Annotated in this window: 59 protein-coding genes and 1 tRNA gene (1 of these 60 cut by a window edge); 43 read left to right on the forward strand and 17 right to left on the reverse strand. The window is 57.4% G+C overall.

The window, feature by feature from the left end; all coding sequences use genetic code 11:
* Window positions 1-404: 404 nt before the first annotated feature.
* From pheA to Q7U39_13035, 11 genes are read left to right on the forward strand one after another with little or no spacing between them, the layout of a single operon-like run.
* Window positions 405-1,481: a prephenate dehydratase gene (pheA, locus tag Q7U39_12985; protein ID MDO9118865.1), complete on the forward strand. Its 1,077-nt coding sequence runs from the start codon at window positions 405-407 to the stop codon at window positions 1,479-1,481.
* Window positions 1,482-1,485: 4 nt separating this feature from the next.
* Window positions 1,486-2,568, forward strand: coding sequence for a histidinol-phosphate transaminase (gene hisC, locus Q7U39_12990; GenBank protein MDO9118866.1), 1,083 nt, complete (start codon window positions 1,486-1,488; stop codon window positions 2,566-2,568).
* Between the two features lie 18 nt (window positions 2,569-2,586).
* On the forward strand, window positions 2,587-3,600 hold the full coding sequence (gene aroF, locus Q7U39_12995; GenBank protein MDO9118867.1) for a 3-deoxy-7-phosphoheptulonate synthase: 1,014 nt from the start codon (window positions 2,587-2,589) through the stop codon (window positions 3,598-3,600).
* Between the two features lie 41 nt (window positions 3,601-3,641).
* A complete protein-coding gene (locus Q7U39_13000) occupies window positions 3,642-4,535 on the forward strand; it encodes a prephenate dehydrogenase/arogenate dehydrogenase family protein (protein ID MDO9118868.1) in 894 nt (297 codons plus the stop codon).
* Between the two features lie 7 nt (window positions 4,536-4,542).
* Window positions 4,543-5,859, forward strand: a complete 1,317-nt coding sequence (gene aroA / locus Q7U39_13005) for a 3-phosphoshikimate 1-carboxyvinyltransferase (protein MDO9118869.1) — start codon at window positions 4,543-4,545, stop codon at window positions 5,857-5,859.
* Between the two features lie 51 nt (window positions 5,860-5,910).
* Window positions 5,911-6,570: a (d)CMP kinase gene (cmk, locus tag Q7U39_13010; GenBank protein ID MDO9118870.1), complete on the forward strand. Its 660-nt coding sequence runs from the start codon at window positions 5,911-5,913 to the stop codon at window positions 6,568-6,570.
* Window positions 6,567-7,265 carry a lysophospholipid acyltransferase family protein gene (locus tag Q7U39_13015; GenBank protein ID MDO9118871.1) on the forward strand — a complete coding sequence of 233 codons (699 nt, stop codon included), beginning with the start codon at window positions 6,567-6,569 and terminating at the stop codon, window positions 7,263-7,265. Before cmk ends, Q7U39_13015 begins: the two co-directional genes overlap by 4 nt.
* A gap of 55 nt (window positions 7,266-7,320) precedes the next feature.
* The gene (locus tag Q7U39_13020; GenBank protein ID MDO9118872.1) at window positions 7,321-9,030 is read left to right on the forward strand and encodes a 30S ribosomal protein S1; all 1,710 of its coding nucleotides are present in this window, start codon (window positions 7,321-7,323) and stop codon (window positions 9,028-9,030) included.
* A gap of 39 nt (window positions 9,031-9,069) precedes the next feature.
* On the forward strand, window positions 9,070-9,969 hold the full coding sequence (gene sppA, locus Q7U39_13025) for a signal peptide peptidase SppA (protein MDO9118873.1): 900 nt from the start codon (window positions 9,070-9,072) through the stop codon (window positions 9,967-9,969).
* 59 nt (window positions 9,970-10,028) lie between these two features.
* The gene (locus Q7U39_13030; GenBank protein MDO9118874.1) at window positions 10,029-10,307 is read left to right on the forward strand and encodes an HU family DNA-binding protein; all 279 of its coding nucleotides are present in this window, start codon (window positions 10,029-10,031) and stop codon (window positions 10,305-10,307) included.
* Between the two features lie 19 nt (window positions 10,308-10,326).
* The gene (locus Q7U39_13035; protein ID MDO9118875.1) at window positions 10,327-11,328 is read left to right on the forward strand and encodes a PCP reductase family protein; all 1,002 of its coding nucleotides are present in this window, start codon (window positions 10,327-10,329) and stop codon (window positions 11,326-11,328) included.
* A 156-nt stretch (window positions 11,329-11,484) separates the two neighbouring features.
* Here Q7U39_13035 and Q7U39_13040 read toward each other — a convergent pair whose 3' ends face one another.
* On the reverse strand, window positions 11,485-11,805 hold the full coding sequence (locus Q7U39_13040) for a hypothetical protein (GenBank protein MDO9118876.1): 321 nt from the start codon (window positions 11,803-11,805) through the stop codon (window positions 11,485-11,487).
* 249 nt (window positions 11,806-12,054) lie between these two features.
* Between Q7U39_13040 and Q7U39_13045 the strand changes: the two genes are divergently transcribed.
* The 3 genes from Q7U39_13045 (at window position 12,055) to Q7U39_13055 (ending at window position 14,668) form a co-directional block, all read left to right on the forward strand.
* Complete coding sequence (locus Q7U39_13045; protein MDO9118877.1) at window positions 12,055-13,212, forward strand: VCBS repeat-containing protein; 1,158 nt, start codon at window positions 12,055-12,057, stop codon at window positions 13,210-13,212.
* A 336-nt stretch (window positions 13,213-13,548) separates the two neighbouring features.
* The gene (locus Q7U39_13050; GenBank protein MDO9118878.1) at window positions 13,549-13,737 is read left to right on the forward strand and encodes a hypothetical protein; all 189 of its coding nucleotides are present in this window, start codon (window positions 13,549-13,551) and stop codon (window positions 13,735-13,737) included.
* Between the two features lie 40 nt (window positions 13,738-13,777).
* Window positions 13,778-14,668: a D-alanyl-D-alanine carboxypeptidase family protein gene (locus tag Q7U39_13055; protein MDO9118879.1), complete on the forward strand. Its 891-nt coding sequence runs from the start codon at window positions 13,778-13,780 to the stop codon at window positions 14,666-14,668.
* A gap of 342 nt (window positions 14,669-15,010) precedes the next feature.
* Here Q7U39_13055 and Q7U39_13060 read toward each other — a convergent pair whose 3' ends face one another.
* From Q7U39_13060 to Q7U39_13090, 7 genes are all read right to left on the reverse strand, one after another.
* Window positions 15,011-15,544, reverse strand: a complete 534-nt coding sequence (locus tag Q7U39_13060) for a hypothetical protein (GenBank protein ID MDO9118880.1) — start codon at window positions 15,542-15,544, stop codon at window positions 15,011-15,013.
* A gap of 183 nt (window positions 15,545-15,727) precedes the next feature.
* Window positions 15,728-16,027, reverse strand: a complete 300-nt coding sequence (locus Q7U39_13065; protein ID MDO9118881.1) for a hypothetical protein — start codon at window positions 16,025-16,027, stop codon at window positions 15,728-15,730.
* 18 nt (window positions 16,028-16,045) lie between these two features.
* Complete coding sequence (locus tag Q7U39_13070) at window positions 16,046-16,357, reverse strand: hypothetical protein (protein MDO9118882.1); 312 nt, start codon at window positions 16,355-16,357, stop codon at window positions 16,046-16,048.
* Window positions 16,358-16,478: 121 nt separating this feature from the next.
* Window positions 16,479-17,735: a Glu/Leu/Phe/Val dehydrogenase gene (locus Q7U39_13075; protein MDO9118883.1), complete on the reverse strand. Its 1,257-nt coding sequence runs from the start codon at window positions 17,733-17,735 to the stop codon at window positions 16,479-16,481.
* 36 nt (window positions 17,736-17,771) lie between these two features.
* A complete protein-coding gene (gene lipB / locus Q7U39_13080; GenBank protein MDO9118884.1) occupies window positions 17,772-18,509 on the reverse strand; it encodes a lipoyl(octanoyl) transferase LipB in 738 nt (245 codons plus the stop codon).
* Window positions 18,510-18,529: 20 nt separating this feature from the next.
* The gene (locus Q7U39_13085; GenBank protein ID MDO9118885.1) at window positions 18,530-19,576 is read right to left on the reverse strand and encodes a trypsin-like peptidase domain-containing protein; all 1,047 of its coding nucleotides are present in this window, start codon (window positions 19,574-19,576) and stop codon (window positions 18,530-18,532) included.
* A 133-nt stretch (window positions 19,577-19,709) separates the two neighbouring features.
* Window positions 19,710-20,981 carry a sigma-70 family RNA polymerase sigma factor gene (locus Q7U39_13090; GenBank protein ID MDO9118886.1) on the reverse strand — a complete coding sequence of 424 codons (1,272 nt, stop codon included), beginning with the start codon at window positions 20,979-20,981 and terminating at the stop codon, window positions 19,710-19,712.
* A gap of 448 nt (window positions 20,982-21,429) precedes the next feature.
* On the opposite strand from Q7U39_13090, the gene Q7U39_13095 reads away from it, so the two are divergent.
* The 9 genes from Q7U39_13095 (at window position 21,430) to msrA (ending at window position 27,773) form a co-directional block, all read left to right on the forward strand.
* Window positions 21,430-22,308: a tRNA (adenine-N1)-methyltransferase gene (locus Q7U39_13095; protein MDO9118887.1), complete on the forward strand. Its 879-nt coding sequence runs from the start codon at window positions 21,430-21,432 to the stop codon at window positions 22,306-22,308.
* Window positions 22,305-23,060, forward strand: a complete 756-nt coding sequence (locus Q7U39_13100) for a 3-oxoacyl-ACP reductase family protein (protein ID MDO9118888.1) — start codon at window positions 22,305-22,307, stop codon at window positions 23,058-23,060. The genes Q7U39_13095 and Q7U39_13100 overlap by 4 nt, the downstream gene beginning before the upstream one ends.
* A gap of 35 nt (window positions 23,061-23,095) precedes the next feature.
* Window positions 23,096-23,953 carry a shikimate dehydrogenase gene (locus tag Q7U39_13105; GenBank protein MDO9118889.1) on the forward strand — a complete coding sequence of 286 codons (858 nt, stop codon included), beginning with the start codon at window positions 23,096-23,098 and terminating at the stop codon, window positions 23,951-23,953.
* Complete coding sequence (locus Q7U39_13110; GenBank protein ID MDO9118890.1) at window positions 23,950-24,456, forward strand: shikimate kinase; 507 nt, start codon at window positions 23,950-23,952, stop codon at window positions 24,454-24,456. Before Q7U39_13105 ends, Q7U39_13110 begins: the two co-directional genes overlap by 4 nt.
* Window positions 24,457-24,550: 94 nt before the next feature.
* A tRNA-Arg gene (locus tag Q7U39_13115) sits at window positions 24,551-24,627 on the forward strand.
* Between the two features lie 893 nt (window positions 24,628-25,520).
* Window positions 25,521-26,189: an OmpA family protein gene (locus Q7U39_13120; GenBank protein ID MDO9118891.1), complete on the forward strand. Its 669-nt coding sequence runs from the start codon at window positions 25,521-25,523 to the stop codon at window positions 26,187-26,189.
* Window positions 26,190-26,291: 102 nt separating this feature from the next.
* Window positions 26,292-26,693, forward strand: coding sequence for a PilZ domain-containing protein (locus Q7U39_13125; protein MDO9118892.1), 402 nt, complete (start codon window positions 26,292-26,294; stop codon window positions 26,691-26,693).
* Window positions 26,694-26,985: 292 nt separating this feature from the next.
* Window positions 26,986-27,147, forward strand: a complete 162-nt coding sequence (locus tag Q7U39_13130; GenBank protein ID MDO9118893.1) for a hypothetical protein — start codon at window positions 26,986-26,988, stop codon at window positions 27,145-27,147.
* An 83-nt stretch (window positions 27,148-27,230) separates the two neighbouring features.
* Window positions 27,231-27,773, forward strand: coding sequence for a peptide-methionine (S)-S-oxide reductase MsrA (msrA, locus tag Q7U39_13135; GenBank protein MDO9118894.1), 543 nt, complete (start codon window positions 27,231-27,233; stop codon window positions 27,771-27,773).
* A 14-nt stretch (window positions 27,774-27,787) separates the two neighbouring features.
* Here msrA and Q7U39_13140 read toward each other — a convergent pair whose 3' ends face one another.
* Entirely contained in the window at window positions 27,788-28,222 is a 435-nt protein-coding gene (locus Q7U39_13140) for a hypothetical protein (protein ID MDO9118895.1), read from the reverse strand.
* 58 nt (window positions 28,223-28,280) lie between these two features.
* Window positions 28,281-29,153: a tRNA 2-thiocytidine(32) synthetase TtcA gene (gene ttcA, locus Q7U39_13145; protein MDO9118896.1), complete on the reverse strand. Its 873-nt coding sequence runs from the start codon at window positions 29,151-29,153 to the stop codon at window positions 28,281-28,283.
* 61 nt (window positions 29,154-29,214) lie between these two features.
* On the opposite strand from ttcA, the gene Q7U39_13150 reads away from it, so the two are divergent.
* From Q7U39_13150 to Q7U39_13160, 3 genes are all read left to right on the forward strand, one after another.
* Window positions 29,215-29,700 carry a low molecular weight phosphatase family protein gene (locus tag Q7U39_13150; protein ID MDO9118897.1) on the forward strand — a complete coding sequence of 162 codons (486 nt, stop codon included), beginning with the start codon at window positions 29,215-29,217 and terminating at the stop codon, window positions 29,698-29,700.
* 178 nt (window positions 29,701-29,878) lie between these two features.
* On the forward strand, window positions 29,879-30,940 hold the full coding sequence (locus tag Q7U39_13155) for a putative zinc-binding metallopeptidase (protein ID MDO9118898.1): 1,062 nt from the start codon (window positions 29,879-29,881) through the stop codon (window positions 30,938-30,940).
* Window positions 30,937-31,959, forward strand: a complete 1,023-nt coding sequence (locus Q7U39_13160) for an ATP-grasp domain-containing protein (GenBank protein ID MDO9118899.1) — start codon at window positions 30,937-30,939, stop codon at window positions 31,957-31,959. The genes Q7U39_13155 and Q7U39_13160 overlap by 4 nt, the downstream gene beginning before the upstream one ends.
* 117 nt (window positions 31,960-32,076) lie before the next feature.
* Here the strand turns inward: Q7U39_13160 and Q7U39_13165 are convergent, their stop codons facing one another.
* On the reverse strand, window positions 32,077-32,652 hold the full coding sequence (locus Q7U39_13165) for a hypothetical protein (GenBank protein MDO9118900.1): 576 nt from the start codon (window positions 32,650-32,652) through the stop codon (window positions 32,077-32,079).
* A 110-nt stretch (window positions 32,653-32,762) separates the two neighbouring features.
* Between Q7U39_13165 and Q7U39_13170 the strand changes: the two genes are divergently transcribed.
* Complete coding sequence (locus tag Q7U39_13170; protein ID MDO9118901.1) at window positions 32,763-33,239, forward strand: hypothetical protein; 477 nt, start codon at window positions 32,763-32,765, stop codon at window positions 33,237-33,239.
* A 25-nt stretch (window positions 33,240-33,264) separates the two neighbouring features.
* On the opposite strand, the gene Q7U39_13175 is transcribed toward Q7U39_13170, so the two are convergent.
* On the reverse strand, window positions 33,265-33,870 hold the full coding sequence (locus tag Q7U39_13175; GenBank protein MDO9118902.1) for a 2,3-bisphosphoglycerate-dependent phosphoglycerate mutase: 606 nt from the start codon (window positions 33,868-33,870) through the stop codon (window positions 33,265-33,267).
* A gap of 137 nt (window positions 33,871-34,007) precedes the next feature.
* Between Q7U39_13175 and Q7U39_13180 the strand changes: the two genes are divergently transcribed.
* Window positions 34,008-34,835, forward strand: a complete 828-nt coding sequence (locus tag Q7U39_13180) for a hypothetical protein (GenBank protein MDO9118903.1) — start codon at window positions 34,008-34,010, stop codon at window positions 34,833-34,835.
* A 30-nt stretch (window positions 34,836-34,865) separates the two neighbouring features.
* Here the strand turns inward: Q7U39_13180 and Q7U39_13185 are convergent, their stop codons facing one another.
* Window positions 34,866-35,537: a DUF2628 domain-containing protein gene (locus Q7U39_13185; GenBank protein ID MDO9118904.1), complete on the reverse strand. Its 672-nt coding sequence runs from the start codon at window positions 35,535-35,537 to the stop codon at window positions 34,866-34,868.
* A 222-nt stretch (window positions 35,538-35,759) separates the two neighbouring features.
* On the opposite strand from Q7U39_13185, the gene Q7U39_13190 reads away from it, so the two are divergent.
* Genes Q7U39_13190 through dapB form a run of 8 tightly spaced genes read left to right on the forward strand, consistent with a single transcriptional unit; the run spans window position 35,760 to window position 43,931 of the window.
* Window positions 35,760-36,977: an acetylornithine transaminase gene (locus Q7U39_13190; protein ID MDO9118905.1), complete on the forward strand. Its 1,218-nt coding sequence runs from the start codon at window positions 35,760-35,762 to the stop codon at window positions 36,975-36,977.
* A gap of 1 nt (window position 36,978) precedes the next feature.
* Window positions 36,979-37,956 carry an ornithine carbamoyltransferase gene (gene argF / locus Q7U39_13195; protein ID MDO9118906.1) on the forward strand — a complete coding sequence of 326 codons (978 nt, stop codon included), beginning with the start codon at window positions 36,979-36,981 and terminating at the stop codon, window positions 37,954-37,956.
* A 9-nt stretch (window positions 37,957-37,965) separates the two neighbouring features.
* Complete coding sequence (locus Q7U39_13200; protein MDO9118907.1) at window positions 37,966-39,180, forward strand: argininosuccinate synthase; 1,215 nt, start codon at window positions 37,966-37,968, stop codon at window positions 39,178-39,180.
* Window positions 39,180-40,592 carry an argininosuccinate lyase gene (gene argH, locus Q7U39_13205; GenBank protein MDO9118908.1) on the forward strand — a complete coding sequence of 471 codons (1,413 nt, stop codon included), beginning with the start codon at window positions 39,180-39,182 and terminating at the stop codon, window positions 40,590-40,592. The genes Q7U39_13200 and argH overlap by 1 nt, the downstream gene beginning before the upstream one ends.
* Window positions 40,589-40,855: a hypothetical protein gene (locus Q7U39_13210; protein ID MDO9118909.1), complete on the forward strand. Its 267-nt coding sequence runs from the start codon at window positions 40,589-40,591 to the stop codon at window positions 40,853-40,855. The genes argH and Q7U39_13210 overlap by 4 nt, the downstream gene beginning before the upstream one ends.
* A gap of 56 nt (window positions 40,856-40,911) precedes the next feature.
* Window positions 40,912-42,174, forward strand: coding sequence for a diaminopimelate decarboxylase (lysA, locus tag Q7U39_13215; protein MDO9118910.1), 1,263 nt, complete (start codon window positions 40,912-40,914; stop codon window positions 42,172-42,174).
* A 52-nt stretch (window positions 42,175-42,226) separates the two neighbouring features.
* The gene (gene dapA / locus Q7U39_13220) at window positions 42,227-43,099 is read left to right on the forward strand and encodes a 4-hydroxy-tetrahydrodipicolinate synthase (protein MDO9118911.1); all 873 of its coding nucleotides are present in this window, start codon (window positions 42,227-42,229) and stop codon (window positions 43,097-43,099) included.
* Between the two features lie 28 nt (window positions 43,100-43,127).
* Window positions 43,128-43,931: a 4-hydroxy-tetrahydrodipicolinate reductase gene (gene dapB / locus Q7U39_13225; protein ID MDO9118912.1), complete on the forward strand. Its 804-nt coding sequence runs from the start codon at window positions 43,128-43,130 to the stop codon at window positions 43,929-43,931.
* A gap of 1,141 nt (window positions 43,932-45,072) precedes the next feature.
* Here the strand turns inward: dapB and Q7U39_13230 are convergent.
* Window positions 45,073-45,384 (reverse strand): hypothetical protein, encoded by a 312-nt coding sequence (locus Q7U39_13230; GenBank protein MDO9118913.1) that lies wholly within the window; start codon window positions 45,382-45,384, stop codon window positions 45,073-45,075.
* A 185-nt stretch (window positions 45,385-45,569) separates the two neighbouring features.
* Here Q7U39_13230 and fsa point away from each other — a divergent pair, with 185 nt between their 5' ends.
* Complete coding sequence (gene fsa, locus Q7U39_13235) at window positions 45,570-46,217, forward strand: fructose-6-phosphate aldolase (GenBank protein MDO9118914.1); 648 nt, start codon at window positions 45,570-45,572, stop codon at window positions 46,215-46,217.
* 9 nt (window positions 46,218-46,226) lie between these two features.
* Here the strand turns inward: fsa and Q7U39_13240 are convergent, their stop codons facing one another.
* On the reverse strand, window positions 46,227-46,925 hold the full coding sequence (locus tag Q7U39_13240; GenBank protein ID MDO9118915.1) for a uracil-DNA glycosylase: 699 nt from the start codon (window positions 46,923-46,925) through the stop codon (window positions 46,227-46,229).
* Window positions 46,926-47,042: 117 nt separating this feature from the next.
* On the opposite strand from Q7U39_13240, the gene Q7U39_13245 reads away from it, so the two are divergent.
* The 6 genes from Q7U39_13245 (at window position 47,043) to Q7U39_13270 (ending at window position 54,628) form a co-directional block, all read left to right on the forward strand.
* Window positions 47,043-48,098 carry a lytic transglycosylase domain-containing protein gene (locus tag Q7U39_13245; protein MDO9118916.1) on the forward strand — a complete coding sequence of 352 codons (1,056 nt, stop codon included), beginning with the start codon at window positions 47,043-47,045 and terminating at the stop codon, window positions 48,096-48,098.
* A gap of 5 nt (window positions 48,099-48,103) precedes the next feature.
* Complete coding sequence (locus Q7U39_13250; GenBank protein MDO9118917.1) at window positions 48,104-49,441, forward strand: glycerate kinase; 1,338 nt, start codon at window positions 48,104-48,106, stop codon at window positions 49,439-49,441.
* Between the two features lie 14 nt (window positions 49,442-49,455).
* On the forward strand, window positions 49,456-52,086 hold the full coding sequence (locus Q7U39_13255; GenBank protein ID MDO9118918.1) for a PEP/pyruvate-binding domain-containing protein: 2,631 nt from the start codon (window positions 49,456-49,458) through the stop codon (window positions 52,084-52,086).
* Window positions 52,087-52,292: 206 nt separating this feature from the next.
* On the forward strand, window positions 52,293-53,681 hold the full coding sequence (gene rmuC / locus Q7U39_13260) for a DNA recombination protein RmuC (protein MDO9118919.1): 1,389 nt from the start codon (window positions 52,293-52,295) through the stop codon (window positions 53,679-53,681).
* A gap of 9 nt (window positions 53,682-53,690) precedes the next feature.
* Entirely contained in the window at window positions 53,691-54,122 is a 432-nt protein-coding gene (locus Q7U39_13265; protein MDO9118920.1) for a MazG nucleotide pyrophosphohydrolase domain-containing protein, read from the forward strand.
* Window positions 54,119-54,628 (forward strand): PilZ domain-containing protein, encoded by a 510-nt coding sequence (locus Q7U39_13270; protein MDO9118921.1) that lies wholly within the window; start codon window positions 54,119-54,121, stop codon window positions 54,626-54,628. The genes Q7U39_13265 and Q7U39_13270 overlap by 4 nt, the downstream gene beginning before the upstream one ends.
* A gap of 22 nt (window positions 54,629-54,650) precedes the next feature.
* On the opposite strand, the gene panC is transcribed toward Q7U39_13270, so the two are convergent.
* Together panC and folK are read right to left on the reverse strand one after the other, a co-directional pair.
* Window positions 54,651-55,517 (reverse strand): pantoate--beta-alanine ligase, encoded by an 867-nt coding sequence (gene panC, locus Q7U39_13275; GenBank protein ID MDO9118922.1) that lies wholly within the window; start codon window positions 55,515-55,517, stop codon window positions 54,651-54,653.
* A protein-coding gene (gene folK / locus Q7U39_13280) for a 2-amino-4-hydroxy-6-hydroxymethyldihydropteridine diphosphokinase (GenBank protein MDO9118923.1) crosses the window boundary here: on the reverse strand, window positions 55,514-55,582 show its 3' portion. Its footprint extends 486 nt past the window's final position; the window shows 69 of its 555 coding nt (coding positions 487-555); its start codon lies beyond the right edge, outside the window; it ends in the stop codon at window positions 55,514-55,516. Before folK ends, panC begins: the two co-directional genes overlap by 4 nt.

Below are 55,582 nucleotides of genomic sequence, written 5' to 3' on the forward strand. Positions count from 1 at the left end.
GCCCACTGCGCCAGTTGCTGGCGTTCGGGATCAGTCAGCTGCAGGGACGGGGCAATGCGCATAGGCCAGTCCTCCTCTTGGGGAGGAGTATACCCGTACGGTATAATAAGTAAAGCTATTTATGTATCACTACACTAGCGCTTGCGGGCGAGAATCGCGCAATAGACGAGGAACCAGCTAAGGTTAGGCCTTGGTTTTCGACCCCTCACGATTCCGGTTCATTCTGGCGGCCGTGATTCTCCTCTCCCAACTGATCTTCCCCTGGTAGACGCAAGCTCTTGAAAGACTAGGGAGTCTCCTTGCAATGGTCGATTCGAATCCTGTATCATCTCTTGCTTACTCGCACTCGATCTGCCTCTGGACAGTCGTCCAACTCATGAGGCACGGGTGGAGGGGGTTCGTGCATGTCTGGTGACCTTTCCGGATATCGGAAGGAGATTGATCGTATCGACGATGAGATTCTCCGTCTGCTCAATGAGCGGTCGAAGAGCGTCATCGAGATCGGTCATATCAAGAAAGCCCAGGATGCGGACGCCAATCTGCATACCCCTGCTCGCGAAGCCGCCATTATTGAGCGATTAGTCGGTCAAAATACCGGTCCGTTCCCATCAGAAGCCATCCGTCCCGTGTACCGGGAGATCATGTCGGCGTCCCTCTCGCTGGAAGGTCCGCAGAAGGTGGCCTATCTGGGCCCCCGCGCGACGTTCACGCACATGGCCTGCATGCAGAAATTCGGATCGTCGGCCCAATACATTCCGGTCCACAGTATCAAGGAAGTGTTCAACGAAGTGGAGCGGGGCCGCGCGAATTTCGGCGTCGTGCCGATCGAGAACACGACCGAAGGCGTGGTGAACCACACGCTCGATATGTTCATCGATTCGAACCTCCTGATCTACGGAGAAGTGCTCCAAGAGGTCTCCCACCATCTGATGTCTAAGTCCGGGGTGGTGGAAGAGGTGAAGAAAATCTGTTCGCATCCTCAGGCGATCGCACAATGCCGCAATTGGATCGAGACCCATATGCCGCATGTGCTGGTGTCTGAAGTTGCCAGCACAGCCCGCGCTGCGGAAATGTGCCAGGAAGATACCACCATCGCTGCGATTGCTTCGGAGCTGGCGGCTCAGCTCTACGGGCTCAAAGTGATGAAGGCGCGGATCGAAGATAATCTGAATAACTTCACTCGTTTCCTTGTTCTGTCGCAGAAGCCACCGCAACGCACTGGCAAGGATAAGACATCGCTGATGTTGTCGATTAAAGACAAGGTCGGTGCGCTCTATGATTTGCTCCGGCCCTTTGCCTCAAATGGCATCAGCATGACGAAGATTGAATCACGTCCATCCCGGCGGAAGGCATGGGAGTATATCTTCTTCGTCGATGTGGAAGGCCACATGGAAGAAGAGCGTGTGAATCGAGCGATCGAAGAAATCAAAGGCCGCTGCCTTTTTATGAAGATCCTGGGTTCGTATCCGGCCCACAATTAGATCTATGACACTGCGAATTCATCCAGACATTGCCTCGCTCAGCCCCTATGTTCCGGGGAAGCCGATTGAAGAATTGCAGCGTGAGCTGGGCCTGGCTCGCGTGATCAAGCTCGCCTCGAATGAGAATCCGCTTGGACCATCGCCGAAAGCCCTGGCCGCACTTGTCGGGGGGCATGACAGTTTGCATCGGTATCCGGACGGTGGCGCGTATCGATTGCGTCAAGCGTTGGCCGATCGATGGAAGGTCAGCCTCGATCACATTATTCTCGGCAATGGATCAGACGAAGTCCTCGGCCTGCTGGCCCGGACGTTCCTGGCGCCGGGCGATGAAGCGGTGATGGCCGATCAGACCTTCGTGATTTACAAGATGGAAGTCACGGCCGCTCACGGAAAAGCGGTGATCGTTCCGTTGGTCAACTGGACGCATGATCTCGACGGCATGGCCAAAGCGATCACGTCCAAGACCAGGCTCGTCTTTCTCTGCAACCCCAATAACCCCACCGGCACCATGGTTGCCGCCGATGCCGTTGCCCGGTTCATGGCGCAGGTTCCTGAAAATGTGATCGTGGTCTTTGATGAGGCCTATCTCGAATATGTGCGCGATCCGCATTTTCCGGACAGCCTGCAGTATGTGATGCAGGGGCGGAATGCGATTGTGCTGAGAACGTTCTCGAAAATTTACGGTCTGGCCGGGCTGCGGATCGGGTACGGGATTACGACCCCGGAGATCACGAACTGTCTGAACCGCGTGCGGCCGCCGTTCAATGCCAACACGCTGGCGCAGCGTGCGGCTTTGGCCGCGCTGGGCGACGACGAACATGTGGCAAAGAGTCGAGCCGTGAACGCGGCGGGCATGCAGCAACTCGAAAGCGGTTTACGAGCGCTGGGATTTGCCGCGATTCCCAGCCAGGCGAATTTCGTGTATTTCGACGTCAAGCGCGATGGTCGGGCTCTGTTCGATGCCTTGCTGCGCGAGGGCGTGATCGTGCGGCATATTGAAGGTACGATGCTGCGTGTCACGATCGGGCAGACGGACGAGAATGACGCATTCCTGACCTCGTTGAAGAAAGTCTTGCAGTCGAAGTGAAGCAATAGAGAGGGCACCATGATTATCGTCTTGAGACCTGACGCATCTGAACGCGAAGTCGATCACATTATCGATCGGCTGCGAGAGTTGGGACTGAAGTCGCAAATCTCCACCGGTCAGGAGCGCACCATCATCGGGGTGATCGGCGACGATCGGATCTTGCACAATCAGCCCCTGACCGCGTTGCCCGGGGTGGAAAGCGTGTTGCCGATTCTCGCTCCCTGGAAACTGGTGAGCCGGGAATTCAAGAAGGAACCGACCATCATCGATGTGGGCGGAGTGAAGATCGGCGGGAAGAAGCTCGTCATCATGGCGGGCCCCTGTGCGGTGGAGCGCCTCGAACTTACGGTCGGGATTGCCCATGAAGTGAAGGCCGCCGGAGCTTCGGTGCTGCGCGGCGGAGCCTATAAACCAAGAACGTCGCCCTATTCCTTCCAAGGCTTGGGCCGTGAAGGGCTGGACTATCTGCTTGAGGCCAAGAAGCAAACGGGGTTGCCGGTCGTCAGCGAGATTTTGGACACGAGAGACATTGAGCTGTTTCTGGAGAAGGCCGATATCATTCAGATTGGCGCCCGCAATATGCAGAATTTCGAACTCCTGAAGGAGGTTGGTGCTTACGATAAGCCGGTGCTGTTGAAGCGCGGATTGTCGGCGACCATCAAGGAGTTTCTCCTGTCGGCGGAGTACATCATGTCGCGCGGCAATCGCAACGTCATGCTGTGTGAACGCGGCATCCGGACGTTTGAAACCCAGTATCGCAATACGCTGGATCTGGCGGCGATTCCGACCCTGAAAGAGCTGTCGCATCTCCCCGTCATTGTCGATCCCAGCCATGCGACAGGGAAATGGCAGCTGGTGGCGCCCATGTCCAAGGCGGCGATTGCGGCTGGGGCTGATGGCCTGTTGATCGAGGTTCATTCCAATCCGGAATGTGCCTTGTGTGACGGCGAGGAATCGATTAAGCCGTCAAAGTTCAAAGAGCTGATGCACGATCTTGGCAATATTGGCAGAGCGGTCGGGCGAGAAATTTAGTCTGTCACAAATTCTCTCAGGGGAATAGGCCGCGATAGCTCATGGCAGTTCATTTTAAACAGGTCGCGATTATCGGAGTGGGTCTGATCGGCGGGTCGCTCGGGATGATCCTGCGCCGCAAGGGGTTGGCCGATCAGGTGGTCGGCATAGGCCGGCGGGTGGAGAATCTGAAGACGGCCGTCGAGTTGGGCGCAATCGATCGCTATGTCGCCGACCCTCAAGAAGGTGTGCGTGGCGCAGATCTCATAATTCTGGCCACCCCGGTCGATACCTACGACCGGCACCTGAAGGACTGGGCCTCGTGCCTTTCCCCGGGGGCGATTGTGAGCGACGTCGGGAGTGTGAAGGGCTTATTGGTCGAACAGTCCGAAGCCAGCATGCCGGACGGCGTCCATTTCGTCGGAGCGCATCCGATTGCCGGAAAAGAAAAAACCGGTGTGGCGGCAGGAACTGATCAGCTGTTTCAGGGGGCGCGCTGCATCCTGACGCCTACCTCAAAAACCAATGTGGAAGCGTTGGAGCGAGTGCGGGCGTTATGGCAGGAGACGGGCTCGATCGTGCTGACCATGGATCCGCATTTGCACGATCAGATTCTGGGCGCCGTGAGTCATTTGCCGCACGTTGCGGCCTTCGCGCTGATCACAGCGTTGGCGAATCTTCGCGACCGTGAAATTACAACCCTCGACTTGGCCGCTCACTCCGGAGGCGGGCTGCGGGATACGACGAGGATTGCGGCGAGTTCTCCTGAGATGTGGCGGGATATCTTCCTCTGGAATCGCGAGAACGTGGTGCACTTCATCGATGCCTATCAGGAATCGCTCCAGGAATTCCGGCGCTTAGTTCATGCGGGTGACGGGGCCGGGATCGAAAAGGCGCTTGAGCGTGCCAAATTCGAGCGCGAGAAATTGAACGTTCGTCCTTCTGTACCGGTGTAACTGAACGATGGCTTCATTGACGATCACCCCAGGCCGCGCGCTCACAGGGACCATTACGGTGCCCGGGGATAAGTCTGTGACCCATCGCGCGATCATCCTCACGTCATTGGCGGAGGGCGAAAGCCGATTGTCCAGCTACTGTCGCGGGGAAGACTGCTTGAACACGATGCGTGCATTTCAGGCACTCGGCATTCACATTGATGAACAGCCGGACGTGCTTTGCGTGCATGGAAAAGGGATGTGGGGTTTGCGGGAAGCCGATGCCCCGATCGATTGCGGCAATTCAGGGACCGGGACTCGTTTATTGACCGGGCTGTTGGCCGGTCAGGATTTCTTCACGATTTTAACCGGAGACGAGTCGATCCGTCGGAGGCCGATGGGGCGTGTGGTGAAGCCCCTGCGAGAGATGGGCGCGGTGATTGCCGGGCGTAAAGGCGGCGAACTGGCTCCGCTGGCCATTACCGGCGCGCGGTTGCACGGGATTGATTACACCTCGCCGGTGGCCAGTGCACAGATCAAGTCGTCACTATTGTTTGCAGGGCTCTTTGCCGAAGGCACCATGCGGTTTCGCGAGCCGCGCCTGTCCCGCGATCATACGGAGCGGATGTTCCAGTCGTTCGGGATTCCGTTGCGGCAGGATGCCGGGACCTTGGTTCTACAGGGGAGGCCATCGTCCGGCTGGACCGGCCGCGCGATCGTGATCCCCGGAGATTTTTCCGCTGCGGCATTCTTTCTGGTCGGAGCGAGCATTATTCCAGGTTCTGACGTGACGATTCAGAATGTCGGGATCAATCCGACCAGAACCGGACTGATTGATGTATTGACGGCCATGGGAGCCAAGATCGACGTGCTCAATCGGCGCGATCAAGCCGGTGAACCGGTGGCGGATCTTCGTGTCAGGTCGGCTGGGCTGAAGGGTGTGGCGGTTGGTCCTGAACTCATCCCGCAGACGATCGACGAATTCCCGATCCTCTGTGTGGCGGCGGCGGTTGCGGAAGGTGAGACGACGATCTCCGGCGCCGAAGAGCTCCGTGTGAAGGAAAGCGACCGTATTGCCACGATGAGTGCCGAGCTGAAAGCCATGGGAGCTCAGATCACAGAACAGCCTGACGGTATGGTGATCCGAGGGCTGGGACAGGCGGGAAAGAATGGCCGGTTGGTCGGCACGATGAAAGGGCAAAGCCATGGCGACCATCGCGTGGCGATGTCGTTGGCCATCGGTGGGTTAACGGCGAGTACTCCCACAGCTGTCGCGGAAACGGGCTGCGTGGATACCTCGTTCCCGAATTTCGAGCGCACCCTGGCGAGCTTGTTGACGGCATAGGCCTGAGGGCTATAATACGGCTCTTTTGGCTTGAGGAGGCAGGTAGCGGCAGTGATCATTGCGATTGATGGACCAGCCGGCGTGGGGAAAAGTACGGTTGCTCGGCAGCTGGCGTCGAGGCTGGGCTATCTCTATCTTGATACGGGAGCGCTCTATCGGGCGGTAGCTTGGAAGACGCTGCGGAGCGGAATCGATCCGTCGCATCAGGAGCAGGTGACGGCCCTGCTTCCATCCCTCTCGATTCAGATGTTGTTTCAAAACGGTGCGATGCTGGTATTGGTCAACGATGTGGATGTCACGAATGAATTGCGTACGCCCGACGTGACGGCAGCGGCCTCTATCGTCTCGGCGATCCCTGCCGTCCGCGAATGGCTCTTGCCGGTGCAACGCCAAATCGGGCAGCGCGGCTCGGTCGTGGCTGAAGGCCGTGACATCGGGACCAAAGTGTTTCCTTCAGCGCCGGTGAAATTCTTTCTTGAGGCAGACGCGACCGTGCGGGCCGAGCGTCGCCATCGCGAGCTGGTGGCTGCCGGCCATGGCGGGCCGATGGAGAAGACCTATCAGGATTTGTCCGGTCGCGACGAACGGGATCGAACGCGCGCGGTCGCGCCGCTCGTGCCCGCAGCCGATGCGCGATTGATCGATACCTCGTCGTTGCGGATTGAAGATGTGGTGGAGCAGATGCTGGCGGTGGTTGCGGCGATCTCGTGAGCGGGTTGGTCTACGGGATCCTCTGGGTCTTGGTGCGAGTCTCCGCAGCGGTCTTGTTTCGGTACAAAGTGGAAGGGACGTTGCCGCGGACCGGCGGAATACTCATTGCGGCCAATCACGCCAGTTACGTCGATATTCCGCTTCTGGGTTGCGGGATGAAGCGGCGGGCCTGGTATCTCGGACGCAACGACTTGTTTCCTGTGCCGGTGCTTAACGGGATTTTGCAGCGGCTTGGCTGGATCCCGCTCCGACCGGGCCGGTTAGACCGGGAGGCGTTCGGGAAAGCGATCAGCCTGATTCAGGCCGGTAAGGTCGTGGTGATCTTTCCGGAAGGCGGACGCAGTCACGATGGCCATTTGCGGCAGCCGAAATCGGGCATCGGGGTGATCGTTTCGCAGACCGGTTGTCCGGTGGTGCCAGCCTATTTGAAAGGGACATTCGACGTCTTGCCGACCGGTGCCAGGTGGCCAAGGTTTCGGCAGGTGACGGTGAAGCTGGGAGACCCGCTGACTTTCGAGAGCGGGCATCCCAAAGAACACGATAAGGGAGATGCCAAGCGATTTTACCAACAGGTCAGCCGCACGGTGATCACGCATATCGCCGCCCTCGGAAATGTTCCTCCTCCCATGGTGGGACATGAAGGCGGGCGAGTGTCACCGGAGCCGCCGACTACCGGAGCTCGCAACGCTGAGTGAGCCCGGTTTTTTCACCATCAGCACCCGGCCCATGCCGGAGGATTAGGATCTGTCCATGAGTACCGCATCAACAGGGAATGAACCGAAGTTAGACCGCGCCGCGTTGGCCGCCCTCTATGAGGAGACCTTCCGTAATCTTGAGGAGGGCACGATCACCGAAGGCCGCGTAGTGGCATTGACGAAGGATAAAGTCGTCGTCGATATCGGCTACAAGTCCGAGGGCATGATTCCGAGCGATCAATTCTCGCCGGATGATCTCCAGGCGCTCAAGGTGGGCGACAGCCTCCAGGTCTACATCGAAGAATGTGAAGATGACGACGGCAACTTGGTTCTTTCCAAGGAAAAAGCCGACAAGATGAAGATCTGGGAAGAGCTCGAAAAGCTCTTCAATGAAGAAAAGAGCATTGACGGGAAAATCATTTCGCGGATCAAGGGCGGCATGATGGTCGATATCGGCGTCAAAGCGTTTTTGCCGGGCTCCCAGATCGACCTGCACCCCGTGCGCGATTTGGACGGTCTCGTCGGCAAGACCTTCCCGCTGAAGATCATCAAGATCAACCATCGGCGAGGCAATGTGGTGGTGTCTCGTCGTGTCCTTCTTGAGGAGACTCGCGATACGAAGCGGAAGACCACGCTTGCCAATCTCAAAGAAGGCCAGCTGATTCAGGGTATGGTCAAGAACATCACCGATTACGGGGCGTTTATCGACCTCGGCGGAATCGACGGCTTGCTCCATATCACGGATATGTCGTGGGGTCGTGTCGGCCATCCGTCGGAAATGTTCACCGTCGGCGATCGTGTGGAAGTCAACGTGTTGAAATACGATCGGGAGACCGGCCGTATCTCGCTCGGACTGAAGCAGAAGTCCGCCGATCCCTGGACCAATGTGGCCGGGAAGTATCCGATCGGCACGCGGGTGCGCGGGCGGGTAGTGAGCTTGACGGATTATGGAGCATTCATCGAGCTCGAGCCGGGCGTTGAAGGATTGGTCCATGTCTCGGAAATGTCCTGGACTCATGAAGTGCGTCATCCTTCGCGTGTCGTGACCGTGGGCGATCAGGTGGAAGCTGCCGTGTTGAACGTGGATCCCGCCAGCCGGAAGATTTCGCTGGGCATGAAGCAGACCGCGCCCAATCCCTGGGACATGATCGAGAGCAAGTATCCGATCGGGACGAAGATCGAAGGGAAAGTGAAGAGCTTGACCGATTTCGGGGCCTTCATTGGACTGGAAGAGGGCATCGATGGTTTGATTCACATCTCCGATATGTCGTGGACCAAGCACATCAAGCATCCGTCAGAGCTGTTCAAGAAGGCGCAGAAGGTCGACGCGGTCGTGTTGCGGATCGATAAAGAAAAGGAACGGCTGTCACTCGGGTTCAAGCAGCTCTCACGCGATCCGTGGGATGATGAAATCCCGGCGCGCTACCATGTCGGCGATTCGGTGACCGGGAAGGTCAGCAAGGTGGCCGACTTTGGAATCTTCATCGAGCTGGAAGGCGGCGTCGAAGGGTTGATTCACATCAGCGAAGCCGGACTGGACGGCGCGGCGAAGCTCGAAGAGAAGTTCAAGCTGTTAGATGACGTGGCCGCGAAGATTATCAAGGTCGATCGCGAGGAGCGGAAGATTGCGCTCAGCTTGCGCGAACATCAATCCGACTCCGATCGCCGACAGGTCGATGAATATCATTCAACGCAGGGCGCGCTCGATCAAAGCCTCGGACGAGCCGCGAAGCAGAGCCGTAAAAAGTCGCAGGCGGAAGACTAATGCGAGGCCAACGGTTGTCTGACACAAACATGAGTCATCATGGCTGACGACCAACCAACAGAACGCAGTCCCAAACGCTCTCTGCTGCGCAAGTTCCTTTGGGTCGTGGGGGGTGGTTTGGGGTTGCTGTTCCTGGTCAATGTATTGTTGCCCGATCTTGATCTCTCGGGCGAGGATCGCATTGCGCTGATCCGCATCGAGGGCGTCATTCTTGACGCCCAGGAAACGCTCGGCGAGCTGAAGAAATTCAGTGAGAATCCTTCCGTTAAGGCGATCGTGCTTCGAATCGATAGCCCGGGCGGAGGGGTGGTCCCCTCGCAGGAGATTTACGACGCGGTGCGCCGGGTGCGGACCAAGAGCAACAAAGCCGTGATTGCGTCGATGGGGAGCGTGGCGGCGTCGGGCGGCTACTATATTGCCGCCGCGACCGACCGTATCGTGGCGAACCCCGGAACCCTGACCGGAAGTATCGGGGTAATCATGGAGATGGCCAATGTCGAGGGCCTTCTCCAGAAGATCGGCGTCGAAGGCGTGGTTGTGAAAAGCGGGAAGTACAAAGACGTCGGCTCTCCGCTGAGAAAGATGAGCGAGGAAGAGCGGGGGTTGTTGCAAACTGTTATGGACGATGTCCATAAGCAGTTCATTGAAGCCGTCGCCGAAGGCCGCTCGCTCGAGGTGACCGAGGTTCAGGCGTTGGCCGATGGCCGGATTTTTACCGGGCGCCAGGCGAAAGCCGCGAAGCTGGTCGATGAGCTTGGTAACCTGGATGATGCGATTCAGTTGGCGGCCGATGTCGTGGGAATCGAAGGTGAGCCGAAGGTCATTGAGCAGCGCCGTCGGTTTTCGATTCGTGAGCTGCTGGAGTCGAAGCTCTCGTCGGTCTTGCCTAAATTCGATTTCCATTCAGGGGTGAATCTGAAATATCTCATGGCCTATTAATCGCGCGGCAATGGCGTGCAAGGGCACTTGTCCATCAACGGTGCGAAGGGAGGGCGGACATGACGAAAGCGCAGATCATCGAGCAGATGTCGGAGAAAGTCACCACGTTGACTAAGCGGCAGGCCGAAGTCGTCGTGAATACCATTTTTGATTGTATTCGAGACTCTCTGAAGAACGGGGATAAGACCGAGATCCGCGGGTTCGGAAGTTTTCGGTTGCGTGCGAGGCGGATGAAAGAAGGGCGCAATCCGAAGACCGGTGCGACTGTCGCGGTGCCGGCGAAACGCGTCCCGTTTTTTAAGGCCGGCAAAGAACTCAAAGAGTTACTGAACCAATAGCGAGCGAGAAGGAGCTCCCATGTCATCCTCAGATTCTCTTGAGTCTGCCGGCGCCGAGATTCGCTGGACCGATGGTGCGCTGAAGCGCATGGAACGTGCTCCGGTCTTCCTTCGCGGCATGGTCCGGCGATTGGCTGAAAAGAAAGCACGGGAACTCGGTTACGAGGAGATCGACGAAGTTAAGCTGGACCAGTTCAAGGGCCAGATGATGGGGTCGATGGGGGGCGCGACCGGTATGGCGTCGGCGGCGGAGGCCATGGAGAAAGGGCAGTTGCCCTGGACCGCTGCCGCCAAAGCACGGCTCGATGCCGTTCCCGAGTTCATGCGCGGGATGATCAAGCAGATTGCGGAAGAGATGGCTCGCGAAGGCGGGCATATGGAAGTCAATATCGATTTACTCGATCGGGTCGAATCGATGGCCGATGCCCGTGAGCGCGAGTTGCCCCCGTTGACATGGAGCGAGGGCGCGTTGGCGCTCCTGCAACAGAAGATCAAAGACTCGCCGCCGATCGCGCTGGAATTTGTCAGTGACATGATCCGACACGACACGGAAGAGGTGGCCAGGGAAAAAGGGTTCACGACCATCGATGAGACAAATGTCGTGCAATTGTGGGAGGCGCCTCAGCAGAAAGTGGCCTGGTCAGATGAGGCGTGGAAGCGACTCCAGACCTCGCCTGATTTCGTCAGGAGCGGTATCCGAAAGGCGGCGGAACGGCGTGCGAGGAAGCTGGGCTTGTCTGAGATCGACTCGGACTCCCTGACGACGTTTCGCAATCAGGCGATGATGAAAGCGGTGAAACGCATTCGATCGTTCGGCTACAACGAGCTGACGTTTGACGCGTTTGATACGGCGCTAACCAAGACGAAGCGGCTTCAGGGGAACGATCAAGCTGAAAAGCGTTTGCAGGAAATCCGTGGGCATTTCTCCGATCCCAACGCGAAAAAGCCCGAGGGGGGGACGCTTGGGGCCGATCTTATGGGTCGATTCCGCAGGTATCTCAAGGGCGAAGGGGCGCTCTAACGCGCCATGCAGCTTTCGTCAACCTTCAGCGCACCCCTCTGTGCCGGGCATACGCAAACATCAACCCCGATCGTTGTGTCAGAGGTTACGGCACTGTGGCAGATAGATGAGGGTCCCCGGAATCGCTCACGCGATTCCGGGAGCACAGTCTCGAGGCTAGATCGCGCCGACCGCTTGCGGCCAGAATTTGTGACGGATCTGCGGAAGCGGTTCGTTGTCGAAATTCGGGATATCGTATAGGCACCGATCGATCGTAGCCACTTCATCTTCTGTCAAATCGAGCGTGACCTTCTTCTTCCAGAACTGATCCAGGGTGAAGTAGTCCGCCGATTGCGGCTTCTCCGCCAGTAACGTCTTCATCTTCTGGAAGCCCTCGGTATCGACCCCACCGATGCGGCCTTTGTTTCGGTCGTGACACCAGCTCAGGACCTCCGCGATCCCGTACATGGTGATGTCCACTTTCACATGTTTGCTCATTGCGTCCTCCTCAAAGTGAGCCTCATTCTAGCGCAAGTCTCGTGACATCAACAAGGCTGATTCTTACCCCAAAAGAAGAAATCATGTTGATTGCATGGTGAAACACGCCCTCTGTATACTCCGGCGGGACCACGCGTTCGTTGCATAGGGCAATAGGGCGTGAATCAATAGGCCGATAGGCCTATTCTTGCGAAGAGGGAAGTTGTGAAGCTTGTCTCGCCTCGTCCCGCTCATCGAGCGGTTGACGCGATGAAAATCGCCCTGTGCTGGCTTTTGGCTATCGGGATGTGGTCCTGCACCAAGGCCGATCCATACCAACCCCCCGATCTGTTTTACTACTACGCGAGCTACAAAGTCGGGAAGAACCCCACCACGATTACGACCGGCGATTTCAATCACGATACGTTTACGGATCTCATCACTACCAATATATCCAGTAACACCCTCTCGATCCTGCTGGGCAATGGTGATGGAAGTTTTAGAGACCAAACTCAAATCAAAGTGTGTGTCGAGCCACGGACTTTGGTTATGGCGGACTTTAACCACGACACCCATGCGGACATCGTGCTGGCCTGCTCGGGAGGCGATGAAATCGCATTTCTCATGGGGCGAGGAAACGGCAAGTATGAAGAGGGACCGCACTACCCTGTCCATCGAACGCCCGTGGCCCTCGCCACCGAAGATCTGAATGGTGACGGCCACCCTGACGTTGTTGTTGCGTTACGAAACGATAAGATCCAAGTCTTTCTTGGAACCGGAACCTCAGAATTTCACCATGGGGCGCAATATACCTATGGTGATACGCCTACGTCTGTGGCGCTGTCGGATCTCAATGGCGATGGGAAGATCGACATGGTCGTCACCAACGGCGGACCCATGTCCAATGCTGTCTCGATCTGGCTGGGCAACGGAGACGGGACGTTTCGCGACCCTAAAGACTATCGGACCGGCAAACGACCGCTCTCCGCGACGTTTGCCGACTTTAATAACGATCGCCACCGCGACCTGCTCGTGATCAATGGAGAGCGAGATAGCTTCACGACATACCTCGGCAATGGCACTGGCACATTTTTGCCGGGCAAGGATTCAGGTGCCGATGCCGGTCCTATCGCAGGTGTTACTCGCGATTTCGATGGCGACCGGATCCTCGATGTCGCCATTGCAAATTTGCAATCCAACGATCTATCGATCCTCTTCGGTAACGGTGATGGAACCTTTCACTATCCACCCAGGAACTATCCTACAAAGGCGGGCCCGTTTGCACTGGCGACATTCTGGGTAACCACCAATGCCGTCGAAGAGCCGGGATTGGTAACGGCCGACAATGGAAATGGGACGGTTTCAATTTTTCTTCATCGTGGACTGAAAGCGGTAAAGCCAGCGCCAATTGCTTCAAATGAGCATTAACTCCTCTGCGAGACACGCAATGCCAGGACTTCTTGACAGGTCTTGGACCCTCCGTTAGAGTGGCCGACAGGTGTGAGTCGGTGACACATTGTTGTCCGTGTGAGTGTAATGCCCCTGAGAACATTTACCTGGTGGTTTGCAATGGGTTCAGTCCTGACCCTTGCTGTTCTCATGGTGCAGGGGGGAATACGCGATCTGTTGGAAGGTACCCAGCCTGCTTCAGGCACCACCGCGGTAGTCTCCTTCGGCACAACCATTCTTGGTGGAGGCCTTCTGGCCGGATGCTTAGCGGTTGTTCTCAATCGAATTCGGTAATGATCCCATAGACGCGATGGTATGCGTTGCTTGAAATGCAAAGGGTTTATGATGGTCGAGCGTCACTATACGCTCATGAATCGGCGGCTCTTTGCGCGCTGTCTGAACTGCGGATTCTGGATTGATCTCGCGGATGTCCTGCGGTTCTTTCATAAGGTAATTGATAGCGGTGTTCGTGGCGGGAAAGTGCGGGAATCCTACCCGCTGTAATGTGTCCCTGTAGCTCACCGTCCGGGTAAGGAGCACCTCATTGGTTAAGTCATTTGTCCTCACGTCAACGGTTCTGGCTGCGGTATTGGGGACCTTGGTCTTGGGAATTCCTCTCGACGCCCAGGCCGAGTATAGCCATAAACATAAGCGCCAGGTCAGAGCAGTGAGTACAACGGGCGACCGCCTTCCTTGGCGAGTGGCTCCCGCTCATAGCATTTTCATGAAAGAGCTTCGATCCGGCCGTGTGCTCTACCAGCATGAATCTCTCAAGCGACTCTCGCCTGCAAGCCTCACGAAAATCATGTCCGCGCTGGTGATTTTGGAGAAGGGGAAGCTCGATGATCAGGCGACCATCAGCCGCAATGCCGCGCGGGCGCCCAAAACGCATCTTCGGCTCCGTCCAGGTGAAGTGTTCAAACTCGAGGACTTGCTCAAAGCGATGCTGATCGTGTCGGCCAATGACGCCTGTCTGGCCGCCGTGGAACATGTCGGCGGCGATGAAGAGCAGTTTGTCATGCTCATGAACGCAAAAGCTGCCGCACTCGGGTTGACCGATACCCACTTCAGCAACGGCTGTGGATTCGATGGTCCTGAGCACTATTCAACGGCCGAGGATCTGGCGAAGCTCAGTGAGGTCGCGCTACAGAATCCGATCTTCCGTGCGCTCGTGCGCGAGGAACGTGAGATTATCACTCCGATCAGTGGCCACCGTGCGTATGTCTTGCACAGCACTAATCGGCTATTGGGACGCATCCCAGGGGTGGAGGGTGTCAAAACCGGGTTCACCTCAAAAGCGGGCCGATGCCTCATTGCGAAAGTTTCACAGAACGGCAGCGACTTGTTGGTCGTGATCTTAAACTCCAATCGTCGCTGGAACACCGCCGTGAGTCTTATTGATTTCGGGCTGAAATCTACTGCAACGATGCAGTAAGTCCATCTTCATCTCTTCCCTGTCTGCAGGGTTTAATCAGCGCACAACCCTTCGAATACTGCCAGCCCCGTTTTTCATACGGATGGTTTTTCGGCAGACGTGATGGGTGTCGCGAAGCCCCCTTATCTACTGGGCATCCAGGTATCATGGGATTCTCCATAAATCAGTTGGTGTCAGCGACCTTGGATTTGGGTTTGCTTGGTATTGTCCCGTTAGGATCTCAGGGTCCTATTGAGATTCGTGCAGCAGCAGGGCTGGGAGCCCTGCTGCTGCAACGTATAAGAGGAGAAAATAATCGATTCGTGATAAACGCGGGAGAGGTATTAGTTACACAACAGAGAGCTAGTGGGGGGTAGAAAATTCGATATTGACGTCCTTCCCGAGGTAATTTACCTGAAAGCCTTGTTTGTCATAGGCCATGACGGCGCCCATCACGTTTTCATCCCCGTATTCTTCTTTTCCCAACAATTTCCGGATGTCCTCGGGGCTTTCGCTGTTCAACACATTTCTAAAGATGCCGCGAGCCTTGTGGGTGAAGCGGTTATTGATGAAAATCAGGTCGACTTTCCCATCCTGGACACGGACGCCAGCCATTGGGCCGGTGGGCTTTCGTTGATCGATCAGGAAAATAAAGGCTGCTTCCTGTTCGGCTTTGATCCCGGCAATCTTTTCATTGACCAAAACATCCAGTGCCTTCGCTTCAGTGTCGCCTAACTTCACTCCGAACAGCGACACGGTTGCGCTGGAAATCTCCTTCGATTCCATCACATCATTCTTGCTCAGCTCGTAGGGTTCAGCATGCAACGATGAGGTCGCGCTGGTGAGGATCGCCACGAGTATTCCGGCCAGCACAGGCAATCCGTATTTCTTCCTCATCGTCTCCCCTTTCGCAGATTAAAGATGTCAGTTGATCGTGCTGATTATTCAGATCATTTCAAGGATAGGCAGGTTTCATTGGGCTTGAAACATTCTATCCAAGGGAAGATGAACTTGCAAGAAAGGTCCAACTGGGAGTGAGAAGAACCGTGAGCAGGGGAAATCGAAAAGACGAGACATGCCTTAGGCGGTTATCGTGGTGGCCAGCAGCAGTTCACCTAGACGATGCAGGCGTACAAAATACGGTTGACAATCCGATTCCAGCTCCGACGTCACCTCTTCTAGGTCCGCCAAGCAGTCTTTCAGAATCTCGACTCGCTGATGGTCTAACCCTTCCGGACTGTCCAAGAAAAACACGACGCAGCCGCTAATGACGGTATCGAGGGTCATCAGCTGTCCCTGATTCGGGCTGGCAAAGGTCGGCCAGCCTTCGCTGCAATGTGTTTCCCATGCCGATATGATCGTGGCTCGATTCACGGTCATGATCCGTTGCCCCTCCAGCTATGACTGTCCCAGCCACCCTAGCGCATGGAGGAGCAGTGCGGCAAGCGTGCATAAACCGATACCGACAAACCGGTAATCCACATCGTCCCGGCTTAGGCACCATTCCACCAAACGTGATCGCCACGTCTCAGGTCCCAGAGCAAGGAACCCTCCTTTGATAAGCATGGTTAGAGCGGTCACAATCCATAGGGGTTGGTACATGAGCGGAAGGGCCGCGATCAGGAGGACGGCTCCCGCGACGACAGACAGCCATTGCCAGGTCCAAATCGCCGGTTGTTGGCGGATCACCTCCCGCAGACGTTCAACCATGAAGCGGGGCGCCAACAATAGTGAACACCCGTCAGCGAGCTAGATTCCCGCGATGGCGGCTAAGGCATAGTCCCTCATGATGAACCAGAGGGAATAGTGAGAGATATGAAGAACGTCCGGCTCAAGGGTACAGACCCCGTTGCAAATGCGCCTGGGCGACCTTATCGATTCCGTTCATCAGTGCGGCCATCCGCATGGAGACTCGCTTTTCGGTGGCGAAGAGCGTGGTCTGGTGAAATGCCGAGGTGATAATGTCCTGGAGGCGTTTTCGGATGTCCGTCTCATTCCAGAAGAACCGTTGCAGATCCTGGACCCACTCGAAATAGGACACAATGACGCCGCCGGAATTGGCTAGGATGTCAGGGATAATAAACACACCCTTGTCCTCGAGGATCCGATCGGCCTCAAGGGTGGTCGGGCCATTGGCGCCTTCCGCGAGGATCCGGCACCGAAGGGCGGCGGCATTGTGCTCGGTGATTTGTTCCGACAGCGCGGCAGGCACCAACACGGTGCATGGAAGCTGGAGCAGCTCCGCGTTCGTGATCCAATCGCCCATCTGGGTGTCCTTAAGTGTCTGGCCCTTGGTCTTGTAGCGGTCCAGGAGTTCCCGGATATTGAGTCCCTTCTCGTTATAGAGACCGCCGGTGACATCGCTCACTGCAATGACACGAGCCCCTTCTTGCTCCATGATGAGGGCGGTGTGCATTCCGACATTCCCAAATCCTTGAACCGCCACGGTAGCGCGGTCGATGGAGAGATTGAGATGCCGAAGTGCTTCCAACGTGACGTACACGACCCCTCGTCCCGTCGCTTCCTCCCGACCTAAGCTGCCGCCGATCGAGAGAGGCTTTCCTGTCACCACACCAGGGACGGCATAGCCGACTTGCTGGCTATAGGTGTCCATTATCCAGGCCATAACCTGCGCATCCGTTCCGACGTCGGGTGCCGGCACATCCTTATCGGGGCCGATCAGCGGGAAGATCTCTGCGGCGTAGCGCCTGGTCAGCCGCTGAAGTTCTCCGTGCGATAACTGTTTAGGCGCGACGGCCACGCCACCCTTGGCCCCGCCGTAGGGCAATCCCGCCAAGGCGCATTTCCATGTCATCCACATGGCGAGTGCGGCCACTTCTCCGAGGTTGACCTCGGGATGGTAGCGGACACCGCCCTTAGAAGGGCCACGCGAGGAGTCATGCTGGACGCGGTATCCAGTAAATACCTCGACGCGGTTGTCGTCCATTCGGACAGGAATGCTGACGACGAGCGAGCGCTGGGGTTGTTTGAGCCGCTCTCGCAGGTTGTGATCCAGGTGCATCGCTTCCGCTGCCTGGTCGAACTGGGAGACGGCTAATCGAAACGTCGGGGTGTCGTACTCTTTCATGTCGCCCTCACGCTGCTGCCGGAAAGAATGTCGAGTTCATGGTCTCGCCAAATTATTGAATGCGGTGGGAGCCGGTGTCTCGGTCCATTTGAGAGCCAATGTCTGTTTCAGTTGCTCGAGAAGCGAGTGTGTCACAGTCAATAAGGAAACCGGTTGCCCAACGACTTCAGCCATTGACGTCGCGTGGCAGCCTTGCAGGCCGCAGGGAGTGATCCCTCGAAATGGTGAGAGATCCATGTCCACATTGAGTGCCACTCCATGCATGGTCACGCCTCGATCCACACGAATCCCGATCGAGGCGATTTTGGCCTCGTGGGGATTTGTCACCCAGACGCCCGGAGTCTTTGGTTTCCGATGGCCGGTAATTCCGTTCTCCAGCAGGCATTGGATCACAGCCGCTTCCAGTTGCTCTACATATGAACGTACGCCTGTGGCATGGTCTGTCAGGCGAAGGATCGGGTATACCACCAGTTGTCCTGGCCCGTGATAAGTGACAGACCCGCCCCGGTTGACGTGCTGAATCTCGATACCATCCATGTGTGCCGCCGTGGGGTCACCGCCCCAGTCCGCAATCCGCGTTCTTCGGCCGACGGTATAGACCGGGTGGTGCTCGAGGATGAGGAGGGTATCGAGTCTTGAGCCCATGACGCGCTCGTGATGCAGGCGCATCTGAAGGTCCCATGCCTCAGCGTAGCGAACGGGCGAAGAGAACCAGAGCAGATCCGTCGGAGTGTGGAAACCGAGCACGTTGGACGGGTCAGCGACGCTAGGCATGCGTAGAGCCATCGGTGTTGTCATGGCACGAATTTCTGTACCGGCGGTCGTGGCATGGTCAACGTGGTCTGGCCGGTACGCCCTTGGATTGTCATGTGGAGGGACGCCGATTCGCCTTCCTGCATCGCGCTGTGCCAGAAGTCGCCCATGTTGTAGAGCTGGCGTTGATCCAACGCTGTGATGACATCTCCGGTTTGCAAGCCTGCCGCGCCGGCAACCTTGGCCGGATCCACATTCAGAGCGAGAATCCCGCGCTCCGCCTCCAACCCGAAGCTGGCGGCGACACTCGGAGTGACCGTCACCGGCGTAAACCCGAAGTCCGGACGAGAGATGGTTCCGCGAAGCATCATCGAATGGATGTGAGGATAGACGGCTTCAATGGCAATGGCGTAACTGATCGCCTGGGCCGATGGCGCTATCGCGACATTGATGCCCACTACCTGGCCGGATAAATCCACGAGCGGGCCCCCGCTATTGCCGGGATTGATCGCCGCATCAGTCTGGATCAGATCGTACAACGTCTCACCGTTCGGAGTGAGCACCGAACGGTCCAAGGCGCTGACGACTCCTACGGTGACGGTCGATCCTCCCTTGAGGGCCAAAGGGTTCCCGATCGCGACCACGGTTTCTCCAATTTCCAAAGATGCCGAAGCGTTCAGCGTAGCCGGGACCAGATCTGTCGCATTGATTTTGACTAATGCGAGATCCAACAAGAAGTCTCGCGCGGCCACGCGCCCCGGTGTCAACCGTCCGGTCGGTAATCCCACGACGAGACTTGTGACCCCTTCCACCAGATGATTGTTCGTCAGGATGTAGCCGGTTGAATCGAGCACAATGCCTGAGCCGGAACCTGACTGTGTTCCATGGAGGGATGGAGCCGAGGGCATACCACGTGTCAAAATCGTCACGACGGAGGGGCGGACCTTGGCTACGACGGACGGCACCGATAAGGGTTTGTCGTCAGCGATCGCGTGATTGTTCCACGCGAAGGTCCCAAGGAACGCGATCACGAGGATCATCACCGCCTGTGGCAACAGAGACCTGATAGTTGGTTGGGGCTGCTTCATCGGTGTCCTTCAAACAAGCCGGAGACGAGGATCCAACGTGGGTCGTATTCTCTCATACCTGAGTTGGAGGGGGAAAGAAGGAACAGGCGCACGAGTTCTCTATCTCGTGCGCCTGGTAATTGGGAGGATAGGGCTACTTGATTGCCGCAAACAGCTCTTTGATTTCCGGAGTCTTGAGCTTCTTCAGGGCTTTGGCCTCGATTTGCCGGATTCGTTCACGCGTCACCGACAGGTTCTGGCCGACTTGCTCAAGGGTGCAGGGCTCATCGTGCCCGATTCCGAACCTGAGCCGGATCACGGTCTGTTCTCTCGGCGTCAAAGTGCCCAGGATTCGATCCAGTTGCTGCGTCATCTCGGTACGATGCACATGGGCATCAGGCGGTGGTACTTGGTGATCAGGAATCATCTCCCCGAACTCCGTATCACCGTCCCCGACTGGGCGTTCGAGTGCGACTGGTTCCTGAAACGCCTGCACGGTTTCATGCAACCGCTCCGGTCTCATCCGCAGCACGTTGGCAATTTCTTCTAGCTTAGCCGGACGACCGAACTGTTGCCCGAGTCGGCGCGTAACCCGGAGAATCCTACTGGAAGCCTCGGTCTGGTGGACCGGGATACGGATTGTCCGTGATTGATCAGCCAGGGCTCGCGTGATGCCTTGACGGATCCACCAGGTTGCATAGGTACTGAACTTAAAGCCTTTCCGGTGCTGATACCGTTCGGCCGCCTTCATCAAGCCGATATTCCCTTCCTGCACCAGATCGAGCAGGGTTAGCCCGCGATGGGTGTAATGTTTCGCGACATCTACCACCAGGCGGAGATTGCAACGTACCATCTCGTCTTTTCCTCGCTCCAAAACGAGCCGGGCGGCCCGAATTTCATCGAGCAAGGCCTTGAGTTGTTTCGTGATCGTGGCCGCCGGTTTCATCTCCCGGATCGCAGGTTTCAGAATATTCAGTATGGCCTGCTCGACTTTATCGAGCGCGGTGGCGGAAAACCCGCTGAGCCCGCGTGCGAGTTGAAGGGACTTTGTCGATTCCAGCAGAATGGGAGTGCGCTTCGCGCGCGCCATGACTTTCAGCGTCTCTCGCAAAGCTACCCGGATACGGCGCGAACCTTCGTCCAGCCGCTTGGCCAAGGTAATTTCTTCCTCTCGTGTCAGGAGCGCCCGCTCCCCGAATGAGCGAAAGTAGAGTGACTCCAGGAGAAAGGGGCTCGCGCCGGAACTTGTTTTGAGCGTGGCGGCGTCCAAGTCTTTCCCGTCCTTCTCAGTCGGCTCAGCCTCCACTTCCGCCTCCCGTCCGATCGCTTCCATGGCATCGCTGGCGTCGGAATCGTCGGTGTCGACATCGGCTGTCGCGGTCTGGTCGTCTATGCTTTCTGTTGTCCGCAGGTCTTCATGTTCCATCGCGTCACCTCTTGTCTCCTGGTTTCGCATCTGTTCACTCCTGTTAGAGTTATCTTGAATCAATAAGATTCACCGATATTTCTGCCACTCTATAGTCCTTCTACGAAGCAAGAGTGATGCTGGATTGAACATGAGAAGCCCGACGCGCAATCCCGAAGATATTGCAGCAAGATTAGGGGGGGTTAATGAGAGAAACTGAACCGAAGTGTGATGCGAATGCGGCAACTATGTAGGAATTGCACTGCGTCCCAACCGATCTGCCTCACCCGTTCTCTCTCCGACCATCTTCGCTGGTCGATGCGGGTCGTCGCGCTCACTGAAAACCGCGAATCGTTTTGGGATTGACGCTGAGAGAGGTGCGCACTTCATGGAATAGAGGGGAGAATGATTACGGCGCTCCCTATCATCGGTTGCAAAGGGGAGAACGAACCCCCTAGAATGCCGCCCCATGTCACAACTTCTATCAGGCGAACGCATCCATCTCGTCGACAAGAAAGGGCGGCAGTACGCGCTGACGCTCAAGGCCGGGGAGACGTATCAATTCAGCGGGCAAAAGATTCCTCACGACGAGATGATCGGCCGTCCCGATGGGACGGTGGTGACTTTGTCGGGGGGCAAGAAGATGCTGGCGTTACGTCCGACCTTCGGTGACTATGTCTTGAAAATGCCGCGTGGCGCCCAGGTGCTGTATCCCAAGGATCTGGCACTCATTCCAATGTGGGCGGATGTGTATCCTGGCGCGCGGGTCTTCGAAGCCGGGACCGGTTCCGGTGCGTTGACCATGGCGCTGTTGCGTCTCGTAGGGCCGCAAGGCCTTGTTGTCACGTATGACTTGAGGGAAGACTTTGCGAAAACAGCGTTGACTAATATCAATCGTTATCTAGGGCCGACGCCGAATCTTGTGTCTTTGAGAAAGAGCGCTTACGAGGGGATTGATTTACTGGACGATGGGGTCCCGTTTGATCGCGTTGTACTCGATTTGCCGGAGCCCTGGCAGGTGGTCCCGCACGCGGCCAAAGCCTTGCGGTCAGGCGGCATCTATTTGAGTTTTGTACCGACGGTTCCGCAAGTCGTTCAAACCGTTGAAGCGCTTGAGCGGGCAAAGGTGTTTGGCATGGTGGAGACCTTCGAATCCCTCATCCGTACCTGGTCGGTGTTGGGGCGAAGCGTTCGTCCCGATCATCGGATGGTGGCCCATTCGGGTTTTATCACGGTGGCGAGGAAGGTCGAGCCGGGTCTGCTGGGAATCGGTCGCGAGCCGGAACTTGCGGAGGCGTTTCTCTCAGAATCCCTCGGGGCCAGCGAGACAGAAGGGGCAGCGTCATGAAACGGTTGGAGGGAAAAGTTGCGTTAATCACGGGCGGGAATGCCGGCATTGGGGAGTCCGTCGCCAAGCGGTTCGCCGAGGAGGGTGCGGCTGTTGTGATCACGGGCCGACGCCAGGCCGAACTCGATCGGGTAGTCCGTGAGATCTCAGCGCACGGTGGCAAGGTGCTCGCTGTCGTCGGGTCGGTCACGGATGACGGTCATGTGCGGGCGGTGGTTCAGCAGGCATTAGCGTCGTTTCGAAAAATTGATGTGTTGGTGAACAACGCCGGTGTCGGAGATTTTGGAAAACGCCTTCATGAGATGGATGATGCGGCCTGGGCGAATGTGTTGGATGTGAATTTGACCGGCGTGTTCCGGATGACCCGGGCGGTGATTCCGGAAATGCTTAAGCAGGCCGGCGGAGCCATCGTCAATATTTCATCGGTTGCCAGCCTGGTCGGCATCCCACTCTTGTCCGCCTATGCGGCTTCCAAAGGAGCGCTCGACGCGCTGACTCGATCGATCGCGATTGATTACGCAACGGATGGGATTCGGTGCAATGTGGTGAACCCGGGCTTGATTGATACGCCAATGGCCGCTCCGTTGATGGCCAATCCCGATCAGCTTGGATCGATCTTGTCGCACTATCCGATCCGCCGCCCCGGCAAACCAGAAGAAGTGGCGAACATGGTCCTGTATCTTGCGTCGGACGAATCGGCCTGGGTCACCGGCGGGACGTTTCGCATTGATGGCGGAATGACCGTGTGGTGAACAGTCCCGTTGGCCTCAGAGTACAGGTGAGCTGAATGATGGAGATTGATGCACACACAGGGTTCTGCGGGGTTATCGGGAATCCCGTCGAACATTCGCTTTCTCCCGCCATCCACAACGCGGCGTTTCAACAGCTCCGGCTGAATCTGGTGTACCTCGCGTTTCGAGTCGAGGCGATCGGTGAAGCGATCAGGGGGCTCCGTGCGTTGGGTGGATTTCGGGGCGCCAGCGTCACGATCCCTCATAAAGTTTCGTCGATTCCGTTTCTCGACGAGGTTGACCCCACCGCCGGGCACATCGGCGCCATCAATACGATCGTGGTAAAGCAGGGCGCGCTGATTGGGTACAACACCGATGCCATCGGTGCATTGCGTGCGCTTCGTGGAGGGGCGGGGCCTCTCGCCGGAAAACGCGTCGTGATGGTGGGATCGGGAGGAGCAGCCAGGGCGATTGCCTTTGCGCTTGCCGGTGAGTCGGGACTTGCGGGACTAACGTTGCTCGGCGTGGACGCGAATGAGCGGTCGCGATTGGCGGCGGATATTCGATCGAAGACGTCGCTTTCAGTGGAGGAGGCTCATCTCGACGAAGCCGTGCTGGCGAAGACTCTTCCCGCTTCGCACATCCTGGTCCATTGTACTCCGATCGGCATGTCCCCAAAAACTGAAGGGACTTGCGTGCCGGCACCGCTCTTACACGCCGGCTTGGCCGTCATGGATATTGTCTACAATCCGCGCGAGACGCAATTGCTCAAGGATGCCCGGCAGGCAGGATGCGTCACGATTCCCGGGTTGGAAATGTTTCTGCATCAAGCTGCCGCGCAATTTGAGCTGTGGACGGATCAGCCCGCTCCGGCGGATACCATGCGAGCCGTGCTGGAGTCTCGCTTTCGATGAACATCGTACTGATCGGATATCGCGGGACGGGGAAAAGTACGGTTGGGAAAGTACTGGCTGCGAGGCTCGTGTTGCCGCTGGTCTCGACGGATGCGGAAATTGTTCGTCGGGCGGGGCGATCAGTTCCGGAGATAGTTGCGCAGCATGGGTGGGAGCATTTTCGTGATCTTGAGTCGACGGTTTGTCGGGACTTTTCCGTACAAGATGGACTGATTATCGACACAGGCGGAGGGGCGATTCTTCGTCAGGAGAACGTGGCTTGTTTGAAGAAGAACGGCACGCTGTTTTGGCTGACTGCTTCGATCGCAACGATCGCGTCGCGCATCGGGCGTGATACTCAGCGCCCATCACTGACGGGCACCAAATCATTCGTCGAGGAGATTGAGGAAGTCCTGGCGGTGCGAACGCCCAAGTATCGCGAGGCCGCCGACCATATTGTGCCTACCGATGGATGCACCATCAATCAAATCGTCGAGACGATTCTTTCTTCCATCCAGCGGTAGATCGAGTATGCCGCTAAGTTTCGTGCTGGTGTATGGGGTGGGGGTCCAGCCATCCTTGACATTTCTGCCACAGAAGTGATTGAAGTGTCGTTGTGCGCCCGTAGCTCAGTTGGATAGAGCGCCGGGCTTCGAACCCGTAGGTCGCAGGTTCAATTCCTGCCGGGCGCACCACTCGCATCGAGGGACTGACTGCTAAGTGATTGACAAGTAAGAAGTGTATTCTGCCAGGCGTTTTTAATTCCCTATTAGCTCACACGCCCTATCTCCCGCCAACGGGGAATAGTATTCAGATAGCCCTTGCCCTAAAATAAAAATAGTTCTGGCGGGGGTGTTCCATGGGTGGTTATTGCCGAAAAGAGAGACATGGAAGAAAGCGGTCTGGTAAGCTTCTAACATCAGCTCGGTGGCGATGGACGCGTTCCTGCCCTTGCTGTGGTCGGATCCTCCAGAAAGAAGAGCCCATGGGTGCCTGGTACTGCACATGTGGATGGCAGTGTGGGTAAATAGATTGGGAGGGAGCGATGATGATCCCCGGATTGCATGAAGTAAAGGCAGGTTTTCTTCTTGCCGTGGGGCTTGCGATGCTGGCGTTAATCTGCGCTGTTGCCGGATTGGGGACGGTTATGCGACCGGCCCGGTGGTCGGACCGTAAGGTTTCACGCTAGTTAAGGCGTCGTCGTGTAACTCGGTATCTCGTCCGCTCCGTGCTCTCTTATAACGTCGGGGTGCCCTCTCTTCGGTTGGCTGCAGTTCTCAAGCATCAGCGTTTCCCCCAATAATTTAATGGCTTGCGGCTGCTAAGCGTCAGTCCCTCCAAGGTTTTCCGAGTTAGAGTTTTCTGGCCCCTGCAATCCCCGATCAACTCTATCGCTAAATACCCAAGAGCGGCCCCCTCTCGGGGAAGACAATTCTGAACCTGGTGCTATAGTTGATCTAACGATTTGTACTGATCGTCTTCACGCAGGGACGCCGAGGCCTCTTGCAGAATTCTGAGATTCACACGCAATCGAAAAGAGGCTCTGACGATCGCATCACGATAGGAATTATTAACTGAGGAGAATTGTATGACGGGAAGAACTGCTTCTATGGCCAGTGTGGTTATGCTGGGTGTAGTCATGATTGTGAGTCAGGGTTGCGGGATGAAATGGCTTCAGTCCGACGGAGAGGTCTCGTCAGCACAGTCTGACAAGTCAAAAAACTGGAATGGAGAAGGCGTCAATCCCAATTTCCCTGGCATGGCCCGTGGGGGGGCTTCAGGCGAACTCAGAGGGTTTTCTCAGAATCCCGATGAAGAGCGATTGGCTCAAAGCGGCTATCGAGCTTCGCTGAATCCTTCCGATGTCGCCGTAAGGCGGCGCGCCGAATTGACGAAGGAAGAGAAGGCCGCCATTGAAGCAGGACTCCAGGACGTATTTTTTGGTTACGATCAGTGGACCGTATCCGATGCCGCTATGGAAGCGCTGAATCGCGATGCAAGCTGGTTGAAGGATCATCCTGGTGCCGTCCTGAAAATTGAAGGCCATTGCGACGAGCGAGGAACGACCGATTACAACATGGTTCTTGGCGACAAGCGGGCGAAGGCAGCAAAGACATACCTTCATGAAGCCGGAATCAGTCCCAAGCAGGTCGCTATTGTATCATTCGGTAAAGAGCAGCCGTTTTGCTTTGACCATGCCGAGTCATGCTACCAGCAAAATCGCCGTGGACACATGTTGCTTCAGGTGAAGCAGTAGAAGGTCAGAGTTCATTTCATCGCGAGGCGTCCTTCGCAAGATCATGATGAGGGATGCCTCGCTTAAGAATTGTTTGGTTAAACCGCCACGCAGCTTGCCGATATGCCAATTTCAGCGCTGAATAAAATGGCCTCGCTACTCAAGCCTGAGAAGAAGTCGACGGAGACCATCTTCTCGAGTCCTGATGAGCGTCGGAATCAACCTCGCTTTACCACGCAGTTTCGCAGCACCTTCTCAGGCGGCCCAAACGAAGGGAATGGACGAACGCTCGATCTGTCTATCGGAGGGTGCAAGATCGAAAGCGGAACGGTTGTCGGCCAAGGGGATAAGTTTGAATGTCGTCTCCATATTCCAGACCTCGATTGGCCAATTATGATCGATGAAGCAATCGTTCGCTGGGTTGAGGGGAAGACATTTGGGCTGGCTTTCACACGTATCAGGTCGGGAGAGCAAGATAAGATCACTGCCATTATCAGCAAGATTGAGCAGGAGCAGCAGGCCTGACCGCTCCCCATCGTCGCCCATCCGCTTCGACGATCATACGTGCCGGATTCTCTTCCTTCCCCTAGCTACATCTCCAGGCGTGACAACTCTCGGCTGAACCATTGTCGTCAAGGGGCGGTCACTACTTGGCTTGGAGTACCAGCTCGCGCACATTATGAGGGGGACTACCGATTGACATGCTCCCTCTCGCTGTAACAAAGTACCGCCACTAGACAGGATGAAACGGAGAGTCCCTTCGTGGCCCTCGTTCTCAGCCTTTTCATTTTTGCAGGGGAACCGAAAGGAGTGTGGAGTGGAGCAACGGTATGCGATTACAGTCAAGTTCTTGGTCAACGCTGATTCGGCTGAAGATGCTGAGGAAATGATAGAAACTGCCTGTGAAAAGGCGACTGCCGCATTTCCAGAAATGAGCTATGAGGGGATCGAGGATATTGAAGAGGAAGAAGACGACTAATATGCCGGAAAGCCTGACGCCATGAAGGCACGCGGTCGATTTGGAAACGGACAACTGGGGCACGGTGGGAGGATGGCTGCGCGATGAGCACCGGAAGCGAAGTCATCACTCTGGCGGGCGGGTGCTTCTGGTGTCTGGAGGCGGTCTATGACCAAATCAAGGGCGTCCTTTCGGTTGAATCCGGGTATATCGGAGGCGCCCTTGAGAATCCTTCGTACGAAGCGGTATGCGGTGGAAGGACAGGCCATGCCGAAGCGGTGCGGGTCACCTATGATCCCTCGCTGATTTCGTGTCGGGAGTTGATCGAGATCTTTTTCTCGATCCATGACCCCACGACGCTGAATCGCCAGGGCAACGACGAAGGCACGCAGTATCGTTCCGCCATTTTCTACCATTCACCCGAGCAGCGGCAGGTAGCTGAGGCGGTCAAGGCCGCGGTCACAGCCCAAGGGTTGTATCCTAACCCGGTCGTTACTGAGATTGTTGCGGCGACAACGTGGTATGAGGCTGAACGACATCACCAGGAATACTTCGCCAGGAATCCGCTTCAAGGGTACTGTCAGTTTGTGGTCAGTCCAAAGGTGGCCAAGTTTCGGAAACAGTTTGTGTCAAAGCTGAAGCTCTGACCGGAGTCCCGCCGTCACTTCCCAATAATCCACGACAGCCCTCGTTTCGGCGCATCCCATGGATCAGGCTTCTGAAAAATCTGATGAGTGCTCAAGAGTACTCGGGTATGGGGTGGGCAGAACGGCCATTCAGAAGCAGGATTTCCTTGTACGGTACCGAGCATGGCATCTTCTTCCCGCTCATCATGCAATTCGAGAATGATGAGGGGGGTGTTGGGGTCGAGTAGGCAGGTATCCCCTATCGGCGTCCCTACCGCCATTCCGGATACAGCCACCTGCACCTGCTGCTGACCTTGAGAGAAAATGGTGTCCCCCGTGCGCAGCGGGCCTGGCGGGGCGAGGGAGTACAAGATTAAAGGAGCGGCAAGGATGACGAGGACGGCCAGTCCTATCGACCAGAGTGGCGGATCGGATCGAACGTCATCATCAGAATCACGTAAGTCACCCATTTCTCGACTACACCTGAGGTGATGTGGTTTCCTGTCGAGCGTCAATTCCTTTGCGGCGCTACTGCGGTGGATGTGACTCAGCATCCAACCAGGCATCGCCTTCGCCAGCATTGTCGTGTGCCGTGCGAAGCGTTTGAAAATCAAATAGACGTTGATCCATGAGCAGCGCCGGTGCGACGTTGGCGATCGCCGCCGCAATGCTGTCCGAGCAGCCGGGCGATCGTGTTTCCCACTGACGGAGCAAGGCCTTTACGTCTTTTCGCTTCAGATCCTCTTGAGATCCGCATAGATCACAGGGGATGATCGGAAATCTCCGGAGTTCCGCGTATCGGGCCAGGTCTACTTCCTTCACAAAGGCGAGCGGTCGGATGACAAGATGTCGCCCGTCTTTTGAACGGAGTTTTGGTGGCATGGCCTTGAGCTTGCCCGTGTACAGGAGATTCAGAAACAATGTTTCATTGATATCATCGCGGTGGTGGCCGAGTGCGATCTTGGTGGCGCCCAAATCAGAGGCAATGCGATAGAGATGCCCGCGCCTGAGCCGAGAACAGAGGGAGCACGTGGTCTGGCCCTCAGGGATCAGACGCTTCACGATGGAGTAGGTGTCGCGCGTTTCAATGTGAAATGGAATGCCCCGGTTCGTCAGGTAGTCCGGCAGAATGTGCGCGGGGAAGCCAGGCTGTTTTTGGTCTAAGTTGACGGCCACGAGATCAAAGTGAACGGGTGCACGCTGTTGCAGAAGGAGCAGGATATCGAGTAAGCCATAACTATCCTTCCCGCCTGACAGGCAGACCATGATCTTATCCCCGTCTTCAATCAGCCGATAGTCGGCGATGGCTTGGCCGACCAGGCGACAGAGCCGGGTCCGGAGTTTTTCAGTTTCCTCGTCTAACTTTCCGAGGGTCGTTGGAGGGCCTGGTGATGAAGGCATGGGAGCGATTGTACCTGCTCAATTATCCGGCTGTCGATGATGGAGCAACGGTAAGACGATCATGACCGACAATAAAGTGAAGTCGATTCTCTTTGTTTGCACAGGCAACATTTTTCGGAGCCTGGCAGCAGAGTATGCGCTCAAGCAGTATCGTGGTTCGCAAGGCTTGTATTGCGTCGGGTCTGCCGGGATCGAGGCCAAGCCACAATCGATCCATCCCATCGTGCGTGCCAGACTCCTGGAGCATGGCGCTGATCCTGCCGGGCATATGCAACGCAAGCTGACGCAACCCTTACTGGATGAGGCGGACTGTGTCGTGGCAATGGGGCGCGACCATCAAGAAGCGGTGCAACGATTGTTTGGACGATCGATCCCGCTCTTCAGTCAACTGTGTTTTGCTCGCGACGAACCGGTCCTTGATCTGCACGAGGCGCTTCCCAACTGGGAAGAAGATCCCGAGGTGGCGCAGGCCTATGTCGTATCGGTTGTGGATCACATTTGCGATGCAATCCCTTACTTCGCGGCACGATTGCCACATCTTCTGTAACTTTCGACACAACGCTCTCACTCCTCGGTTCATTCTTGTACGCTCAATGACAAATTATTCCGCTCTTTTGTCATGCGCAAGCGTGGTCATGCCCAGTGGCCGACGAAATCCACTTCGAATGCTATAGTTTCTCAAGCAGCATAAGTTTTCTGTCGAGAATGTATGAAGCGGTTGCACGATGCATCGATCAGCACTTGAGATCGCCAAACACCCTGCACATGACTTGATTGATCCGGAGTGGGTCGGGTGGTCTGACGACCAGTTGTTGGATCTGCCGATGGGCCGGCTCAATGTGGAAATTAAAGGCGGCTTTCTGGAAGGCCCAATTGCTGAATTGGACCGTGAGTTGGAATCGCGGCACTTGCGATTCCGTCCGCACTATTGGCTGTCGAATGAGTGGTTCACGCCGGATGGTATCCCGGGCATTGCGATTCCGTTCTATCTGGCGCATCCCCGGCTGGCCAAGCTGGAGTTGACGCAGATGCTGGAAGTGGAAGGCGGGACGCCTGATTGGTGTCTGCGGATTCTCCGGCACGAAGCCGGACACGCGATTGAAAATGCGTATCGCATCCGCCGCCGCCGCACGCGGCAAGCCATCTTCGGCAAATCGTCCCAGGCCTATCCCAAATATTATAGCCCCAGACCCTACAGCCGGAGTTTTGTCCGGCATCTCGATGTGTGGTACGCCCAGAGTCATCCGGACGAAGACTTCGCCGAGACGTTTGCCGTCTGGCTGACGCCGGATTCCACCTGGCATGACCGGTATCGCGGGTGGCCGGTGCTGAAGAAACTGAAATATGTCGATGCGTTGATGCATGAGTTGGCCGAGGTCGAGCCGACCGTCGTGACGACTGAAGAGATCGATCCGCTCCCCAGCCTCAAGAAGACGCTACGTGAACATTATGAGCAAAAGCGCGCGCGTTATGGCGTGGAACATTCCCTCCTCTATGACCCCGACCTCAAACGGCTGTTTTCGGATGGGTCGGCGCAACCGGGCAAACCAAGCGCCGCGACCTTTCTCAACCGGTTTCGACGGGAAGTGCGCCGGAAGGTTGCCAGTTGGACCGGAGAGTACCAGTACACCATCGACCAGGTGTTGGAGGACATGATTCAACGATGTCGCCAATTGGACCTTCGCTTGTCGGTGGCAGAAGAGCAGGCCAAGCTGGATTTTACCATTCTGCTGACGGTGCATACGATGAATTATTTGCGTAGCGGCCGGCATCGGGTGGCCCTATGAGGCGACTGCGTATCCTCGTGCTGATGCATGAAGATCTGGTGCCGCCAGACGAGCTGAACGGCCACGATCTGAGCAAGGTCGGATGGAAGACCGAATACGATGTCGTGTCAACGCTCAGGAAATTGGGCCACGAGGTGCACCCGCTCGGAGTGAAGAGCGATTTAGGGGTGATCAGGACGGCGATCGAAGCATGGCGTCCGCACATCGCTTTCAATCTGCTGGAAGAATTCGACGGGATATCGGTGTATGACCAGAATGTCGTGTCATACCTCGAGTTGCTGCATATGCCCTATACCGGCTGCAATCCGCGCGGGCTCATGTTGGCGCGCGACAAAGCGCTGACGAAAAAGGTTCTTTCCTATCACCGGATTCCCTATCCCGACTTCATGGTCGTGCCCCAAGGCCGGAGCGCCAAGCGACCCAAAGATCTAACGTTCCCGCTCATCGTTAAGTCCATCAGCGAGGAAGCGTCGTTAGGCATCTCTCAAGCGTCGATTGTGGAAGATGATGAGAAGCTCAAAGAGCGGGTGGCCTTCATCCATCAAAGCGTCGGGACCGGTGCTCTGGTGGAACGGTATATCGAGGGGCGAGAGTTCTACGTCGGGATTATGGGCAATGGTCACATTCAGGTGTTGCCCGTGTGGGAACTGGTCATGGACAAACTCCCTGAGGATGCCAGGCGCATTGCCACTCAGCGGGTGAAGTGGAGCCGAAAGTATCAAGATAAGTACGGCATCACATCGGAGGAAGCCAGAAATCTTCCGGCCGGCAAGGCCGAGGAGATCCAACACATGGCCAAGCGGGTCTATCGAGCGCTCGGTCTCAGCGGATATGCGCGAATCGATGTTCGGATGGATGCGGAGGGGAAAGTCTATGTGCTGGAGGCCAATCCCAATCCGCAAATCGCGCATGAGGAGGACTTTGCCGATTCCGCCGAGAAAGCCGACTATAGCTACAAAGATCTACTCCAGGAACTGCTGAATGTCGGCTTGCGCTGGCAGCCGGCCAAAGCCGCTTAATCTCCCGCAAGCAATTTTCTCTAGATCTTGAGATGGAAATCAGCCGGCACTTGGGCCGAATGGCACTTGCTGCCAGTTGGGCTACTGGCATGCCCAGGGAGAGCGTCGGCAGCGTGTCTACGGTCCCCAACGGAAGCCGAACATCAGACTGATACTGGTTCGGTCTTTCTCCGGCAGGGACGGCTGGAGATTGATGTCGTGGAGATTCACCATCAGCGTTGAGGACAACGCGATGTTGTGAATGACTTGATATTCCAAAGAGAGGCCGATGGGAATGTACCAACTGGTGTCGTTTCGATTGATTTGAGAAGGCCCGGTGCCGCGGTCCAGGTCGGCATGGATGAGACCGATGCCAGTGAAGGGGACCAGGTTGAACCCGTTATTCAGTCGGAGGTGGTATTTCCCGACTCCTGCAAACGCAATCTGAAAGAGATTGCCCGTGGGACTGATCTGCATCATCGGTCCGAAGGAAAAGTTCCGATCGGCGTAATAGTCGACATTGAACCCGAGGGCGAAGACGGTTCCATTGACCGTGCCGGTCGTCAGTCCGAGGTCTGAGCCGAATCCCCAGCGGTTCTCATCGGCACGGACTGGCCCGGGGAAGAGACTGCTCCATATCAGAATGACCAGTGCGAATGCTCCGATAAAGTGGAGCGGACGGGTGCTCGGTGTGAAGACATCTTGTGAACGCATGTCGGGAATCTAGCATAGCGTTTTGACTCGAACAAGGCGCTTGAGAGTCGAGTCGCAGGTGCAGTACCCTGCAAGGCGCTCATCGACCTGCGAAGTGGAGATCCGTTACCATGACACCGAAAGATGCTGCTGTCGGCCTATTCGCGGCCCTTCCGAAACCTATCTCGGTCGATCAGATCCAGGAATACGGGATCGAGGTTACCGAGTCTCAGGCCCGCCATCTCGCGAGGGAAATCCTGTCGCTGAATCTGTATTGGATTCTTGCGGCGGTCGATGCCCATATTCTGCAGAAGTATCGGGCGTTGATCGGCGGGCTCTTGCTCGAATCGGTCACCGCTCAATGGTCGTCAGATACATTCGGCCTGGAGCGTTGGGACGGATATCGGCAGGAGCTCGACGAGCGGCGGGAGCATTATGCGCGGCTGATGGACGACCGGTTGAACCCGATGGGGCTCAGCGCGGAAGCCGCCACGCTGTTGGAAGACCAGGGCGTGGTGTCGTCCGACGACCGGCAGAAGCTGCTGGTGCTCTTGATCGACTACGCACCGGTCGATCAGTATGCGGAACTCCTCGACGACGTCACGTAAGTTCCTGCCGACGAGTGCCGTCCCTCTACAAATATCGGTGAGACACCACCTTCCCGTTCTTGTCGAGTTCGTACAGGAGCGGAGCGCCGGTGGGGATGTTGAGTTCCAACACTTGTTCCTTCGTAAGCTGTTCCAATTCCATGACCAATGCGCGCAGGCTGTTGCCATGTGCGGCGATCAGAATCGTTTCGTCCTTCAGGACGTAGGGCTTGATCTTGCTTTCATAGTAGGGAAGCACCCGCTCGGCCGTATCCTTCAAGCTCTCTCCCCCCGGCGGACGCACATCAAAACTCCGACGCCAAATTTTGACCTGGTCGTCGCCATACTTCTTCGCCGTCTCGGCCTTGTTCAGCCCCTGTAGCTCTCCGTACATCCGCTCGTTCAGCGCTTTATCTTTCTCGATCGGGATATTCGTTTGCCCGATGCCCTCAAGCGCCAGACGCAAGGTTTCATTTGCGCGGGCCAGTACAGAAGTAAACGCCCGGTTGAAAGAGAAGCCGCGCAGCTTATCGCCGGCATTCTTGGCTTCTTGGATGCCGCGCGGGGAAAGCGGGACATCGACCCAGCCGGTGAACCGGTTCTCCAGATTCCATTGCGATTCACCGTGACGCAGCAAGACCAAGCGGGCCATAGTCGTCTCCTTTTCTCGGGAAGCCAAGTACCTGTCAGCAAGAATACTGGATCGGGCGGTCAAGTCAAGCCGTTGCTTTCATCCGGAACCGGCAGTACCATGCCGCTCTATTCGCTCCACGCAGGAACAGACGATCCATGACGGTCCCGCCGGCAGCTGATATGAATTGGTCCGCGCTTGAAGCCTGGTGGTGCGCGATGGGCGCGCGGCTCGCCGTGTTGGACCGGGCGCAGGCCTTCTTCACCGCCGTTCAGGCGGGCAATCATTTCGACCGCATTGCCCAGGTCGGCGCGCAGGCCGATTATGTGCTGTTCGTGCTCATGCGCTATTGGGTGCCGACCGTGCTGCCTCCGCCAGGTCGCGAACGGCTGACGAAGAGCGATCCGGACTACTGGCTTGAATCGGAACACATTCTCAAGGCGGCCGCCGTTCGCTTACGGGAACTGAAGCCACTGATCGAATTGTTGACCGCCCCTGGTCCCTTATCCGAATCCTCCCAGGGGAAGGGCCTCAGCGCGTCGCCGGTCACAGAGCTTGAACTGGCGAACATCGTCGAAGGGATTGCCGAAGCCGCAGGGACCTACGGCGGTCCGGATTACACGTCGATTGTCAAAGCCTTTGATCCCGTGCCGCTCCGCCAGACCCAGCCGTTCAAACACAACAAGAAACATAGTGCTGAACTGTGGGTGGTCTTTCTGCTGCGGGAACACTTCCGCAGTCTCGGGCTGGGAAAAGACCGCTACTGGCCGCTGGTCGCCCCGCTCTGTGCCGCCGCCGGTATTCTGAATCCCAACGGCCAGCCCTATCCGCCGGACGAACTCAAGTCCTGGTGGCAGAAAAACTGGCCGCGCACGTATACCCAACTTGAACAGCGACAGGAAGCGACCGATGCGGGCGGGGCCGCGTACGAACAGGACTTTCAATGGTTCCAGGCCTGGATGGGCTGGCAACAAGGAAGAGGTTGACGGAATTTCTAAGACCGTTGCTTGGCGGAACTAGGTAGAGACAGTCGAAACAGGCTTCGCCGGTCGTGTCGGGATCTTGTCTCCGTCCAGCTGTCCTTCCTCAAGCATTTTGGCCACGCCGGCCAGCGCAATCACGTAGAGCACGATTCCCACGTAGATCACATACGGCTGGACCCCGCCGGCGTCCTGCAAGGCGGCCTCCTGCGCCGCGGGGTTGAGCTTTCCCGCTTTCTTGATCTCTGCGATCTCTTCCTTGCAGTGCCAGTAGTACAGGTAGTTGGCCGTGGCGCCGGCCATGACGCTCCACACGAGGCCGACGGTCATGTCGCCGGTGACATAGGTCGAGGCCATGGGGCCGATGGCGTACACAAAGGCGTGCAGATACATCTTCCGGTAGAGAAACCAGAGAAACGAAATGTACAGGAAGGCCGGCCAGTTCCAACTGAGGGCGAATCTGGGCTGCCCGTCGGAGGAAAACTTCTTGAACTGTTCGAGATAATAATCGGCCTTCGGGCCGACGAACTGCCGCCAGAGATCCTGATCGGTTGCGAGGGGCGTGTAGGGTGTTGCTTCGGGTGGTGCATCAGCAGTCGTACTCCCAGCGGAGTCGGCAGACGAGGCGAGGGCGAGGGCCATTCCACATTGCGCGCAGAAGTTGGCGTCTTCAGAGTTCTGTTGGCGACAGTGCTGACAGGATTTCATGGAGACGCAGCTTATCACACTCGGACATCCGGGCTGAGGCCTTATTGTGCGGAGACGGATAGGGCACGGTCTGATACCGTGGAGGAAGGGAGCAAATAGATGCCCGCGTCTAAACACCCTGAAGAACGGGGCTGAAATCCTCCCGGGCGGCCGTCGCCGTTATTGATTTCGACTCAACCCTATGCTAGCTTTCCCCTTCTTTCTTGAGGGGATACGTCTGCCATGCCGACAGAGGAACTGAAAGATTACGCAGCCAAGTATTTGATGCAAACCTATGCGCGTCAGCCGATTTCAATCGTGCGGGGGCGTGGAGCCAAGGTCTACGACATGGAAGGCCGGGAGTACATCGACTTTGTCGGTGGCATCGCGGTCAATATTTTGGGGCATGGCCATCCGGATCTGGTACAGGCGATCCAGCGCCAGGCGGCCCAGCTGATCCATGTGTCGAACCTCTACTACACGGAGCCGCAGGTCAGACTCGCGCAAATGCTGGTCGATCATTCGTGCGCCGACCGGGTCTTTTTCTGCAACAGCGGCGCAGAGGCGAATGAAGCGGCGATCAAGCTGGCGCGGCGCTACGGGCATGAGAAGTACGGAGCGAACCGGTTCGAGATCATCACGATGAAGAATTCCTTCCACGGCCGCACGATGGCGACGTTAACGGCGACCGGCCAGGAGAAGGTGCAGAAAGGCTTTGAGCCGCTCGTTCCGGGATTTGTCTATGCGCCGTTCAACGATTTTGCAGCGATTGAATCGCTCGTCACGGAGAAGACCACGGCGATCATGTTGGAGCCGATTCAGGGTGAGGGGGGCGTGCATGTCGCCGATCAAGCCTATCTGAAGAATCTGCGGGAGCTGTGCACGCAGAAGGATATCCTCCTGATTTTCGACGAAGTCCAGACCGGAATGGGGCGGACCGGGACGTTGTTTGCCTATGAGCAGCTGGGCGTGGAGCCCGACATCATGACGCTTGCCAAAGGGCTCGGTGGCGGGATGCCGATCGGCGCCTGTTTGGCCAAAGAGGCGGTCGCTGCAGTCTTCACGGCCGGGTCGCATGCCTCGACATTCGGCGGCAATCCGTTGGCCTGCGCTGCGGGGCTTGCGGTCTGTCGGATCTTGATCGAAGGGCGTGTGCTTGAGCAGGCCCGGCGCATGGGGGATTATCTGGCTAAAGGGCTGGCCGACTTCAAAGACCGTCATCGTGCGGTGCGGGACGTTCGAGGATTGGGGTTGTTACAGGGCCTGGAAGCGGAGATTGATGCGAAAGCCGTCGTGGCGGACTGTTTGAGCCGCGGCGTGCTGGTGAATGCCACCAGTGAACGGGTGCTGCGGTTTGTGCCGCCGCTCATCATTTCCCAGGCGGAAATCGATCGCGTCCTGGAGACGTTATCGTCCATCTTCAATCAACGGACGATGGCGGAAAAGGATCAGCCGCACTGATATGACAACTTCACGCAAGTCGAAGAAGCGGGCAGCCTCATTTGCCAAAGACTTGCTGGATGTGGCGACGATGCCGCGTCCCCAAATCGATGCCTTGTTGCGGCTGGCGACGGCGCTAAAAACGAAGTTGCGACGGGGCACTGCCCATTCGTTGTTGGCGGGGAAGACGCTCGGGCTGCTCTTTCAGAAGCCGTCGACCAGGACTCGCGTGTCGTTCGAGGCCGGCATGAATCAGTTGGGTGGCCATGCGATGGTACTGCCTATGGCGGATATTCAACTTTCACGGGGCGAGAGTGTGCCGGATACCGCTCGTGTGCTGTCACGGTACCTCGACGGGATCGTGATCCGCACCTACGACCACGGCATTGTCCAGGAGTGGGCGGAAGAAGCCGCCATGCCGGTGATTAACGGCTTGACCGATCTGAGCCATCCCTGTCAGGCCCTGTCTGACTTGATGACCATCAAGGAAAAGAAGGGGCGTCTCAAAGGGCTGAAGCTCGCCTATGTCGGCGACGGGAACAATGTGGCGAATTCGTTGATTGAGGCGGCTGCCAAGGTGGGAATGCATATCGCGTTGGGGTGTCCCATCGGCTATCAACCGGATCAGCATGTGGTGGATCGGGCACGGCAGGAAGCGGCGCGCTACGGATCGGACATCGAGGTGGGGGTCGATCCGCAAATCGCCGTAAAAGATGCTGATGTGCTGTACACCGATGTCTGGATCAGCATGGGGCGCGAACGGGAACAAGCCCGGCGTTTGCGGACGCTGGCGCCCTATCAGTTGAATGGGCGGTTGCTGCAGAAAGCGAAACCCGATGCCATTGTCATGCATTGTCTGCCGGCGCATCGCGGCGAAGAAATCACGGCCGAAGTGCTCGATGGACCACAGTCCGTCATTATCGATCAAGCGGAAAATCGGCTGCATATGCAGAAAGCGATCTTGGTTCAGTTGCTGACTCAGAAGAAAGGCAGGGCGTAAGCACTCATCATGAAACAGACATCGATCAAGAAAATTGTCCTCGCGTATTCCGGCGGGCTTGATACCTCAGTCATCTTGAAGTGGTTGCAGGAAACCTATCAGGCGGAAGTGATTGCGTTTTGTGCGGACCTCGGCCAGGGCGAAGACCTGCAGGCGATCAAGGCGAAAGCCAAGAAGCTGGGTGTGAAGAAGGTCTATGTCGAGGACCTGCGCGAGACCTTCGTGAAGGACTATGTGTTTCCGATGTTGCGTGGGAACGCAATGTACGAAGGTTGCTATCTCCTGGGTACATCGATTGCGCGGCCGCTCATCGCCCGCCGCCAGGCCGAAATTGCGTTGCAGGAGGGGGCCGAGGCGGTGTCGCATGGCGCGACCGGGAAGGGCAACGATCAGGTCCGGTTCGAGCTGACCTATATGGCGCTGGCTCCAGGGCTGAAGATCATTGCGCCCTGGCGCGAGTGGACCCTGCGATCACGGCGCGAATGTATCGAGTATGCCGACAAGCACGGCATTCCCGTGACGGCGACGAAAGCCAAGCCCTACAGTATGGACCTCAATCTTTTTCATGTGAGTTACGAGGGCGGCATCCTTGAAGATCCCTGGAAGTCTCCGCCGGATGAAATTTTCCAGATGACGGTGTCTCCAGAAAAGGCGCCCAACAAGCCGCTGGAAGTCGAAATCGAGTATGAGCAGGGGAACCCGGTCGCCGTTGACGGCAAAAAGATGAGTCCGGCGAAGCTGCTCGCGCATCTCAACAAGCTGGGCGGAGCCCATGGGATTGGCCGGGTCGATCTGGTCGAAAACCGCTATGTCGGGATGAAGTCCCGTGGTGTGTACGAAACGCCGGGCGGGACGATTCTGCACGTCGCGCATCGGGGACTCGAATCGCTCACGATGGATCGGGAGGTTCTGCACTTCCGTGACAGCCTGATTCCGCGGTTTGCCGATCTGATTTACAACGGATACTGGTTCAGCCCGGAACGGGAAATGATGCAAGTAGCGATCGACGAAGCGCAAAAAGATGTTTCCGGGACGGCCCGCGTGAAGCTCTATAAGGGGAGTTGCACTCTCGCCGGCCGGAAGTCGAAGAATTCCCTCTACCGGCTGGATATTGCGACGTTTGAAGAAGACGATGTGTACAACCAGAAAGACGCCGAGGGTTTCATCCGGTTGAACGCGCTGCGGTTGAAGATCCGGGCACAGAGGCGGAAAGCGAAGTCCTAATGGCCAGTCGGAGATCCGGCAAAGCAGGGGCAGGCCAGCCGAGCAAAGCATGGGCGGGACGGTTTCGCGAGCCCACCGATCGGTTGGTCGAAGCCTTCACCCGTTCCATTGCGGTGGATAAGCGGTTGTACGCGCACGATATCCGCGGCAGCATCGCCCATTGCCAGACGCTGGCCAAGGCCGGTGTACTCAGTCGTCGCGAGACCGCGACAATCGTCCGCGGTCTGCAATTGGTTCAGCACGAACTGGAGCGGGAACGGTTCACGTTTCTGCCGGAAGACGAAGATATTCACATGGCGATCGAGCGCCGATTGACCGAGTTGATCGGTCCGGTCGGCGGCAAATTGCATACGGGCCGCAGCCGGAACGATCAGGTGGCGCTCGATGTGCGGCTCTATGTGCGTGATCAGCTCACGGTTCTGATCGCACGGCTGACGGAATTCCAACGGGTGTTGGTGACGCAGGCAGCGGAACATCTTGATGTCCCGATGCCGGGCTACACGCACTTGCAACGCGCGCAACCCGTGTTGTTGGCCCATCATCTGCTGGCGTACGTGGAAATGTTTCTGCGCGATAAGGCGCGTCTAGCGGATGCACGGACGCGGGTCAACGTGATGCCGCTGGGTTCCGGGGCGCTGGCGGGATCGAATTACCCGGTGGATCGCCTCTATACGGCGGCGCTATTAGACTTCCCTGCGGTGACGCAAAATAGCCTCGACGCGGTGTCCGACCGCGACTTCATGATTGAAGTGGCATCCGCATTAGCGATCGTCATGATGCACTTATCGCGCATGAGCGAAGAACTCATTCTCTGGGCCACGCAGGAATTTCATTTCGTGGATCTGCCGGACGGATTCTGCACCGGCAGCAGCATGATGCCCCAGAAAAAGAATCCCGATGTGCCAGAGTTGGTGCGCGGGAAGACCGGCCGCGTCTACGGTCATCTCATCGGATTGATGACGACGTTGAAGGCCTTGCCGCTCAGTTACAACCGCGATTTGCAGGAAGATAAACCGGCGCTGTTCGACGCGCTCGACACCACGCAAGACTGTGTCGAAGTCATGACGGAGTTGATGCGTCGGCTCAAAGTGGACCGGGCCGCGCTGACCCGCGCCCTCACGGGCGGCGGGATGTTGGCAACGGAGCTGGCTGACTATTTGGTGATCAAGGGTGTACCATTTCGGGAAGCGCACGCGATCACCGGTCGGGTCGTCCGGTGGGCCTTGGATGCCGGGCGCGAACTCTCCGAACTCACCGTCAAAGAGCTCTGCGTGTTTTCGCCTCGCTTCGAGAAATCCGTGCTGGATCGGCTCACGGTGCAGGGGGCCATCGACCGGAAGGCGCAGATTGGTGGAACTGCCAGGTTGCAAGTGGTTCGCCGCCTGAAGGAATTGGCGAAGTTGTTGGCATGATACAAACGAGTGACATGTTTCTTGCCGGTGTGAGCCTGACCGTATTGACCGTCGTGACGGGTTGCGGCGTCGTGGGTGCTCCCATTGCTCCGGAAAACGTGGGCGTCAATCCGACGATTGCCAGACAGAAGATGGAGTTGAAAAAACTGGGAGAGACTCAAGAGGCAGTCAATCCAGCAACATCTTCGGATCAGGTCGCCCCGGGCGAGATCAAAGGGCAGGATGAAGAGTTGCCGCCCTTGCGGCCGGTTGGAACGAGATAGTGCGGGCAGAGAGTTTTTGGCGAGTGGACTCAACTTACTGAACGAGGATTGTGACGATGCATGATTTCGAATATCGCCAGGGCGAATTATATTGCGAGCAGGTGCCGATCAGCCGAATTGCCAAAGAGGTCGGTACGCCTTGTTATGTGTATAGCCACTCGACGCTCATTCGGCATTTCAGGGCCTACGATCACGCGTTCAAGAACATCCCTCACGTCGTCGCCTTCGCCATGAAATCGAACTCGAATTTGGCCATCCTCAGTCTGATGGCCAAGGAGGGCAGCGGCGTCGATATCGTTTCGGGCGGCGAGTTGTTTCGCGCCCTCAAGGCCGGCGTTCCTGCTTCCAAAATCGTGTTTGCCGGGGTCGGAAAAACCGCCGACGAAATCCGGGATGCCCTGAAGGCCGACATCTTGATGTTCAATATCGAGTCATCGGCTGAACTGCTGGCGATTCAAGAGGTTGCGGCGTCCGTCGGCAAGAAAGCCCGCATCGCGTTGCGGATCAATCCGGATGTCGATCCCAAAACGCATCCCTATATTTCAACAGGGATGAAGAAGAGCAAGTTCGGAATTGCCGCAGACCGCGCGCTGCAAGAATACAAGATGGCCGCCTCACTGAGCCATATCGACGTGGTGGGCGTTCATGCCCATATCGGGTCCCAACTCACGGAGGTGACCCCGTTCGTTGATTCGTTAAAGAAGGTCGTCGCGCTCATCGGAACGTTGAAAGCGCAGGGAATTAATATCCGGTATCTGAACATCGGAGGTGGCTTGGGGATTACCTATTCCGAGGAAAAGCCTCCGCTGCCGCAAGAGTTGTCGGACGCCATTTCACCGATCATCACCGATCTCGGCCTGACCTTAGTGATGGAGCCGGGGCGTGTCATCGTCGGCAACGCCGGTATCCTGGTGACCAAGGCGTTGTACTTGAAAGAAGGGGAGGCGAAGAGCTTCGTCATCGTCGATGCCGCAATGAACGATCTCATTCGCCCCAGCCTTTATGGCGCCTATCATGAAATCAAGCCGGTCAAGGAAGAGGCCGGGCATCGCGCCAAGCAGCAGGTGGATATCGTCGGTCCGGTATGCGAATCGGGAGATTTTCTGGCCAAGGACCGCTTGTTGGCCGCCGTGAAGCCGGGCGAATTAATGGCGGTGATGAGCGCGGGGGCCTACGGGTTCGTCATGGCTTCAAATTACAATTCCCGGCCCCGCGTCCCTGAAGTACTGGTCAAGGGCGGAGACATTCATGTCATCCGTGAGCGTGAAACCTACGAGGATCTGGTCAAGGGCGAGATGATCCCGGCGTTCTTGAAGTAATACGCGGCGCGGGCGGCCCGTAGATTCTCCCGTACCGTGAGAAGGAGCCATTATGTTTACCGGTTCTCATGTCGCGATCGTGACACCCTTTCGAAAGGGCAAAGTCGACGAGCGGGCGCTGGGTGATCTGATCGAGTGGCAGATCGCGAAGGGCACGAACGGTATCGTCCCTTGTGGCACTACCGGAGAGTCCGCCACGCTGTCACACGAGGAGCATAACCGTGTGATCGAGCTGACGGTGGAGGTGGTCCGTCGTCGAGTCCCCGTCACGGCAGGGACCGGCTCCAATTGTACTGAGGAGGCCATCTCGCTGACGAAGCATGCCAAGGAAGCCGGGGCCGATGCCGCGCTGCTCATTACGCCGTACTACAACAAGCCGACGCAGGAAGGCTTGTATCGTCATTATAAGGCGATCGCCGAGGCGGTCGATTTGCCGCTGGTCCTGTACAACATTCCCGGGCGAACCGGGGTGAATATGCTTCCGGCGACGATTGCTCGATTGGCCGTGATCCAGAACATTGTCGGGGTGAAAGAGGGGAGCGGGGTGATTCAGCAGGCCTCGGACATTGTGCAGACATGCGGTAACCGCCTTGCGGTGCTTGCCGGAGACGATGCAATGACGCTGCCGATGATGGCGGTCGGCGGGCAAGGCGTGATTACCGTCACCGCCAATGTCGCTCCCACCGAGATGGCGAATATGGTCAAGGCGTTTGCGGCCGGGAACATTGAGGAGGCCCGACGCATCCACTTCCAGCTGTCCCCTTTGTTTGCCGCGTTGTTCTACGAGACGAATCCGATCCCCGTGAAAGAGGCGCTGGGCATGATGGGGAAGATTGACCCTGAGCTTCGTTTGCCGCTTTGCCCGATGGGGAAAGAGTATCGCGACAAGCTGGTGCAGGTGATGAAAGAGGCTCGCTTTATTTAGCGTTCCGGTAGAAAGATGAGACGCGGTCATGATTAAAGTTGTGGTGGCTGGTGCGGCGGGACGGATGGGTTGCCGGTTGGTGGCGCTGGTGCGTGATTCGACGGCGCTGACATTGGCCGGGGCGCTCGAGGGGAGTGGGCATCATGCCATCGGCGATGATGCCGGCGAGACCTCCGGGACCGGGCGCGCCGGGGTGGCCATCACCAGTGATCTGGCCGCGTTGATGGACCGCGGTGAAGTCGTGATCGATTTTTCCGCTCCCGAAGCGACGCTCGAGCATTTCCGCATTGTCGCCCAACATCGGCGGGCCATGGTCATCGGCACGACGGGGCTCAATCCGTCTCAACTTGAAGAGATCAAGGGGCTTGCGAGACACGTTCCCTGCGTGTTGTCACCCAATATGAGCGTGGGAGTCAATTTGATCTATAAAGTCATCGGGGAAATGGCGAAAACATTGGGCGACGACTACGACATTGAAGTAATTGAGGCCCACCACCGTCTCAAGAAAGACGCGCCGAGCGGTACCGCATTGAAAATTGCGGAAGTGCTCGCGCGCGCCGTCAATCGCGACCTGGACCAGGTCGGCGTCTATTCCAGAAAAGGCCTGATCGGGGAACGAACGAAACAGGAAATCGGTATTCAGACCATCCGGGCCGGCGATATTGTGGGAGATCACACCATTCTCTTCGGCGGGATGGGTGAGCGCATTGAGGTGACGCACCGTGCCAGCAGCCGCGACACCTTTGCGCGTGGCGCGTTGCGCGCGGCTCGATGGGTGGTACGCCAGCCCCCGGGCCTCTATGACATGATGGATGTGTTAGGTCTGAAGTGAATCAGTTCTGAGCCGTGCCGGTCACGGTCTACTTGCATCGCCCTGCCAACTTCATCGCGCTTTCTTATTCGCCCTGCGCAGCCTGATCCGGATGGATGGTGCGGCCGATCCGCTACTCCCCAGTGGGAGAGGGCCGTAACCAAGACCGACAATTTGTGTCAGATAAGCCGGAACTAGTTCGACGAAGGGGAAGCTTGCGGAACACTCTGTCCGCAGGCATTGCACGCAATGATAAGTTGGTCGCGTGTGTAACTGATCATGCGATAGCAGGAGGGACAGCACAGGACGGCAGTCCGGGGAACGGCAGTCAACTTAATCACCGCGGGTTTCATCGACGAGACGTATTCCCATCCTGAATCGCGGACCAGGTTGACGCGCCGATCGGTTCTTTCGCGCGAGTCTGGATCGTCGCCGAAAGTCTAGCGTAGAGCAGTTGAGCGGCCTCCGTCCATTTCGGATTCGAAGGGGCGCCAACAAAAGCTGCCTCGGCAGCTTTCTGCTCATCGTACGTAAGTGGTTTTGGTTCTGCCATAGACGGTCAATGTCTTGCCGTGATGGGCCGTGGTTCTTGGTCCGCTGCTTTTCTCCGACCACAGTTTAAGCACGCAAACACTGTGATCGCAAGTCCTGCGTCCAAATCCACCGCCCGCTCTGGCAACATTGAACCGCGGCATTTATCGCATGTCTTCATAGGCGGACTCTAACACTTACAGAAATGGATGCATATCCTTCTGAAGTACTGGATGGTAAGGGCAAGAGTCCTTTTTGACCAACGATGTACTAGGCCATTTGGCCATTTCTGCACAATGAGACAACCCGCATCGCAGGAGGCTCAGCCTTGACAGCTCTAGGGCGCTTCCATAGGATTGTGGTCGGTTTGGCAGGAACACACTATGTATAGATTATTTCTAATAATCGGATTGCTGGTCATCTTATTTGTGCTTGTGAAAAGCATTTATCGGAATTCCAAACAAGCCGGTAGACCGGCACGACCACCGTTAGATGGAGATCAGATGGTCCAAGATCCGGTCTGCGGGGTGTTTGTGCCTAGAAAAACTGCAATTGTCCAGCAGGTCGGAGGCGTCTCCAATTGCTTTTGCAGTCAGGAATGCGCAGAGAAGTTTCAGGAGCAGCGAACGAGTTAGCAGCCTGAGTAGCTGTAGTCCGACAACTTTTCTTCCTTGTCGAACTTCAGCAGAATCTGACACTGGTTCGGTGAGAAGTTAAACAGAGGAGGACCGGACTTTCCGCCGGCGATGCGGTAATACGTCCATGTTTCGCCGCCGAAGAAGCGAGACGCTTTCCCGTCCGGGGTGCCCCAGTTTTTTTCAAACCAGGCTTTATCTTTCCCCTGGAGTTCTGCCGGTTTGAGCGAGGCTTCAAGGTAGGGATTACTGGAGCTACAGGCGGTCAGAGCCAAGCAGCTGATCAAAAGCATAACAGAGAGACGCATGAGTGAGTTCCTCCTCGGATGCGACACACAACGTACGATGCGTGGCTTGGTTGACGTGCAAATTCTAACCCCCGACCGGATAGCTGTCAAACCACGGCGTCGCGTTGCGTCGTGCATGAGTTCCCCCTAAAATGGAAGACACAGAATACGCGCAAACGTCATCTCGGTAATGAAAGGATGTTCTTATGAAATTCTATCTCGATACGGCGAACGTGAAAGAAATTCAAGAAGCGGCCAGTCTTGGGTTGCTCGACGGGGTGACAACCAATCCCTCGCTTGTAGCCAAAGAAGGCCGCAGCTTCAAGGAAATGCTCGTCGAAATCTGCAACATTGTCGACGGGCCCATCAGTGCGGAAGTCGTCAGTGTCGAAGCGGATGCCATGGTCAAAGAAGGAAAAGAGCTGGCCAAGATCCACAAGAATATTGTGGTCAAGGTCCCGCTTATTGCGGAAGGGTTGAAGGCGACCAAACGGATGGCCGCTGAAGGTATCAAGGTGAACGTCACCCTGTGCTTCTCGCCCACCCAAGCGCTGCTTGCGGCGAAAGCCGGAGCCTGGTGTGTGTCGCCCTTCATCGGGCGTCTAGACGATATCAGTTCCAATGGCATGGAGCTCATCCGCCAAATCCTCACCATCTACAAGAATTACGACTACAAGACCTTCGTCTTAGTGGCCAGCGTCCGCCATCCGCAGCATGTCGTCGAAGCTGCTTTGGCCGGCGGCCATATCTGCACGATGCCGTTTTCAATTTTCCAGCAAATGGTCAAGCATCCATTGACGGACATCGGGCTCAAGAAGTTCTTGGCCGATTGGGATGCCCAGGCGAAAAAATAAGGCTCGTGGCTACTTGGCGGGATGGGGCGTGCCGAGTTCGCGGCGCGCCTGCGCAAAGACTGAATGGAACATGGGGCGGGTAAGCTTCCCGGTAAACGTATTCTGCTGACTGGGATGATAAGAGCCGAGCAAGAGGTCTCCCCACGGAAGTCGATACGCAACGCCATGTCCAAACTTGGGCGTCGGTGACGGGATGGTGTGACCATCGGCTCTGTGCATCTTCAGATAGTGATCGAAGGCAATCTTCCCGAGCGTGATGATGATGCGTTTCCGTTTGAGGAGACGCATTTCATCACGCAAGAATCGGCCGCACTGTGCAAACTCATCGGGCGACGGCTTATTCCCGGGAGGCGCACAGCGGACGGTCGCGCCGATATAGCAGTTCGTGAGGGTCAACCCGTCGCCGCGATGCGTCGATGAGGCTTGGTTGGCGAATCCGAAGTGATGCAAGGCTTCGTAGAGCCAGTCCCCGCTGCGATCGCCCGTAAAGACCCGACCGGTTCGATTTCCGCCATGAGCCGCCGGTGCGAGCCCGAGCACATAGAGTTCCGCCTCTGGGTCGCCGAATCCGGGGATCGGCTTTCCCCAGTACGTCCATTCCAGATACTGTCGGCGTTTGGTTTGGGCCACAGTCTCCCGGTAGGTCACTAGGCGTGGGCAGGCCGTGCAATCGGTGATCGTATGATTCAGGACGGTGAGGGAGCGCATGGCGGCGTCACTCTATCATGAACGAGAAGTCATTCGTGCTTGCCGGGGTTTGGGCTTGCTGTTAGCATGACCACGATCAACATTCATCAGTCTAAGAATAACAGAGGAGTACCTCGGATGGCAGAGTCTGGTATGCGAATCGGATATTGGGTCCTTGCGGGGCTTCTCAGCTGGGGGGCAAGCCAGGCCTGGGCGGAGCCGGTCCAGGGCCATCCTGAAGGTAAAGATGCGGCAAAGTCAGATTCTGGATTTCGCGATCTCATCCTCCCCGAGCCGCTGGACAATCAACCCGAGCCGGAAGACCGATTGGTCATTCTTCCGGAGATCAAACGGGAAGGAGAACGGTACTTTCTGAGTTCGTTCAAACTCCCCGACAAAATAACATTCGGAGGGGTACCGGTTCCGCTCGATAACTGGCAGGTCAGAGAACGCATTGAATACGAGTTCTATCAGTTTCTCGAAGATCAGGGCGAAAGTATCATCCTGGCGAAACGCACCGGACGGTGCTTCCCCCCAGCCGAAAAGCAGCTGGCCGACGCCGGGCTCCCGGACGATCTGAAGTACATGTTATTGGTCGAGAGCAAGTGTATTGCGGCTGCCTATTCCAAGGCCAAAGCCTCCGGCCCGTGGCAATTCATTCCGTCTACCGGGAAGCGGTATCGTCTCAAGAGCGACTCCGTCCTCGACGAACGCCGCAACCTCGAAATGTCGACCGAGGCCGCGGTCAAGTACCTCAAGTACCTCAAAGATTTCCAGCAGAACGATTGGTTTCTGGCGATGGCCTCCTACAATGCCGGTGAAGAACGGGTGCGCAAGCTTCTCAAGGAGCAGAAGATCACGGACTATTGGAGAATGAGCGGGCCACGCGAAACCATGCGCTATGTGCCTCGGATCATCGCGGCAAAAGAGATCTATTCGCAGCCGGAGAAGTATTTGGGGTTGAGCAAGAAGGATCTCTACGTGCCGTTGGAAACCGAGACCGTCACGGTCAATGTAAAGGAATCGCAGCGGGCTCTGACGTCGATCGCCGAGGAGTACGGGACCTATTTTCTTGAATTGAAGATGCTGAATCCTGAGTTTAAGAAGGACGTCCTCCCGCAGGGCATCTACCAGATCAGGGTTCCACGGCAAACCTGCCCGAGCCGCTGTTTCAAGCAGGCCAAAACTCCGTAGAACCCATGCGTCTCACGCTACCCCCTTCTCCCGCCCGATCCATTCTTCGTCGTGTGATCGGGGCGGGGTTGCGGGCGGCGGATCCCGCCCACGCTCTGTGCCAGCATGTTCATCGAACCGGCCACCGATTGCAGGTGGGCCGCCGCACGTATGATCTGCGATCATTCGATCGGGTCGTCGTGGTCGGGGCGGGAAAAGCCTCCGCGCGAATGGCGCAAGCCCTTGAGCGGGTGTTAGGCTCGTATTTGAACAGCGGGCTCATTGTCGTCAAAACCGGCCATCGTCTGCCCACCAAACGCATCACTGTGATCGAAGCCGGTCATCCGGTTCCTGATCGAGCCGGACTGGAAGCGGCCGAACGACTGCGCGCCCGAGTGGCAGAGGTAGGCGCTCGCGACCTCCTCATTGTGCTGCTCTCTGGCGGGGCATCCAGTTTGATCCCTGCTCCGGTCGAGGGGGTCAGCCTTGCCGATAAACAGACCATTACGCAATTACTCCTGAGAAGCGGTGCGACGATTCAAGAGATCAACGTGGTCAGAAAACACCTCTCGACGATCAAGGGGGGGCGCCTCGCCGAAGCCACTGGCGCAAGGATTGTGACGCTGATCCTCTCGGATGTAATCGGCGATGAATTGACGGCCATCGGCTCCGGTCCGACGGCGCCCGACCCTTCGACCTATCGAGAGGCAATCGCGATCATGAAGCGGCGACGAATCTGGACGAAGGCGCCTGCTTCAATCCGCCGACACTTCAAGCGTGGTGATTGCGGCGACGTCAATGAGACGCCGAAGCCGGGTACGGCCAGATTCCGAAGAGTGCAGCATGAGATCATCGGGAATAACGAGATGGCGCTCGTTGCAGCCGCGCAAGCGGCTCAACAGGCGGGTCTGCGAACCGTTCTGTTTTCGATGCCCTTTGTCGGCGAAGCCGCTCAAGCCGGAAAGACATTCGCGTCACTCGCAGAATGCTTGTCTGAGGGGAAGGGAATCGTCCGGCGGCCCTATTGTATTGTGGCCGGCGGGGAAACAACCGTCACAGTCACAGGGCGCGGCAAAGGTGGTCGTGCACAGGAGTTCGCTGCCGCAGCGGCCTGTGCGATCGCCGGTCTTCACAACGTCTGGGTTGCTGCAGTCGGGACCGATGGGACCGACGGTCCGACCGAGGTGGCTGGTGCGGTGGTGGCCGGGGCCACGTTTGGAAAGGCGAAAATAAAAGGGGTGAATCTTCGTCGCGCACTCGCGCGGCACGATACCTATCCAGCCCTTCACGCGCTCAAGAGTCACATTGTCACGGGACCTACCGGCACCAACGTGAACGATCTTTACCTTCTGCTCGCACTCTAGTTAGTATCTGGGCCATGTCATCCCCGCTGATCCTGCCTCTCAAAGCCTGCACCGATCGCCGCTTCGTTGGCGGGAAAGCCGCGGGATTAGCACGCCTGATAGCTGAAGGGTTTCCCGTCCCTCCGGGGCTGTGTCTCACCGTCGAAGCGTACCGCCAATTCTTGCGTGATCAAGGAATGGATCCTGCGGCGATCTGGAGGCAGGTGCAGGATGCCAAAGGAGTCGCTCGCGCAGCACTCCTTGAAGACTGCCGGAGGAGAATTCAGCAAGGCCGCCTCTCCGGCGAGTGCCTGTCAGAACTGCAGAGGCATCTCCGGGCAATGCAGCGGCCGGTTGAACAGCTCTGGGCTGTGCGATCTTCTGCCACCAATGAAGACGAGACTCACGCCAGCTTTGCGGGGCTGTACCACACAGAGCTGGGAGTCGCCGGAGAGCAGTTGGGGCCCAGTGTGCAGACGGTCTGGGCGTCGCTGTGGGACGAGCCCGTGGCGACCTACTACGAGCGGGTCGGGTGGAGCGATCGCCCGCCGGCCATGGCAGTGGTGATTCAGCCAGTTCTCGAAGCTCGGGCCGCCGGCGTGCTCTATACGATTCATCCTGTCACGGGGCGTGACGATCAGGTCGTGGCGAATGTAGTGCCGGGTTTGGCGGCGGGTCTCGTCGACGGTACGAGGACTCCGGATCAGTTCACGTTGCAGTGGGATGTCTCGACTTCACGGGCCTCCGTGCAGGAACGAGTCATTGCGAACAAAGACCGCGCAATACGGCTGGGGACAGCCGGCATCCTTGATCACGCGCTTGATCCATCTGAGCGCGAGCGACCTTCGGTCACGGACGATGAGCTTGAGGCGTTGGTGCGACTGGGGAAGCGAGTCGAGGCGGCGCTGCATCAGCCCGTCGACATCGAATGGGCCATGGACGGGCAGGGACTTTGGCTCTTGCAGGCCCGCCCGGTCACAGTCGTGACGACACAGCCTTCGCGCCTCGATGATGGCTGCGAATGGTCCCGCACCAATTTCAAAGAGACGATGCCGGATGTGCCCAGCCCGCTCGGGATCTCGTTTCTCGAACAGTTTATGGATCTGTTTCTGATGGGACCTTACCGACGGTTGGGGTGCCAGATCCCTCGCGGGATGGCGTCGGTTCGAATATATCGAGGCCGTCCCTATCTCAATGTGAGTCTGATGCATGCGTTGATCGAACAGCTGCGTGGCGACACGTCGACGCTTGCGGAGCATATGGGCGGACATACGGTTTCCCGGCCTCTCCCGATCAAACAACTCAGTCCCGGGGCTCTGCTGCGGGCGGGATTGCTGGTCGCTTGGTGGATCCGTCAGGCCTCTCGTCAGTCGGAGCACTGGTTTGCCGACATGAAGCGGATGGGGCTGGAGAATCATCGCGAGGCGGTGCAGGCGCTGACGCTGGTCCAAGTCCGTGAACGGATCCAGGCATTGAACGAAGAGTTTCTTCGCCGGGAAATGACGTTCGGCATCGCCGGCGGTGTGACGCAATGCCTGCAGGCACTGGGGTTTCTGTTGCCGCGATGGCTGGGAGAGGACTGGCGCGGACTGCTCAACGCGGCACTCCAGGGGCAGGCCCAAGCCATCAGTGCACAGCAGATCGTCAGGCTGGCGGCATTGGTCGAGGTGGCGCGTCGTGACGAATCCGTGCGACGCGTGTTCGAAAGTGCGGAGTGGGACGGGCGGGTTGCGGGTCAGAGGCTCCGCGGGACTCGATTCTACGATCTGTTCGAACAGTACTTGCTCGACTATGGGCATCGGGGGCTGGGGGAGTCCGATATTATGTCCCCGCGATTTGCGGATCAGCCGGAAATCGTGCTGGACGTGCTGCGTCATCAGATCACTGCCTTGACGGCGCAATCGCCGGCTGATATTGCGGCGCGGCAGCGGAGGATACGTGAGCAGGGCTGCGCGGACATTCGCGCCCGGTGCGGCCGGCTTCGTTGGACGGTCTTTTCCTGGTGGTACCGGCGGCTCTGCCGGTTCTATGCGCTCCGGGAAGCCAATCGACACCATTTGATGTACTACGCGGGGGCGACGCGCCGGCTGCTATTGCGCGCCGGCGCATTGCTGACGGAGCATGGCCGGTTGGATCAGGCGGAGGATGTCTTCTTTATCCGTGTGGAAGAACAATCACCGTTGCTCAGTCTCGAGGCTCGGGATTGGCGGGCCTTGGTGGCGTCGCGCAAGCAGGCGCGTGTTCGCGATCTTCAGATGGTAGCCCCAGATCAATTGATCGATGGAGCGAAAGAGATCTCGGCAGAACTTGCGCCGGAGGCAGCAGGGTGGCGGGGGGTGCCGATCAGTGCCGGTGCTGCAAGGGGTCCGGCGCGAATAATCCGAACGGTAGAGGATTGGAAGAGAGTGGTTCCAGGCGACATTCTTGTTAGTCCTGTGATCGACCCAGGGATGGCGCCATTGTTCGGGATTGCCGCGGGACTCGTCGTAGAAATGGGCGGGACGTTGTCGCACGGCGCGATCATCGCGCGTGAATATGGATTGCCGGCGGTGGCCAACATCCCGGGGATCACGACCTCTGTGCGCGATGGGGAGATCATCGAGCTTGATGCGGCCGCTGGTACTATGCGACGGCCGCTGCCATCTCAGGATGGTTCTCTCGGGTGACGGTGGTCCCTGATAACGAACGGCTCGCGTGCAGGAGCTACCAGAGACTGACAACGCTAGGGCCGAATGACATTGGGACTTTTCGCTGCTTGACCTTTTTTGACGTATCTCGTACGCTCCAAAAATTCTCCAGGCCTTACTGTATCACCCAATAGATTCTCTGTCCGTGAGGATGCCGCGCGTCAGAAGACGGAGAGGATAGCGTTATGGATGTGACCGGCATATTGCTGGGGATTGTCATCGGTCTCGTTCCTGGCGCGCTCGTCGGTTGGTTTCTTGGCGCGGGTCGCCTCTCCCGGAAATTCCAGCAGCAAACAGTCGAGTTGAGCGCCAGAGCTGAGCGGGCGGAGTCGCTTGAGGCGGAGTTGCGTCGCCAACTGGAACAGGATCGCCTGGAAGGGGTGCAGCTTCGGGCAGACCTGGCGACCGCCCAGCAAGCGCGGGCCTCAGCCGAAGTGCGGACCGAAGAAGCGCTGAAGCACGTCGCCGAACAAAAGCAACTCGTCGATCAATCCCGCCAGCAGCTCCTCGAATCGTTCCAAGCGCTGTCGAATGACGCGCTCACCAAAAACAATCAGGCCTTCTTAAATCTGGCTCGCGTGTCGTTCGAAACGCTCCAGGCCAAAGCCGAGGGCGAACTGTCGCAACGGCAACAGGCGATCGACGGACTGGTGAAGCCGCTCCATGATTCGTTGCAGCGCTACGATGAACAAATGCGGCTGCTCGAACAATCGCGCCAATCGGCCTATGGCGGGTTGGATCAACACCTGAAATCGCTGGCGGAGTCCCATCAACGTCTCCAGCAGGAGACCGGCAACCTGGTTAAGGCCCTCCGCGCGCCGACGGTCCGCGGTCAGTGGGGTGAAATCACGCTGAAGCGGGTAGCTGAGTTGGCGGGGATGGTCGATCATTGCGATTTCTTCGAGCAGGAAAGCGTCACCGGCGAGGATCGGCGGTTCCGTCCAGACATGGTCGTGCGGCTGCCGGGCGGACGGCAGATCATCGTCGATGCGAAGACGGTTCTGGCGGCCTACCTCGATGCTCATGAAGCCCCGGACGATCAGCGTCGGATCGAAGCCTTGCGCCGGCATGCCGCGCAGGTCCGCAGTCGGATGGACGAGTTGTCGTTGAAGGCCTACTGGACGCAATTTGAGCGGGCCCCCGAGTTTGTGGTGCTCTTTCTTCCCGGTGAGCAATTCCTCGGCGCGGCGCTGGATCACGATCCGCGTTTGATCGAAGAAGGGTTTACACGCGGGGTGGTGCTCGCCACGCCCACGACATTAATCGCGCTATTGCGGGCCGTGGGGTATGGCTGGCGACAGGAGCAGATGAATGCCCATGCCGAAGAAGCCGGACGGCTCGGCAAAGATCTTTACGAGCGCATGGCGGTGCTGGCTGAACATGTGAATGATGTCGGACAGGCGTTAGGCAAGAGTGTGTCGGCCTACAATCGAGCGGTGGGTTCGTTGGAGACGAGAATTCTTCCGGCGGCGCGCCGATTCAAAGAGCTTGGGGTCGCGTCTGAAAAAGAGATCCCGCAGTTGGAGCCGGCTGAGCTGGTGCCGCGCCGGACATTGCCTTTTGACGGCGAATAAGGAGTACGCATGACGGACGAGCAGTCGATGGTCGAAGAGTTCCATAAGAAATTCGACATTCTTGTGCAGGCCAGCCCGACAGACGCCAGCGAGGACACAAAGCGCCTCCGCATCCGTCTGATTCAGGAGGAGTTTGACGAACTCAAGGAATCCATGGCGGAGGGCAATCTTGCCGCGCTGGCCAAGGAGATGGCGGATCTGCTCTATGTCGTGTATGGAACAGCCGTCTCGTATGGTATTGATATAGGACCGGTGTTCCGAGAGGTCCACCGGTCGAATCTCAGTAAAGTCGGCGGATATAAGCGCGAGGACGGCAAGTGGGTGAAGCCTCCGACCTATTCGCCGGCCAAGATCGAACCCTTGTTGGCGATGCAAATGACTGCTCCCGAAGAAGCGCAGAGGCCACTCGGAGGTGTTGAGGAGATGCTGCGAGGCGCATGAAATCGTTGCACTGTCCAAGTTGCGGAACGACGTTCGTTCGAGTGACGTCAAATGAGGGGATGGTTGAGAAAGCCCTCAACCGTATCCGCATGTTTCCGTTTCGCTGCCAGCTCTGCACCAATCGTTTTCGCGCCTTCTATCTGAGCGCTCGCCAAAGCACGCAGGAGTTTGATCGTCGCCAGTTCAAACGCCTCGCAACGGCGATGGACGCCCAAGTGATCGACAGCAAGCAGTTGCCCTTTACCAATCGCATTACCGATATTTCAATGGGGGGCTGCGCGATCCTGGCGGGGGGATTGGCCAAGGGGGCGTTTGTCGAGCTGGTCTTAAAGTCGAGTATCGAAGGCGAGGAAATCAGAATCGAAACGGCGATGGTCTCTTCAGTCAGGTCTGAATCGGTAGGGATACAGTTTTTGGAGCTCCATCCGGATGAGCAGCGCCGCCTGAGTCAAGTCGTGCTCGGGCTGCTCGTCGGCCAGGGCGGACAACCGAATACCTGCTCCTGACTGTATCGTACCCAGTGTGGTCCTAGCGCCGTCCCCGTGTTGCCGGTCTCTTCACGAGTAGATTATCGATGAGCCTCACACTCCCGATACGGACTGCTCCCAGCAGTACCGCTCGATCGCTCACGGATTCGAGCGGTGTGAGGGTGTCCGGATTGCACACTGCAAGGTAGTCGACCGCTGCAGCAGGCTCCCGGCGCAGAATCTGGGTCATCACTGTTTGAATCTTCCGGCCCGATGTTATTCCGTCTTTGATTGCCGCCGCCCCGGCCTGCAAACTCTTATAGAGTATGGGGGCCAGTGCGCGATCAGACGCGGACAAATACACATTCCGTGAACTCATCGCCAGTCCGTCCTGCTCGCGTACGGTCGGATGGACGATCAGCGTGACTCCCAGGCTGAGGTCCTCGATCACGCGTCGAACCAGGGCCGCTTGCTGAAAATCTTTCTGCCCGAAGACGGCGACATCCGGCCGGATCATCCCGAAGAGCTTCGTGACGACCGTGGCGACGCCGGCAAAGTGATGCGGGCGAATCTCACCTTCCCAGCGCTGCGCGATTCCGGGGACCGTGACGACCGTTTCAAATCCCTCCGGATACATCGCCTTGACGGGGGGTTCGAAGCAGATATCGACTCCTTCCGCACGACAGAGCGCGCGGTCGTTTGCGATCGGCCGCGGGTATTTGGCGAGATCTTCTGTCGGGGCGAATTGCGTCGGGTTGACGAAAATGCTGACGACGAGCGCATCGCATTGCAGCCGGGCAGCGCGGATGAGGGCGCGATGGCCGTCGTGCAATGCCCCCATCGTCGGAACGAATCCGATCGTGACCCCTTCACAGTGGAGCCGCCGGCTCCAGGCGGTCATGGCCTTGGGCGTTCGAAGGATGTTCATAAATCCTGACGAGGGCTACAGCTCGGGCGTGACCCGTAGCGCGTGGACGGCTGGGGGAAGAGCAG

This window comes from Nitrospira sp. (assembly GCA_030653545.1).
Classification (GTDB): Bacteria; Nitrospirota; Nitrospiria; order Nitrospirales; family Nitrospiraceae; genus Nitrospira_D.

Coding starts and splice junctions, on each gene's coding strand:
- pheA (MDO9118865.1), top strand. CDS start 405: ATGTCTGGTGACCTTTCCGGATATCGGAAGGAGATTGATCGTATCGAC.
- hisC (MDO9118866.1), top strand. CDS start 1,486: ATGACACTGCGAATTCATCCAGACATTGCCTCGCTCAGCCCCTATGTT.
- aroF (MDO9118867.1), top strand. CDS start 2,587: ATGATTATCGTCTTGAGACCTGACGCATCTGAACGCGAAGTCGATCAC.
- Q7U39_13000 (MDO9118868.1), top strand. CDS start 3,642: ATGGCAGTTCATTTTAAACAGGTCGCGATTATCGGAGTGGGTCTGATC.
- aroA (MDO9118869.1), top strand. CDS start 4,543: ATGGCTTCATTGACGATCACCCCAGGCCGCGCGCTCACAGGGACCATT.
- Q7U39_13020 (MDO9118872.1), top strand. CDS start 7,321: ATGAGTACCGCATCAACAGGGAATGAACCGAAGTTAGACCGCGCCGCG.
- sppA (MDO9118873.1), top strand. CDS start 9,070: ATGGCTGACGACCAACCAACAGAACGCAGTCCCAAACGCTCTCTGCTG.
- Q7U39_13030 (MDO9118874.1), top strand. CDS start 10,029: ATGACGAAAGCGCAGATCATCGAGCAGATGTCGGAGAAAGTCACCACG.
- Q7U39_13035 (MDO9118875.1), top strand. CDS start 10,327: ATGTCATCCTCAGATTCTCTTGAGTCTGCCGGCGCCGAGATTCGCTGG.
- Q7U39_13040 (MDO9118876.1), bottom strand. CDS start 11,805: ATGAGCAAACATGTGAAAGTGGACATCACCATGTACGGGATCGCGGAG.
- Q7U39_13045 (MDO9118877.1), top strand. CDS start 12,055: ATGAAAATCGCCCTGTGCTGGCTTTTGGCTATCGGGATGTGGTCCTGC.
- Q7U39_13050 (MDO9118878.1), top strand. CDS start 13,549: ATGCGTTGCTTGAAATGCAAAGGGTTTATGATGGTCGAGCGTCACTAT.
- Q7U39_13060 (MDO9118880.1), bottom strand. CDS start 15,544: ATGAGGAAGAAATACGGATTGCCTGTGCTGGCCGGAATACTCGTGGCG.
- Q7U39_13065 (MDO9118881.1), bottom strand. CDS start 16,027: ATGACCGTGAATCGAGCCACGATCATATCGGCATGGGAAACACATTGC.
- Q7U39_13070 (MDO9118882.1), bottom strand. CDS start 16,357: ATGGTTGAACGTCTGCGGGAGGTGATCCGCCAACAACCGGCGATTTGG.
- Q7U39_13075 (MDO9118883.1), bottom strand. CDS start 17,735: ATGAAAGAGTACGACACCCCGACGTTTCGATTAGCCGTCTCCCAGTTC.
- lipB (MDO9118884.1), bottom strand. CDS start 18,509: ATGCCTAGCGTCGCTGACCCGTCCAACGTGCTCGGTTTCCACACTCCG.
- Q7U39_13085 (MDO9118885.1), bottom strand. CDS start 19,576: ATGAAGCAGCCCCAACCAACTATCAGGTCTCTGTTGCCACAGGCGGTG.
- Q7U39_13090 (MDO9118886.1), bottom strand. CDS start 20,981: ATGGAACATGAAGACCTGCGGACAACAGAAAGCATAGACGACCAGACC.
- Q7U39_13095 (MDO9118887.1), top strand. CDS start 21,430: ATGTCACAACTTCTATCAGGCGAACGCATCCATCTCGTCGACAAGAAA.
- Q7U39_13100 (MDO9118888.1), top strand. CDS start 22,305: ATGAAACGGTTGGAGGGAAAAGTTGCGTTAATCACGGGCGGGAATGCC.
- Q7U39_13105 (MDO9118889.1), top strand. CDS start 23,096: ATGATGGAGATTGATGCACACACAGGGTTCTGCGGGGTTATCGGGAAT.
- Q7U39_13110 (MDO9118890.1), top strand. CDS start 23,950: ATGAACATCGTACTGATCGGATATCGCGGGACGGGGAAAAGTACGGTT.
- Q7U39_13120 (MDO9118891.1), top strand. CDS start 25,521: ATGACGGGAAGAACTGCTTCTATGGCCAGTGTGGTTATGCTGGGTGTA.
- Q7U39_13125 (MDO9118892.1), top strand. CDS start 26,292: ATGCCAATTTCAGCGCTGAATAAAATGGCCTCGCTACTCAAGCCTGAG.
- msrA (MDO9118894.1), top strand. CDS start 27,231: ATGAGCACCGGAAGCGAAGTCATCACTCTGGCGGGCGGGTGCTTCTGG.
- Q7U39_13140 (MDO9118895.1), bottom strand. CDS start 28,222: ATGGGTGACTTACGTGATTCTGATGATGACGTTCGATCCGATCCGCCA.
- ttcA (MDO9118896.1), bottom strand. CDS start 29,153: ATGCCTTCATCACCAGGCCCTCCAACGACCCTCGGAAAGTTAGACGAG.
- Q7U39_13150 (MDO9118897.1), top strand. CDS start 29,215: ATGACCGACAATAAAGTGAAGTCGATTCTCTTTGTTTGCACAGGCAAC.
- Q7U39_13155 (MDO9118898.1), top strand. CDS start 29,879: ATGCATCGATCAGCACTTGAGATCGCCAAACACCCTGCACATGACTTG.
- Q7U39_13160 (MDO9118899.1), top strand. CDS start 30,937: ATGAGGCGACTGCGTATCCTCGTGCTGATGCATGAAGATCTGGTGCCG.
- Q7U39_13165 (MDO9118900.1), bottom strand. CDS start 32,652: ATGCGTTCACAAGATGTCTTCACACCGAGCACCCGTCCGCTCCACTTT.
- Q7U39_13170 (MDO9118901.1), top strand. CDS start 32,763: ATGACACCGAAAGATGCTGCTGTCGGCCTATTCGCGGCCCTTCCGAAA.
- Q7U39_13175 (MDO9118902.1), bottom strand. CDS start 33,870: ATGGCCCGCTTGGTCTTGCTGCGTCACGGTGAATCGCAATGGAATCTG.
- Q7U39_13180 (MDO9118903.1), top strand. CDS start 34,008: ATGACGGTCCCGCCGGCAGCTGATATGAATTGGTCCGCGCTTGAAGCC.
- Q7U39_13185 (MDO9118904.1), bottom strand. CDS start 35,537: ATGAAATCCTGTCAGCACTGTCGCCAACAGAACTCTGAAGACGCCAAC.
- Q7U39_13190 (MDO9118905.1), top strand. CDS start 35,760: ATGCCGACAGAGGAACTGAAAGATTACGCAGCCAAGTATTTGATGCAA.
- argF (MDO9118906.1), top strand. CDS start 36,979: ATGACAACTTCACGCAAGTCGAAGAAGCGGGCAGCCTCATTTGCCAAA.
- Q7U39_13200 (MDO9118907.1), top strand. CDS start 37,966: ATGAAACAGACATCGATCAAGAAAATTGTCCTCGCGTATTCCGGCGGG.
- argH (MDO9118908.1), top strand. CDS start 39,180: ATGGCCAGTCGGAGATCCGGCAAAGCAGGGGCAGGCCAGCCGAGCAAA.
- Q7U39_13210 (MDO9118909.1), top strand. CDS start 40,589: ATGATACAAACGAGTGACATGTTTCTTGCCGGTGTGAGCCTGACCGTA.
- lysA (MDO9118910.1), top strand. CDS start 40,912: ATGCATGATTTCGAATATCGCCAGGGCGAATTATATTGCGAGCAGGTG.
- dapA (MDO9118911.1), top strand. CDS start 42,227: ATGTTTACCGGTTCTCATGTCGCGATCGTGACACCCTTTCGAAAGGGC.
- dapB (MDO9118912.1), top strand. CDS start 43,128: ATGATTAAAGTTGTGGTGGCTGGTGCGGCGGGACGGATGGGTTGCCGG.
- Q7U39_13230 (MDO9118913.1), bottom strand. CDS start 45,384: ATGCGTCTCTCTGTTATGCTTTTGATCAGCTGCTTGGCTCTGACCGCC.
- fsa (MDO9118914.1), top strand. CDS start 45,570: ATGAAATTCTATCTCGATACGGCGAACGTGAAAGAAATTCAAGAAGCG.
- Q7U39_13240 (MDO9118915.1), bottom strand. CDS start 46,925: ATGCGCTCCCTCACCGTCCTGAATCATACGATCACCGATTGCACGGCC.
- Q7U39_13245 (MDO9118916.1), top strand. CDS start 47,043: ATGGCAGAGTCTGGTATGCGAATCGGATATTGGGTCCTTGCGGGGCTT.
- Q7U39_13250 (MDO9118917.1), top strand. CDS start 48,104: ATGCGTCTCACGCTACCCCCTTCTCCCGCCCGATCCATTCTTCGTCGT.
- Q7U39_13255 (MDO9118918.1), top strand. CDS start 49,456: ATGTCATCCCCGCTGATCCTGCCTCTCAAAGCCTGCACCGATCGCCGC.
- rmuC (MDO9118919.1), top strand. CDS start 52,293: ATGGATGTGACCGGCATATTGCTGGGGATTGTCATCGGTCTCGTTCCT.
- Q7U39_13265 (MDO9118920.1), top strand. CDS start 53,691: ATGACGGACGAGCAGTCGATGGTCGAAGAGTTCCATAAGAAATTCGAC.
- Q7U39_13270 (MDO9118921.1), top strand. CDS start 54,119: ATGAAATCGTTGCACTGTCCAAGTTGCGGAACGACGTTCGTTCGAGTG.
- panC (MDO9118922.1), bottom strand. CDS start 55,517: ATGAACATCCTTCGAACGCCCAAGGCCATGACCGCCTGGAGCCGGCGG.